Source organism: Nocardia sp. NPDC004860, from assembly GCF_040609015.1.
GTDB lineage: Bacteria > Actinomycetota > Actinomycetes > Mycobacteriales > Mycobacteriaceae > Nocardia.
On record NZ_JBEXJI010000017.1, the window covers coordinates 1 to 56725 of the forward strand.

The 56725-nt window shown below is 64.2% G+C and carries 51 protein-coding genes and 8 pseudogenes (1 of these 59 cut by a window edge); 23 read left to right on the forward strand and 36 right to left on the reverse strand.

What is annotated here, in order from left to right:
- The 4 genes and pseudogenes from ABZV44_RS27005 to ABZV44_RS27020 form a co-directional block, all read left to right on the forward strand.
- On the forward strand, nt 1–370 hold a 370-nt coding region (locus ABZV44_RS27005), incomplete at its 5' end, for an integrase core domain-containing protein (RefSeq protein WP_354841833.1).
- Nucleotides 371–577: 207 nt separating this feature from the next.
- Nucleotides 578–775 carry a hypothetical protein gene (locus tag ABZV44_RS27010; protein WP_354841836.1) on the forward strand — a complete coding sequence of 66 codons (198 nt, stop codon included), beginning with the start codon at nt 578–580 and terminating at the stop codon, nt 773–775.
- Entirely contained in the window at nt 772–1134 is a 363-nt protein-coding gene (locus tag ABZV44_RS27015; RefSeq protein WP_354841839.1) for a hypothetical protein, read from the forward strand. The genes ABZV44_RS27010 and ABZV44_RS27015 overlap by 4 nt, the downstream gene beginning before the upstream one ends.
- A 47-nt stretch (nt 1135–1181) precedes the next feature.
- Nucleotides 1182–1541, forward strand: a pseudogene (locus ABZV44_RS27020) (transposase); the annotation flags it as partial.
- Nucleotides 1542–1678: 137 nt separating this feature from the next.
- On the opposite strand, the gene ABZV44_RS27025 reads toward ABZV44_RS27020, so the two are convergent.
- Nucleotides 1679–3115: an amidase family protein gene (locus tag ABZV44_RS27025; RefSeq protein WP_354842227.1), complete on the reverse strand. Its 1437-nt coding sequence runs from the start codon at nt 3113–3115 to the stop codon at nt 1679–1681.
- A gap of 42 nt (nt 3116–3157) precedes the next feature.
- Here ABZV44_RS27025 and ABZV44_RS27030 point away from each other — a divergent pair, with 42 nt between their 5' ends.
- Entirely contained in the window at nt 3158–3331 is a 174-nt protein-coding gene (locus ABZV44_RS27030; protein ID WP_354841842.1) for a hypothetical protein, read from the forward strand.
- A gap of 312 nt (nt 3332–3643) precedes the next feature.
- Here the strand turns inward: ABZV44_RS27030 and ABZV44_RS27035 are convergent.
- Nucleotides 3644–3865, reverse strand: a pseudogene (locus ABZV44_RS27035) (hypothetical protein); the annotation flags it as partial.
- 179 nt (nt 3866–4044) lie between these two features.
- Nucleotides 4045–4227: pseudogene (locus ABZV44_RS27040) on the reverse strand (helix-turn-helix domain-containing protein); the annotation flags it as partial.
- A gap of 279 nt (nt 4228–4506) precedes the next feature.
- Here ABZV44_RS27040 and ABZV44_RS27045 point away from each other — a divergent pair.
- Nucleotides 4507–6204: an IS1182 family transposase gene (locus tag ABZV44_RS27045; RefSeq protein WP_354841845.1), complete on the forward strand. Its 1698-nt coding sequence runs from the start codon at nt 4507–4509 to the stop codon at nt 6202–6204.
- A 34-nt stretch (nt 6205–6238) separates the two neighbouring features.
- Here ABZV44_RS27045 and ABZV44_RS27050 read toward each other — a convergent pair whose 3' ends face one another.
- Nucleotides 6239–9550, reverse strand: coding sequence for a protein kinase (locus ABZV44_RS27050; RefSeq protein WP_354841848.1), 3312 nt, complete (start codon nt 9548–9550; stop codon nt 6239–6241).
- A gap of 184 nt (nt 9551–9734) precedes the next feature.
- Between ABZV44_RS27050 and ABZV44_RS27055 the strand changes: the two are divergent.
- Nucleotides 9735–10026, forward strand: a pseudogene (locus ABZV44_RS27055) (IS3 family transposase); the annotation flags it as partial.
- Here the strand turns inward: ABZV44_RS27055 and ABZV44_RS27060 are convergent.
- Together ABZV44_RS27060 and ABZV44_RS27065 are read right to left on the reverse strand one after the other, a co-directional pair.
- Nucleotides 9948–10238 (reverse strand): helix-turn-helix domain-containing protein, encoded by a 291-nt coding sequence (locus ABZV44_RS27060; protein ID WP_354842230.1) that lies wholly within the window; start codon nt 10236–10238, stop codon nt 9948–9950. The pseudogene ABZV44_RS27055 and the gene ABZV44_RS27060 overlap by 79 nt on opposite strands.
- 243 nt (nt 10239–10481) lie before the next feature.
- Nucleotides 10482–10781: a helix-turn-helix domain-containing protein gene (locus ABZV44_RS27065; RefSeq protein WP_354841850.1), complete on the reverse strand. Its 300-nt coding sequence runs from the start codon at nt 10779–10781 to the stop codon at nt 10482–10484.
- 274 nt (nt 10782–11055) lie between these two features.
- Between ABZV44_RS27065 and ABZV44_RS27070 the strand changes: the two genes are divergently transcribed.
- On the forward strand, nt 11056–11178 hold the full coding sequence (locus ABZV44_RS27070) for a LuxR C-terminal-related transcriptional regulator (protein ID WP_354841853.1): 123 nt from the start codon (nt 11056–11058) through the stop codon (nt 11176–11178).
- 490 nt (nt 11179–11668) lie between these two features.
- On the opposite strand, the gene fdhD is transcribed toward ABZV44_RS27070, so the two are convergent.
- From fdhD to ABZV44_RS27095, 5 genes are read right to left on the reverse strand one after another with little or no spacing between them, the layout of a single operon-like run.
- Nucleotides 11669–12529, reverse strand: a complete 861-nt coding sequence (fdhD, locus tag ABZV44_RS27075) for a formate dehydrogenase accessory sulfurtransferase FdhD (RefSeq protein WP_354841856.1) — start codon at nt 12527–12529, stop codon at nt 11669–11671.
- Nucleotides 12526–14829 carry an FdhF/YdeP family oxidoreductase gene (locus ABZV44_RS27080; protein ID WP_354841858.1) on the reverse strand — a complete coding sequence of 768 codons (2304 nt, stop codon included), beginning with the start codon at nt 14827–14829 and terminating at the stop codon, nt 12526–12528. The genes fdhD and ABZV44_RS27080 overlap by 4 nt, the downstream gene beginning before the upstream one ends.
- 47 nt (nt 14830–14876) lie before the next feature.
- Nucleotides 14877–16160 (reverse strand): hypothetical protein, encoded by a 1284-nt coding sequence (locus tag ABZV44_RS27085; RefSeq protein WP_354841861.1) that lies wholly within the window; start codon nt 16158–16160, stop codon nt 14877–14879.
- Nucleotides 16161–16202: 42 nt separating this feature from the next.
- Nucleotides 16203–16868 carry a CoA transferase subunit B gene (locus tag ABZV44_RS27090; RefSeq protein ID WP_354841864.1) on the reverse strand — a complete coding sequence of 222 codons (666 nt, stop codon included), beginning with the start codon at nt 16866–16868 and terminating at the stop codon, nt 16203–16205.
- A complete protein-coding gene (locus ABZV44_RS27095; RefSeq protein ID WP_354842232.1) occupies nt 16865–17611 on the reverse strand; it encodes a CoA transferase subunit A in 747 nt (248 codons plus the stop codon). Before ABZV44_RS27095 ends, ABZV44_RS27090 begins: the two co-directional genes overlap by 4 nt.
- A 71-nt stretch (nt 17612–17682) precedes the next feature.
- On the opposite strand from ABZV44_RS27095, the pseudogene ABZV44_RS27100 reads away from it, so the two are divergent.
- The 6 genes and pseudogenes from ABZV44_RS27100 to ABZV44_RS27125 form a co-directional block, all read left to right on the forward strand.
- Nucleotides 17683–17856: pseudogene (locus tag ABZV44_RS27100) on the forward strand (protocatechuate 3,4-dioxygenase subunit beta); the annotation flags it as partial.
- A gap of 9 nt (nt 17857–17865) precedes the next feature.
- Nucleotides 17866–17997, forward strand: coding sequence for a hypothetical protein (locus ABZV44_RS27105; protein ID WP_354842253.1), 132 nt, complete (start codon nt 17866–17868; stop codon nt 17995–17997).
- 23 nt (nt 17998–18020) lie between these two features.
- A complete protein-coding gene (locus ABZV44_RS27110; RefSeq protein ID WP_354841867.1) occupies nt 18021–19376 on the forward strand; it encodes a lyase family protein in 1356 nt (451 codons plus the stop codon).
- A 244-nt stretch (nt 19377–19620) separates the two neighbouring features.
- Nucleotides 19621–19923, forward strand: a pseudogene (locus ABZV44_RS27115) (carboxymuconolactone decarboxylase family protein); the annotation flags it as partial.
- Nucleotides 19920–20699 (forward strand): IclR family transcriptional regulator C-terminal domain-containing protein, encoded by a 780-nt coding sequence (locus ABZV44_RS27120; RefSeq protein WP_354841870.1) that lies wholly within the window; start codon nt 19920–19922, stop codon nt 20697–20699. The pseudogene ABZV44_RS27115 and the gene ABZV44_RS27120, both read left to right, overlap by 4 nt.
- 27 nt (nt 20700–20726) lie before the next feature.
- On the forward strand, nt 20727–21938 hold the full coding sequence (locus tag ABZV44_RS27125; protein WP_354841873.1) for an acetyl-CoA C-acetyltransferase: 1212 nt from the start codon (nt 20727–20729) through the stop codon (nt 21936–21938).
- A 52-nt stretch (nt 21939–21990) separates the two neighbouring features.
- Here ABZV44_RS27125 and folP read toward each other — a convergent pair whose 3' ends face one another.
- The gene (folP, locus tag ABZV44_RS27130; RefSeq protein WP_354842235.1) at nt 21991–22830 is read right to left on the reverse strand and encodes a dihydropteroate synthase; all 840 of its coding nucleotides are present in this window, start codon (nt 22828–22830) and stop codon (nt 21991–21993) included.
- Nucleotides 22831–22856: 26 nt separating this feature from the next.
- On the opposite strand from folP, the pseudogene ABZV44_RS27135 reads away from it, so the two are divergent.
- A pseudogene (locus ABZV44_RS27135) lies at nt 22857–23033 on the forward strand (DUF5999 family protein); the annotation flags it as partial.
- A 27-nt stretch (nt 23034–23060) separates the two neighbouring features.
- Here ABZV44_RS27135 and ABZV44_RS27140 read toward each other — a convergent pair.
- From ABZV44_RS27140 to ABZV44_RS27195, 12 genes are all read right to left on the reverse strand, one after another.
- Entirely contained in the window at nt 23061–24107 is a 1047-nt protein-coding gene (locus ABZV44_RS27140) for a maleylacetate reductase (RefSeq protein ID WP_354841876.1), read from the reverse strand.
- On the reverse strand, nt 24104–24994 hold the full coding sequence (locus tag ABZV44_RS27145) for a dioxygenase (protein ID WP_354841879.1): 891 nt from the start codon (nt 24992–24994) through the stop codon (nt 24104–24106). The genes ABZV44_RS27140 and ABZV44_RS27145 overlap by 4 nt, the downstream gene beginning before the upstream one ends.
- Nucleotides 24978–26063 (reverse strand): zinc-binding dehydrogenase, encoded by a 1086-nt coding sequence (locus tag ABZV44_RS27150; protein ID WP_354841882.1) that lies wholly within the window; start codon nt 26061–26063, stop codon nt 24978–24980. Before ABZV44_RS27150 ends, ABZV44_RS27145 begins: the two co-directional genes overlap by 17 nt.
- A 34-nt stretch (nt 26064–26097) precedes the next feature.
- Entirely contained in the window at nt 26098–28395 is a 2298-nt protein-coding gene (locus ABZV44_RS27155) for a LuxR C-terminal-related transcriptional regulator (protein WP_354841885.1), read from the reverse strand.
- A 71-nt stretch (nt 28396–28466) separates the two neighbouring features.
- The gene (locus ABZV44_RS27160; RefSeq protein WP_354841888.1) at nt 28467–29321 is read right to left on the reverse strand and encodes a bifunctional 5,10-methylenetetrahydrofolate dehydrogenase/5,10-methenyltetrahydrofolate cyclohydrolase; all 855 of its coding nucleotides are present in this window, start codon (nt 29319–29321) and stop codon (nt 28467–28469) included.
- Nucleotides 29322–29334: 13 nt separating this feature from the next.
- Entirely contained in the window at nt 29335–30249 is a 915-nt protein-coding gene (purU, locus tag ABZV44_RS27165) for a formyltetrahydrofolate deformylase (protein WP_354841891.1), read from the reverse strand.
- A gap of 32 nt (nt 30250–30281) precedes the next feature.
- Nucleotides 30282–30998: a flavin reductase family protein gene (locus ABZV44_RS27170; protein WP_354841893.1), complete on the reverse strand. Its 717-nt coding sequence runs from the start codon at nt 30996–30998 to the stop codon at nt 30282–30284.
- 4 nt (nt 30999–31002) lie between these two features.
- Nucleotides 31003–31746, reverse strand: a complete 744-nt coding sequence (locus tag ABZV44_RS27175; protein WP_354842237.1) for an SDR family oxidoreductase — start codon at nt 31744–31746, stop codon at nt 31003–31005.
- A 26-nt stretch (nt 31747–31772) separates the two neighbouring features.
- Nucleotides 31773–33008: an acyl-CoA dehydrogenase family protein gene (locus ABZV44_RS27180; protein ID WP_354841896.1), complete on the reverse strand. Its 1236-nt coding sequence runs from the start codon at nt 33006–33008 to the stop codon at nt 31773–31775.
- A gap of 44 nt (nt 33009–33052) precedes the next feature.
- Entirely contained in the window at nt 33053–34339 is a 1287-nt protein-coding gene (locus tag ABZV44_RS27185; protein WP_354841898.1) for a hypothetical protein, read from the reverse strand.
- A gap of 143 nt (nt 34340–34482) precedes the next feature.
- The gene (locus ABZV44_RS27190; RefSeq protein ID WP_354841901.1) at nt 34483–35151 is read right to left on the reverse strand and encodes a 3,4-dihydroxy-2-butanone-4-phosphate synthase; all 669 of its coding nucleotides are present in this window, start codon (nt 35149–35151) and stop codon (nt 34483–34485) included.
- Between the two features lie 137 nt (nt 35152–35288).
- Nucleotides 35289–35549, reverse strand: coding sequence for a hypothetical protein (locus ABZV44_RS27195; protein ID WP_354841903.1), 261 nt, complete (start codon nt 35547–35549; stop codon nt 35289–35291).
- Nucleotides 35550–35742: 193 nt separating this feature from the next.
- On the opposite strand from ABZV44_RS27195, the gene ABZV44_RS27200 reads away from it, so the two are divergent.
- Entirely contained in the window at nt 35743–36021 is a 279-nt protein-coding gene (locus ABZV44_RS27200) for a hypothetical protein (RefSeq protein ID WP_354841906.1), read from the forward strand.
- Nucleotides 36022–36613: 592 nt separating this feature from the next.
- On the opposite strand, the gene pabB is transcribed toward ABZV44_RS27200, so the two are convergent.
- Nucleotides 36614–37846 carry an aminodeoxychorismate synthase component I gene (pabB, locus tag ABZV44_RS27205; RefSeq protein WP_354841908.1) on the reverse strand — a complete coding sequence of 411 codons (1233 nt, stop codon included), beginning with the start codon at nt 37844–37846 and terminating at the stop codon, nt 36614–36616.
- Between the two features lie 197 nt (nt 37847–38043).
- Between pabB and ABZV44_RS27210 the strand changes: the two genes are divergently transcribed.
- A protein-coding gene (locus tag ABZV44_RS27210; RefSeq protein WP_354841911.1) for an IS3 family transposase occupies nt 38044–39179 on the forward strand; the annotation gives its coding sequence in 2 pieces (ribosomal slippage) (nt 38044–38308 and nt 38308–39179; 1137 coding nt in all).
- Between the two features lie 289 nt (nt 39180–39468).
- Here the strand turns inward: ABZV44_RS27210 and ABZV44_RS27215 are convergent.
- Nucleotides 39469–39687 carry a hypothetical protein gene (locus tag ABZV44_RS27215; RefSeq protein WP_354841913.1) on the reverse strand — a complete coding sequence of 73 codons (219 nt, stop codon included), beginning with the start codon at nt 39685–39687 and terminating at the stop codon, nt 39469–39471.
- An 861-nt stretch (nt 39688–40548) separates the two neighbouring features.
- Between ABZV44_RS27215 and ABZV44_RS27220 the strand changes: the two are divergent.
- Nucleotides 40549–40791, forward strand: a pseudogene (locus tag ABZV44_RS27220) (IS1380 family transposase); the annotation flags it as partial.
- Nucleotides 40792–40871: 80 nt separating this feature from the next.
- Here the strand turns inward: ABZV44_RS27220 and ABZV44_RS27225 are convergent.
- The 8 genes from ABZV44_RS27225 to ABZV44_RS27260 all read right to left on the reverse strand — a co-directional run bounded on the left by ABZV44_RS27225 (nt 40872) and on the right by ABZV44_RS27260 (nt 49719).
- A complete protein-coding gene (locus ABZV44_RS27225) occupies nt 40872–41606 on the reverse strand; it encodes a TetR/AcrR family transcriptional regulator (RefSeq protein WP_354841916.1) in 735 nt (244 codons plus the stop codon).
- The gene (locus tag ABZV44_RS27230) at nt 41581–41862 is read right to left on the reverse strand and encodes a hypothetical protein (protein WP_354841919.1); all 282 of its coding nucleotides are present in this window, start codon (nt 41860–41862) and stop codon (nt 41581–41583) included. The genes ABZV44_RS27225 and ABZV44_RS27230 overlap by 26 nt, the downstream gene beginning before the upstream one ends.
- A 182-nt stretch (nt 41863–42044) precedes the next feature.
- Entirely contained in the window at nt 42045–44027 is a 1983-nt protein-coding gene (locus ABZV44_RS27235) for a primary-amine oxidase (protein ID WP_354841922.1), read from the reverse strand.
- 79 nt (nt 44028–44106) lie between these two features.
- Entirely contained in the window at nt 44107–45228 is a 1122-nt protein-coding gene (locus ABZV44_RS27240) for a serine hydrolase (protein ID WP_354841925.1), read from the reverse strand.
- A gap of 367 nt (nt 45229–45595) precedes the next feature.
- Complete coding sequence (locus tag ABZV44_RS27245) at nt 45596–46387, reverse strand: gamma-glutamyl-gamma-aminobutyrate hydrolase family protein (protein WP_354841927.1); 792 nt, start codon at nt 46385–46387, stop codon at nt 45596–45598.
- On the reverse strand, nt 46342–47043 hold the full coding sequence (locus ABZV44_RS27250) for an ABC transporter substrate-binding protein (protein ID WP_354841930.1): 702 nt from the start codon (nt 47041–47043) through the stop codon (nt 46342–46344). Before ABZV44_RS27250 ends, ABZV44_RS27245 begins: the two co-directional genes overlap by 46 nt.
- Entirely contained in the window at nt 47040–48497 is a 1458-nt protein-coding gene (locus ABZV44_RS27255; RefSeq protein WP_354841932.1) for a glutamine synthetase, read from the reverse strand. The genes ABZV44_RS27250 and ABZV44_RS27255 overlap by 4 nt, the downstream gene beginning before the upstream one ends.
- Before the next feature lie 10 nt (nt 48498–48507).
- Nucleotides 48508–49719, reverse strand: a complete 1212-nt coding sequence (locus ABZV44_RS27260; protein ID WP_354841935.1) for a cytochrome P450 — start codon at nt 49717–49719, stop codon at nt 48508–48510.
- 279 nt (nt 49720–49998) lie between these two features.
- Between ABZV44_RS27260 and ABZV44_RS27265 the strand changes: the two genes are divergently transcribed.
- From ABZV44_RS27265 to ABZV44_RS27280, 4 genes are all read left to right on the forward strand, one after another.
- Complete coding sequence (locus ABZV44_RS27265; protein ID WP_354841938.1) at nt 49999–51303, forward strand: FAD-dependent oxidoreductase; 1305 nt, start codon at nt 49999–50001, stop codon at nt 51301–51303.
- Nucleotides 51304–51400: 97 nt separating this feature from the next.
- Nucleotides 51401–51865, forward strand: a complete 465-nt coding sequence (locus tag ABZV44_RS27270; protein WP_354841941.1) for a flavodoxin domain-containing protein — start codon at nt 51401–51403, stop codon at nt 51863–51865.
- A 102-nt stretch (nt 51866–51967) separates the two neighbouring features.
- Nucleotides 51968–52744, forward strand: a complete 777-nt coding sequence (locus ABZV44_RS27275) for an FCD domain-containing protein (RefSeq protein WP_354841944.1) — start codon at nt 51968–51970, stop codon at nt 52742–52744.
- A complete protein-coding gene (locus tag ABZV44_RS27280; RefSeq protein WP_354841946.1) occupies nt 52741–53454 on the forward strand; it encodes a hypothetical protein in 714 nt (237 codons plus the stop codon). The genes ABZV44_RS27275 and ABZV44_RS27280 overlap by 4 nt, the downstream gene beginning before the upstream one ends.
- A 32-nt stretch (nt 53455–53486) precedes the next feature.
- On the opposite strand, the gene ABZV44_RS27285 is transcribed toward ABZV44_RS27280, so the two are convergent.
- Nucleotides 53487–54281: a gamma-glutamyl-gamma-aminobutyrate hydrolase family protein gene (locus tag ABZV44_RS27285; protein WP_354841948.1), complete on the reverse strand. Its 795-nt coding sequence runs from the start codon at nt 54279–54281 to the stop codon at nt 53487–53489.
- Nucleotides 54282–54392: 111 nt separating this feature from the next.
- Between ABZV44_RS27285 and ABZV44_RS27290 the strand changes: the two genes are divergently transcribed.
- A complete protein-coding gene (locus tag ABZV44_RS27290) occupies nt 54393–55766 on the forward strand; it encodes an NAD-dependent succinate-semialdehyde dehydrogenase (RefSeq protein WP_354841951.1) in 1374 nt (457 codons plus the stop codon).
- A gap of 503 nt (nt 55767–56269) precedes the next feature.
- On the opposite strand, the gene gabT is transcribed toward ABZV44_RS27290, so the two are convergent.
- Nucleotides 56270–56725: the 3' end of a 4-aminobutyrate--2-oxoglutarate transaminase gene (gene gabT / locus ABZV44_RS27295; protein ID WP_354841954.1), read on the reverse strand. The gene runs 912 nt beyond the window's last position; the window shows 456 of its 1368 coding nt (coding positions 913–1368); its start codon lies off the right edge, out of view — the gene reads right to left on this strand; its stop codon occupies nt 56270–56272.

A 56725-nucleotide genomic window follows, 5' to 3' on the forward strand; every position in this document is an offset into this window, starting at 1 on the left:
GGTCGAACGGTCGATCACCGCCGACCGGCTCATCGACGAACTCGACCGCATCGCCGTCAACCGCGGCTACCCGGCCGCGCTGCGCTGCGACAACGGACCCGAACTCGCGTGCGCGGCGATGGCCGACTGGGCCGGGGAACGAGTTGGGGTGGCGTTCATCCCGCCCGGCCAACCCTGGCGCAACGGCTACATCGAATCGTTCAACGGCCGCCTACGAGACGAATGCCTCAACATCAACAGCTTCTGGTCGCTGACCCACGCTCGGGTCGTGATCAGCGACTGGAAGGACGAATACAACCACCGCCGAAGACATTCCGCTCTGGGCTACAGCACCCCGGCCGGATACGCTGCAACCTGCATCCACCGATAACCGGCTCTCATGCGTGGTGGACCGAACTCCAGGGTCCCGTCAATAGGTGACAACCGAGATGGCTTGCCGAGTGGCGGGCCTGAGAGGATGTCGCAGTGCCCAAGCCGTATCCGAAAGAGTTCCGCGACGATGTCGTGCGGGTCGCCCGCAATCGCGAGGACGGGGTCGCGCTCGAGCAGGTCGCGGGCCGATTTCGGGGTTCATCCGATGACGTTGTCGAAATGGATGCGCCAAGCTGACGTCGACGATGGGAACAAGCCCGGAACCACGCGCAGCGAGTCCGCGGAGTTGCGCGATGCTCGCCGTCGGATCCGTTTGCTCGAGCAGGAGAACGAGGTCCTGCAGCGCGCCGCGGCGTATCTGTCGCAGGCGCAGATACCGGGAAAAGGCTCTACCCGCTCGTGAAAGAGCTTGCCGCCGACGGGATTCCCGTGGCGGTGACGTGCCGGGTGCTGCAGCTCGCTCGTCAGCCCTACTACCGGTGGCTGGCCGATCCGGTCACAGCCGGCGAACTCGCCGAGGCGTATCGGGCCAACGCGTTGTTCGACGCGCACCGCGACGACCCTGAATTCGGTTACCGGTTTCTGGCCGACGAGGCCCGCGAAGCTGGCGCGTTCATGGCCGCGCGGATCGCGTGGCGGATCTGTTCGACCAATCGATGGTGGAGCGTGTTCGGCAAGCCCCGGCGGGGTAAGAACGGCAAACCCGGGCCACCTGCAAGGACCTCGTGCTCGACCACGGCGAAGCCGCGCTGCGCCACGTGACCTGGCGATACGGCAGCAAAACCAGCCCCACCAACCCGAACGCCGAGTTGACTTCCCGCTTCACCGCGATCCGGGTCCGCCCGTCGGGCCGCATCATCACCCCTGCCCCGACGGCACCTTCCCCGAGCTTTGGCTGTTGGCCGATGGCCCACCGGCGCAAGCGAACCCACCGACTACTGGCTGTCCACCCTGCCACCCGACACACCCATCACCGACCTCGTCCGACTCGCCAAAATCCGCTGGCGCATCGAGCACGACTACCGCGAACTCAAAGACGCCCTCGGTCTCGACCACTTCGAAGGCCGTTCCTGGCTCGGCTGCCACCATCACGCCACCCTCATACCGCCGCCCACCTGTTCCTCACCACCCTCCGGTTCGCCACCCCAAAAGCAGACGGGCAGGACTGACCCTCTACGGCATACTCGGCAAACTCCAATGCGCACTTGCCATCTGGACCGGAACCTGCCCGCTCTGCCACCACACATACTTCGACCCAACAAAGTCCTACTAGTCGATCGACAGCGGTCACTGCCGCTGAATGACGCTATGGAGTGGTGGGCTCGATGGGTGTGGGAAGGGGAAGTGCCTCGGTGAGCGTCGCTGTCACGTCGAGTACCTGGTCTTCGGCGAAAGCGCGCCCAGTGATCTGGACTCCCAAGGGCGCCTTGCCGTGCCGTGCCGCGGTTCCCATGCCGACCCCGGGCAGCCCGAGCAGCGGAGTCGCAACGGATACCCACTGGTGTCCGATGATCTCGGCTGTTCGTTCGACCGAGCGCGCGTCCTCGCCGCGCACGTATGGCGGCTCCCCGGATGCGGCCGTCAACAGGATCGGAGTGTCCGCCATGAATTCGGACATCTCTCGACGCAACATCGATCGGCGTTGCAGGGCGGTGGAGAACTCGGTGAGATCTTGTTTCCCGAACGCGTCATCGACCAGTTCGATGAGGTGCTTCCAGAATGTCAGCCCTTCCGCTCCCGCGAACTGTTCCATGTACTGCGAGTAGCCGACGGAGACGAGTTCGTTGATCGCGAGCTGCCACCACAGCGCGGCCGCTTCCTCGAGTTGGGGAAGGTGTACTTCCTCGACTCGATGGCCCTGGTCGCTCAGGGCGGCGGCGGCCTGGTCCAGTGCGGATTCGACCTCGGCGGTGTTTTCGGCGACGAACAGGCCGTGCTTTGGGCGAACGACCCCGATCCGGGGTTTGGCGGAGCGGTCGTAGGGCAGTCGGTAGTCCACTGCGAAGGGATCGCGCGGATCCGGGGCGCCGATGACCTCGAGAGCGATCCGCAGATCCTCGACCGATCGAGCCAACGGACCGTCCACGCAGTACTCGCGTGCCGCGTTCGGCATACCGAGGCCCGGCTGGGCCAAGAGCCAGGTCGGCACTCGATTGACGGTCGGGCGCAACCCGAGGACGCCGTTGACCGCGGCGGGATAGCGGATCGAGCCGCCGATGTCGTTGCCGATAGCGATCGGAACCGCACCGACCGCCACGGCGACGCCCGCACCGCCACTGGACGCGCCACTGGTCGCCGTGTGGTCCCACGGATTCCTGGTGGGGCCGAAGGCCGCCGACTCGGTGGACCACCGGAACCCTCCCGGTGGCATACGGGTTCGTCCGACAACGATCGCGCCGGCCTCGGTGAGGCGTTGCGCCACCGGGGCCGTGTCCGCCGCGCCCGGGATCTGGGCCAGTTCGGGTACGCCGCTGCTGGTCGGGTAGCCCGAGAGGTCGTGATTGGACTTCAACGCGACCGGTACGCCGTGCAGCGGCCCGAGAACGGTTCCCGCGGCGAGCAATTCGTCGGCCCGATCCGCGGCCTCCAGCGCGCCACGGGTCAGATCCTCGAACGCGTTGGACACCGGTGCGGTCTGCGCGATCCGCTCGAGTGACGACGAGACGGCCTCCCGCGAGGACACCTCCTTACGGCTGATCGCGCGCGCCATCTCGGCGGCCGTCAATTTCCAGATTTCGCTCATTGATAACACCTCGGTTGCTGATGAAGAACGCACCAATGCTAAGTGACCGGTATCACAAGGGTGCGCAACCCGTTCCGCTGGACGGAACGTGATTACATCGCGCTGTGCGAGCGGGCGATTTCGCTGATGGGTGGTGTGCAGAGTCGAATTCGCGCAGGGCCGACCGCCTTGTGTAGTGACGTCGGCGCCGGGCAAGGTGTTGCGACATCGGCGTGAGACCGTACCCTCGATATCTGCCCACCTGGGTGCGGTCATGCCCATGCCGTATCGCTGATTGGGCGATACGGCATGCGCCTGACCGCGGGCTCTGATGTGGGAGTGGATCGTTATGCGGTCCGGGGAAGTTGGGCGCGACCGAGGGCGTTTGACGCTGCGGCGCAAACCTGGCGGAGGGTGGTCTCGAGGTGGTGGGCTTCGAGGTTGCCGTGGGGTCCCGCCACCGAGAGCGCGGCGATGGCGCGGCCACGGCCCGAAGACCGGCACTGCAATGCATGACAGTCCGAGTCGGCTTTCCTGGTTATCGTACGCCACACCGTTACGCCTGATAGTGGCCAGTTCGCTCGCCAGCTGAGCTGGGTCGACGATGGTGTGCTGGGTGATGCCTGCAGTGGGGAAGCAAGTACCGGGGTGGCGGTCTGAGGATGGTAGGCGAACAGGACCTTGTCTACCGCGGTGCAGTGGGCCGGGAGTCGCCCACCAATACGGGAGGGCGCCGGAATGGTGCGGTGGCCGTACAGTTTGGCGAGACAGACCACATCGGTGCCGTGTAGAGCGGCCAGATGCACTGTATGCCGGGTTGTTTCGTAGAGATCGGTGAGGAAGGGCAGCAGCAGATCCTGGACGCGTTCGTGCTCGGGTGAATACACCGCCTGACCCAACTGATGCAGTCGGGCACCGAGGCGATAACCGGTTCCTATACGTTCGACGACACCGTTGCGCTCGAGCATGCCGAGCACGCGGAAGGCGGTCGACTTGCTCAGCTGGGCGCGTCGCGCGAGCTCGCTGACGCCAACGCCACTGCTGGCCTGGTCGCCGAAGGCGACCAGCAGGCTGATGGCCTTGTCGACGGCGGCGCCGTCGCCGCGGACCGGTTCGGCAATTGACGTGGTCATGCTCGTTCCTCTTGCTCACGCCGCGGTGTCAACTTTAGTGCACCAGTTTGGCACTTATACATGACAATCATGCAAACCCGGCATCCGTCCGTCAACAATGACGAACTGTCAATTTAAAGTGACATATAGCGCTAGTAGCTGGGAGTTGCTGCTGTCGGTTCAGTCGCCGTTCGTCACTAGCTTGACTCTGTCGGTGATCTTGGAATTCGGCATGTCGTGGCTGGCGGGCTGCCACACTGCGAGGCGCGAAAAGCACTGCGCCCTCGAAGGAACTGGTGAATGTCACTCGGACCAGGACCGGCCAAGACGGTCCCGCCGCTGACGGCGCGGGTGGCCCGCGCCAGCAATCCCCACGGCACCACGGCGATGTGGATACGCGACCGGCTCGAAAGCCTGTGGAGCAACAAGGATTTCACCGACTGGTATCCACGTGATGGGCGACCCGGTCTGTCCCCGGCCCAGCTGGCCACCGTGTGCGTGCTGCAGTACGTGCTGGACCTGTCCGACCGACAGGCGGCCGAGGCCGTGCGCTGCCGCATCGACTTCAAGTACGCGCTCGGCCTGGAGTTGGACGATCCCGGCTTCCATCACAGTGTGCTCAGCGATTTCCGTGACCGGCTCGCCGAAGGCGACCGCGCCGACCGGCTGCTCGATCTCGCGCTGGCCCGACTCACCGAGGCCGGACTGGTGCACGAACGCACCACTGCGCGCACCGACTCCACCCACGTCCTGGCCGCGGTGCGCGACCTGACCCGGCTCGAACTGATCACCGAGGCCGTCCGCGCCGCACTCGAAGAACTCGCCCGCACTGCTCCGCAACTGCTGGCCGGCCTGGTCGACGAAGAATGGGGACGCCGCTACGGCCGTCCAGTTCGCTTGGGCAAGAACCCAACTCGACCCAAGACCCGGATCCTCACCACTGGCGAGGACGCGGGCCAACTGTTCGAGCACCTGCGGGAGCACGGACCCGACTACCTGTCTGGTCCCCAGGTCCAGGCACTGCGACAGATCGTCCTGCAGAACTACTACCGCGACGAGAAGGGCCGCCTGCGCTGGCGCACCGACGACGACGGCGGTCTGCCGCCCTCGTCGCTGGCGATCGTGTCTCCCTACGACACCCAGGCCCGCTACGCACGCCGAGGACAGGTCACCAGGTGGAAGGGGTTCTTGGTCCACCTGACCGAAACCTGCGCGGCCGAGGGCGCCAACGTGATCACCGACGTGGTCACCACACCGGCCACCACCCACGACGCCCAGGCCCTGCCCGGAATCCACACCCGCCTGAAGCGCCGCGGGCTGCTTCCCGCCGAGCACCTCGTCGACGGCGGCTACACCTGCCTGGTCCACGTGGCGCACGCGGCTCGTGAACACCAGGTCACCCTCACCGGCCCGCTGCCCGGCAACCCCACCCGCCAGCATCGAGACAACGACGGCTTCGGCCGCGACGACTTCCACATCGACTTCGACCGCCGACAAGTCACCTGCCCCCGAGGCGAGATCAGCAAGGGCTGGCACGGTCCCTACCCGACGTCGTCTCCGACAGCGGCTCCACTGATCGTGGCGCGGTTCACCAAAGGCCAGTGCCAGCCGTGTCCGGTCCGCAGCCGGTGCACCACTTCCAGTGACAGCGCACGCAATGTGGGATTTCCACCGAAAGAGCTCCTCGACCTGCAAGTTCGATCCCGCGCCGAGCAGCAGAGCCCGGCCTGGCGGCAGCGGTATGCCGTGCGTTCCGGCATCGAGGGCACCATCTGCGAATTCGCGCACGGGCACGGCATGCGGCAATGCCGCTACCGCGGCCAACCCAAGACCCACGTCCAGCACGTACTGACCGCCATCGCCGTGAACATCGAACGCCTCAGCGCGGGAGGGCTACCGGACCAACCCTCCCCGTCCAGGCCACCAACAGCCTTCCAAAACCTCCTGGACCAGAACGGAATTCACCGACAGCGGTCCTGGCGGGCACTCAACAGCTGATCTTGAAACTCACAAGATCACCGACAGAGTCAAGTTAAGGGTCTGTCGCACCGTTGCGGTTTCGCTTTTCCACGATCCAGGCAGCGATCTGCGCTCTCGAGGTGAATCCGAGCTTCGATAGAATGTGTTCGACATGCCCTGAGGCAGTTCGTTTCGATATTACGAGCCTGGCCGCTATCGCATTATTGGTCAGACCTTCCGCGACCAGATCAGCGACCTCCAGTTCTCGATCGGTCAACGATGCCGGATCATGATCGCGCGGTCGCCGCGCCGCCTTCGGCTGCACTCCGAGCGCGTATGCAACCGCGCGATCGACGCCAAGAGCCCTTCCTTTCGAATAGAACTCCTCGAAGATACTTCCGCCAAGAGCACTACGATTCGAGGCCTCGGAATCATCGTGATGAACAGCCAATTCCGGATATGCGATTGACGATGTTTCGATGGAAGATCCTAGCGAATCAGCGGCACCCATAAGCAATGCAGATCTCTTGGGGTCGCCTTCATGACTGGAGATCCATGCAAGCGGCTCGAGAATTCCAGCGATCGCAAACATATCATTGAATGGACTGGCCAATACGAGAGCTCGTTTCAGTCGTTCACTTGCCTCGCCATAATCCTTCTGCCGGATTGCGTTTATTCCTGTCGCCCACAAAGAGTAGGACCGATAGACGGATTCGCCTCGAGGTTCGACGATTTCAAGAATATTTTCGTGGCAAGCGGCGGATCCTTCGTGATCACCTTCTATCGCGAGTGCAACTCCGAGAAAAAATAGCGCTGGGATACGCAGCATGAGGTCGTCCCTGACATCGAGAGCCGCCAGCGCTTGCTCCAGCTTGGAACGTGCCAACAGATGATCACCAGACCAGAGCGCAAGGCCCCCTTCCTCGAGAGCGATTTGCGCAGCAGCCAACTGATCGGGCAGGCCAGCAGCCAACGCCCGCGCCTGCTCGACCCGCTCGGCCCCGGCAGCAATATCGCCTTGAATCCCAGCGAGTACAACGCTCGCGAAAAGAGCCTTCAGCTTCCGCTCAGGCGCCGCAGCGCTCGATTCGGCTGACAGAGATCGATCAAGCCACTGGCGTCCTTCGGTCAACTGCCCCTGCGACAGCCAGAACGGGAACAGCGCACCGGCCATATCGAGTGCTGAATCAAAGTTCAAAACACGGATGAAGTAATCCATTGCTTCACGCAGGTTTGATTGCTCACGCTTGAATCTGGATATCCATTCCAATTGTTTCACGCTGATCCATCCCGCTTCCGCGTGAGCAGTCATATCCTTGTACCATTGCCCGCACCTCTCGACGAGGCTTCCGTATTCGCCGGACTGCATCAATTTCTCACGACCGTACTCACGGAGAGAATCGAGCATTCCGAAACGAACACTTGAATCGACTTCTTCCCGGACAAGGATTGACTTGTCGACCAGAGAAGTAAGTACGTCGACTAGCGGACCCGAATCCTCACCTTCTTCACAAACACCCTCGGCGGCATCGATCTCGAAGCTTCCAGCAAACACCGAGAGTTGCGCCCATGCCTTCCTCTCCTCGTTCGAGCAGAGATCGTAACTCCAATCCATACACAGCCTTAGGGACTTCTGCCGAGCGGGAGCCGATCTACTTACAGTGGAGAGAAACCTGTACCGCTCTTCGATATTCTCCTCAATTTGAGCTACAGGCATGACACGAAGCCTTGAAGCCGCCATTTCTATCGACAACGGCAGTCCGTCCAGATAGCGACATATACGGACGACTGAATTCACATTGTCCTCGTCGATTTTGAAGCCCGGAACTATCTCTCGCGCACGCTCTGCGAACAACGTCACGGAATCATACGCACCGACCCCCTCGACCGTAAGGAGATGATTCGCATCAGGCAACGCGAGCGGGAGAACGCGCATAGCTCGCTCTCCGCTGATATTGAGAGACTCACGACTCGTGGCGAGAATTCGCACCTTTCCGCAGGTACGCATTATCAGTTCAGCAAGATTCGCAACAGCATTGATCACATGCTCACAGTTGTCGAATACAAGCAATAGCTCCTGATCGGATGCGAACTCGACGAGGACTTCGCTCAGGGGGCGCGGCGAGGATTCCCGCAATCCCATGGCCTTCACCACGACGTTCACGAGAAGCGACTCGTCAGTCAGGTCGGATAGGTCGACAAACCAGACGCCGTCTGCAAAGGACCTCTGCAGGTCCGCGGCGAGGCGCAAGGCCAGGCGAGTCTTGCCCACCCCACCTATCCCAGTAAGCGTCACCAGTCGAGCGGCTTTCAGGAGCTTCTTCCCTTCAGAGAGCTCAGTTCGGCGATCCACCAGGCTGGTCAGCTCCAGAGGCAACTGCCGATGGTTCGATCGGCGGGCGGCGATCTCACGTGCGATCGGCACATCTCGCATCGTCGGGGTGCCTAGACCGCGTTCCATCTCAGATGTTGGAGCGGGCCCGACAGAGACATCGTTTGCCACGGTGCCTATCTCGGCCGTTGAGCCGGTCTGGATTCGTTGCAGGGACCGGTAGAGATCCATCGTTGTCGGCCGGTCCCGCGCATCGCTGGACATCGCTCGGGCGATAATGGCCCGCAACGGCGCGGGGATCCCTGCTTCGCGTATGCCCGAATTCTGCTGGCTCGCGACCCGAAGAAACTGCGCTACAACGTCTTCGCCGGTACGGCGCTCATAGGCTGCATGCCCAGTGACCGCGCAGAACAACGTCGCGCCGAGTCCATAGATATCCGAGGCCGGGCTTGGTGCGTCACCACGTAGTATCTCAGGTGCCATGTACGCGGGCGAACCGGTGACGGCGTCCGCGGAGGTTTCGAATCCTCCTGCGACATGAGCAATCCCGAAATCCGCAAGGACCGGCTCGTCACGGTCGGTAAACAGGATGTTCGAGGGCTTGACATCACGATGAAGTATCTGATTTTCATGAATCGCGTCCAAGGCGCGGGCGATCTTCAGACCTACTTGAATGGTCTCTTCGATAGAAAGCGGTCCGCTCTTGCGGATCCGTGCATCGAGAGAGCCCCTTGGGTAGTACTGCATCACGATGTAAGGACGGCCCGTGCACGTGGTCCCTACGGCAAAGATGCTCACAATATTCGGTGTACCCGTCAGAGATCCCATGGCCTGCTGTTCTCGGAGGAACCGCGCAACGTTGTCTGCGTCCAGTCCGACAGTGAGCACTTTGACAGCCACCGTCCGGCCCAAGGATGGCTGCTCGCAGCGGAAGACCACCCCGAATCCGCCGAGGCCCAGCACCTGAGCATTCACGAATCCTGCCGCAGACAACTCGTCTGCGACGCCCGCAGCCATGTCGTATGTCGCACTCCGCGCATTGCTCTCAGCCATCGGGGGTCTCCCAGTGCCGACTCCGTGACTTTCGGGGCGTAACGGCCGACGTCCAGGACCAATCCTTGCGCTGAGCTGCAGTACCCGCCTGTCACCTGGCTCCAGGTTACCGCCTGAGCTTGTGGTTTAAGGTTGTGTTCCGACGCCCCGGTTGATCGTGGGTGAAGGGGTGAGCAAACCGTCCAAACAGACGGTCACCGAATTGGGCATCCACCCGGTGACACTGTCGAAATGGTTGCGCCAGGACGAGATTGATCGAGGCCCGCGACCAGGTAAGTCATCGATCGAGTCGGCCGAACGACGGGCGGCCCGCCGGCGGATCCGGGAACGGGAGGGTGAAATGGCGATGATCCGGCAGGCCGCGAAGTTCCTCGGCGAGGACAAGCCGCGCCCGGCTCTACCCGGTGACCGACCGTCTCGTCGATGCTGGGGCACCGGTGGACAGGTATTGCCGGATCCTGGGAACTGCCCGGCAGAACGAGCACAATCGAACTGAATCACTGATATGCAGCGCCCGCAGCCGTGCGTACAAGGTTGTCCGGCTGATACCCAGTTCAAGTGCGACTCGGCTCTTGTTTCCATTGCAACGCCGCAGCGCGTCGGTGATGACATCCCCTTCCGCGCATTCGCGATCAGACAATCGGCATGCAGGGGAGACCGTGCGGTATTGATCCGGCAGGTCGTTCACAGCGATATCCCCTGGCTGCGGCGTCTGAGCACATGTGCAAGAACCGCCTTGAGCTCATGTAAGTTTCCTGGCCAGTTCTGCGTTCCCAGCAATTCGATGACGCTAGGGAGAAGACGAACCTTTGCTGTCGGATCCAGTTCGCTCACCAGGTGATATGCGATTTCGGCTATCTCAGGCACGCGATTGCGTAGCGGTCTCACCGATCGAAGAACGTAGTTCCGTCGGCCAGCTCGGTCATGGCGATCACCACTCCACGATTGCCGGCCACACGTTCAAAACTCCGCTCCAGCAGCTTGGTAAGCCCTGACCACGGGTCAGGGCCCGCGCGGCCTCAACCGCATTCGCCTCGAGCTGGGCAACATATCGATCCAGAATCTCGGCAACCAGCTCGGATTTGTTTGCGAACCGCCGGTACACGGTGCCCACCCCAACCCCCGCCGCATGCGCTACGTCATCGAGTGTCACATCGATTCCGCGCTCGGCGAAAAGGCGATCGGCGGCGGACAGTATCCTCGCCTGATTTCGCACGGCGTCCACTCGCATACGACGAGCCTGGGCGGGAGGTTCGCATTTGGTCATTGTGCAGAAATCCTATCGCAGACCACATAGCAGCACACGTGGTCAACCGGCCGAGCATCCACCTTGTGTCACTTTCAATATGCCATTCGTAATTATTGACAAACTACCCGATTGCATGCGCCCCGGGTGAATCCCTCACCGGCTCGACGGCCGGCCATTCCGGCACATTTATCCATCGGGAGCAACGGGTCGCGGACCTCGTCCGACACGGCTCACCAATAAGCAAATCGCCGCCGAGATGGCGATCTCACAACGCACGGCCGATAGCCACATCGAATACATATTGACCAAACTCGGGCTCAACTCACGCGCCCAGATCGCGGCATGGGCAGTGGAGAACACACAAGAAGATGCTTCGTGACCACGTGTGGTCATGCCCGTATTTCATGCCAGCCCGGGTTCAGAATTGACGGCACACTCAAAACTGCATTCACGCGAGAGAACAGACACGGGGGCATCTATTCCTGCGAGTCGCACCGGTCGCGTCCGGTCGAAAGCAGGAGCACGATGCGGAGTACCAGGCTGCTCGGCTCGAATAGGGGATCACGATCCTCCAGTTTGGACGCAGGGCGACCGAGAAGTTGCGTGCGGTATCGCGTCGTGGGACGCAATACCGCAAGTCCCACGAGATGGGCGACGATGAATCCTACGTATATGCTGATAACTGCTGTCATGACATCTCTGAATACTGATGGCCGGCAAGCCAGGTGAGCTGTCCGGCCGAGTGGTGTCTTCGGTGGAACCGACCGCCCGGCACAGGAGGGGGTTCGCCGACTAGGCCCGCCGTAGGCCTGTCGACCGCAGGCGTGTCGACCTCGAAGCCGTCTGGCTGCGAGGACATCTGTCCCTCCTCAATAGGTGCCATTTGCCCGCGCAGTTGCAGGGCGTGTGAACTGACTGTCGGTCTGCACTCGATGTGCGCCCGTATAGACGTTCATCGTGCTGCCGCGGAGGAAGCCCGCCAGGGTGAGGCCTGACTCTGCGGCCAGGTCAACGGCCAGGGAGCTGGGCGCCGACACCGCCCCCAGAATGGGAATGCCTGCCATCACGGCCTTTTGAACCAATTCGAAGGATGCGCGGCCCGAGACGATGAGTATGAGATCGTGCGCAGGCACACGTCCCGTCCGCATCGCCCACCCGATTACCTTATCGACTGCGTTGTGACGTCCGACATCCTCACGGACAACGAGTGCGGCGCCCTCACTGGTGAACAGCCCGGCAGCATGAATACCTCCTGTCACGTCGAAAACGCGCTGGTATGAGCGCAACTGCTCCGGTAGCGACGCGAGTGTGCCCGCCGTGACGTGTGGCCCGGTCCCGTTCAGGGGAAATCGGGTGCGAGTGCGTACTTGGTCCAGGGCGGTCTTGCCGCATACCCCGCATGCACTGGTTGTCAGGAAAGCCCGACGAACGACTGGCGCCGGTGTGCGCAAACGGACATCCAGCACGTTGTAGGTGTTGGGTCCGTCGATGTCCTTGCCCGTGCAGTAACGGGCAGACTCGATATCGTCCGCCGATCCGATGATGTCCTCACTCAGCAGAAACCCGTGGGCGAGATCGACATCGTCACCAGCGGTCCGCATGGTGACCGTCAACGGGGTTCCGTTGATACGCAATTCCAGCGGCTCCTCCACGGCCAAGGTGTCAGGACGCTGCACCTGGCTCGTCGAGGTGATGCGCAGGGTGGGGCGGCGGGCGGTGACTCTGCTCATGCGGTGTGCACATGCCGTTCCAGGCGGATGGTGACCGCCTTCGAGACCGGCGTGTTCGAGCGCAGCGCCACATGATCCAGAGGAACCAACGGATTGGTCTCCGGGTAGTAGGCTGCGGCGTTGCCGCGCGGCGTGGAGTAGGAAACGACGCGGAAGGCGCTGACCCTGCGTTCGGCGCCGTCCGTCCACTCCGACACCAGATCCACGAGATCGTCCTCGGCAAAACCGAATTCGGCAATGTCTTCGGGATTCACCAGCACCACGCGCCGCCCGTTGTGTATGCCTCGGTAACGATCGGCCAGACCGTAGATCGTCGTGTTGTACTGGTCGTGGCTGCGCAGGGTCTGCAGGATCAACCGGCCCTCCGGCACCGGCAACCAGTGCAGGTCGTTGGCCGCGAAATTCGCCCTGCCGGTGGCGGTGCGGAATTCACGGGCGTCACGCGGCGGATGCGGGAGCTGGAAGCCGTTGCGGCCGCGCACCTTCCGGTTGTAGTCGCCGCAGCCGGGCACGACATCGGCGATGGCATCTCGGATCCGATCGTAGTCACCGCGGAATTCCCGCCACGGCACCTGATGCTGGGACCCGAACAACTCCTCGGCCAGTTCGCATACGATGGCGACCTCACTGCGTAGCTGATCGCTCACCGGATCCAACCGACCGGTCGATAGGTGCACCATCGACATCGAGTCCTCCACGGAGACTTGCTGTCTTCTGCCCGTGGGAGCAAGATCTCGGTCGCTGCGGCCGAGGGTCGGAAGGATCAGCGCTGTCCGCCCGTGCACGATGTGACTGCGATTGAGCTTGGTCGATATCTGGACGGTGAGATCGCAGGCACGCAGCGCCGCCTCCGTCACCTCTGTATCCGGGGTCGCCGCAGCGAAGTTGCCACCGAGCCCGACAAAGACCTTCGCTCGGCCGTCTCGCATCGCCCGGATCGAGTCGACCGCATCGTGGCCGTGTTCGCGTGGACTGCTGATTCCGAATCGCTTGTCCAGAGCGTCGAGGAATGCCCCCGGCATCTTCTCCCAGATCCCCATGGTGCGGTCGCCCTGCACGTTCGAATGCCCGCGCACCGGGCAAACTCCCGCGCCGGGCTTGCCGATCATGCCGCGCAGCAACAGCAGGTTGGTGGCCTCCTCGATAGTGGCCACACCGTGGCGATGCTGGGTCAGGCCCATGGCCCAGCACACGATCGTGGCCTTCGAGCCGGAAAGAAGACCAGCGGTGCGATCGAGTTGTTTTCGGCTGAGGCCGGTGGCTTGGAGAACGACGTCGAGATCGACATTACGTACTTGCTTCTCATAGTCATCAAAACCGGCGGTGTGCGCGTCGACGAACGCGCGGTCCACCACGGTCCCGGGCGCCCGATCCTCTGCCTCGAACAGCAGCTTGCCGAGCCCCTGGAACAGGGCCATGTCCCCGCCAAGCCGGATCTGAAGGAGATCGTCGGCGATGGCGACGCCGGTCGTGAGGCCCTTTACAGTCTGAGGGTCACGGAACCCGAGCAGTCCCGTCTCGGGCAACGGGTTCACCGCGATCACCCGGGCGCCCTGTGCTTTTGCGCGCTGCAGAGCAGACAGCATGCGGGGATGATTCGTGCCCGGATTCTGCCCGGCCACGATGATCAGGTCCGCGGACTCGAAGTCGTCGATCGTCACTGATCCCTTGCCGATGCCGATCGATGCCGTGAGCGCTGCGCCCGAGGATTCGTGACACATGTTCGAGCAGTCCGGAAGATTGTTCGTTCCGTAACTGCGCACGAGCAGCTGATACAGGAAGGCGGTCTCGTTGGCCGTGCGCCCGGAGGTGTAGAAGACGGCCTCGTCCGGTGAGCCGAGACCGCGCAACGCGGCCGCGATCAGCCGATAGGCATCGGCCCAGGCGATCGGTGAATAGTGGGTGTCGCCAGGGCGCAGCACCATGGGATGAGTTATCCGGCCCTGCTGCCCGAGCCAGTAACCGGACGTCACGCTCAAATCCTCGACGGAATGCTCGGCGAAGAACTCAGGGGTTACGGTCCGTCGTGTCGCCTCTTCGGCGACCGCCTTCGCCCCGTTCTCACAGAACTCCGCTGGTCGGCGGTGGTCGCTTGGCTCGGGCCAGGCGCAGCCAGGACAATCGAAGCCATGACGCTGGTTCACCCGCGAAAGCGTTCGTGCGGTGCGAGCCACACCCATTTCGCCGATCGCATGGTCCAGCGCTATCGCGACCGCGGTCATCCCGGCCGCTTGCCTTTTCGGTGTGGTGATCCGTACCGCCGATTCGTCGACGTCCCGTTCTGGTGCATTCCGATGCATGAGTTACAACTGTCCTGATCGCGAGGAGATTCTGCCGGCTTGGCGGGCTATCCGGCCGCGGCCAGATCGCCCCTGCTGTTGTCCGTCTTGTAGGGCGCCGGCGCGACAGTTGCGCGGATACGCTTCTGCGGGCCTCGAGGATTGCCCCAGTAGACGTCCACTTCGGTACCGATCGCTGCATGCGCCACATCGATGGTGGCCAGCGACAACATCTCTCGGAAGTAGTAACTGTATCCACGCGAGGTGGCCACACCGATGATTTCTTCACCGACCTGCACCTTGTCAGCCCACATGAAGCCACGCTGATCGCGGGGCATCTCCATGTAGGGAAAGTTCTCGCCGGTTACGAACAGAGAGGCGAAGACGTCCTGCACATCGGATGCGTTCCACACCAAGGTCCGGATCACCCGACGCGGGTTGGCCTTCTCCGCCGAAAGTGCTTCGCGGCCGAGGAAGTCGTGATCGAGGTTGACCGTGCGGCCCCAGCCGAGCTCGATGGGACTGCGGTAGTAGTCGCTGATATCCGTGCCATCGAAGCTCCCCGCGATATAAGCAGGCTGTGCGAACGACGGCATCGACGCGGTGAAGACATCGAGGTAGTCGGCCATGTCCTCGTCGAAGATCGCCGGAATGTAGTCCGTCGCGATCGTGGGAAAGCAAGCCTCGAGGTGGTTGATCAGCGCCACGCGACCACCGAGCTTTCGGATTCCGAACTCTTGCCCCGCCTCCAGGACCGCCTGGTAGATGCGTTCCGCATGTTCTTTGGGGCCTTGCAGTTCGAAACCGATCTCGCCGGCCATCCCCTGCCGCAACGCCCACACTCGCACGCCGGCGACAGTGATCGGCGTGAGGTGCATGTACTTGGTGTCGCGCAGGTCGGCGGCTCCGAGCTTCTCCAGGACCTTCACCGAGTTCGGTCCCGAGACCTGGTAGATGAACCAGTCCTCCTGCTCGACTTCTGCCTTGTAGCCACGCTTTTCGAGTTGATGGCGCACCCAGAAGCCGCCGCGCCCGTGGATAACGAATTCTTCGTCTCCGAGGCGGGACAGAATCCCCTCGTGGATGACCTTGCCGGCCTTGTTCGTGTGGATCAGGTGTTTCGATTGCCCCAGTTCAAATTTCGCAAAGCTGTTCACCGACGTGTCGGCGAAGAGCTGTATCGCTTCGGGCCCGGTGAAGCGGTGCTGCCAGAGGAAGGACCAGTCCCCGATGTAGCAAGTCTCTTTCCACGACATGTTCTCGTCGAGCCAGTCCGTGTATTCAGGCTGGCCGAATCGACTCCATGCGTAGACCTCGGGGGCCTTGCGCATTCCCTGCAGCGTGTAGGTCATGATGTGAACTCCTCGATGTACGCACCGGTAGGACCAGGACGCTCAGGCGGCGAAGGTTGGGTCTTCCCTTGACCAGGACTCCGTGGCGACCGGCGCGGCAGTGGCCGCGAGCACCTCGTCGATCGTGATCCCGGGCGCGGTTTCCACGAGGCGCAGACCGTGCTCGGTCACGTCCAGCACCGCCATGTCGGTGATGATGCGGTGGACGCACGCCAGACCGGTCAGCGGCAGCGTGCAGCTCTCGACGATCTTGGGCTCGCCCTTGCGGGAGACGTGCTCCATCATCACGATCACGCGCCGGGCCCCGTGAACCAGATCCATGGCTCCGCCCATACCCTTGACCATGGCGCCTGGGATCATCCAGTTTGCCAGGTCGCCGCTGGCGCTGACCTGCATCGCGCCGAGCACGGCGACATCCACCTGCCCACCGCGGATCATGCCGAAGGACTGGGCGGAATCGAAGTAGCAGGCTCCCGGTACGACCGTGATCGTCTCTTTGCCGGCGTTGATCAGTTCGGGATCCAGTTCGTCTTCGGTCGGGTACGGACCTACACCCAAAACCCCGTTCTCCGAATGCAACACGACACTGATGTGTTCGGGAAGGTAGTTGGGCACGAGGGTGGGCATGCCGATTCCGAGGTTGACGTATTGGCCGTCTCGCAGCTCGGCGGCGACTCGCGCCGCCATCTGCTCGCGCGTCAGTTTCATGCCCGTACTGTCCTGTTCTCGATTCCGACCTCGACCTTGCCGACGTGCACCACTCTCTGCACATGGATGCCGGGCGTGTGGATTTCATCCGGGGCGAGCTCGCCCGGCTCCAGCAGATGCTCGACCTGCGCGATGGTGATTCGGCCCGCGGTCGCGGCCGGCGGATTGAAGTTGCGGGCACTGGCCCGGTAGACGAGATTGCCGTGCCGATCGCCTTTCCAGGCGTGGACCAGCGCGTAATCGGTAACGATGCCGCGTTCCATCACGTAGGTGAGGCCGTTGAATTCTCGGGTTTCCTTTGGACTACTCGCTACCGCGATACCGCCACTGCCGTCGTAACGCAGCGGCAGACCGCCGTCGGCAACCTGAGTGCCGACCCCTGCCGGTGTGTAGAAGGCGGGGATACCGGCCCCGCCCGCGCGCAGCCGTTCGGCCAGAGTGCCCTGCGGCGTCAACTCGACTTCCACTTCACCCGATAGATACTGGCGCGCGAACTCTTCATTGGCCCCGATGTAGGAGCTGACCGCCCGCCGGATACGCCGCGCGTCCAGCAGCACCCCGAGACCGAATCCATGAGTGCCGCAGTTGTTGCTGACTACTTCCAGGTCGGTCGCACCCTGCTCATGCAGTGCATCGATGAGCACCTCGGGCACTCCGACCAGACCGAATCCGCCGACTGCCAGGGAAGCCCCGTCGGGGATGTCGGCGACAGCATCGGCCGCGGTGGCAATGACTTTATCCATCACGGTCTTCACCATAGCCGGAGTTGTGCGTATTGTGAACATTTGTCCGCATAGTGAACGAGGTATCGACCATGCTCCACCTGCCACCGCGATTCCGCGGGGTCCAGCCTGGTGAGGAAGCACCTGTCGACTTCCCCGATTACCGCGGCTCCGCACTGCGCCACCCGAAGCAGCCCCTGACTCTCTTGCCGCAGCGGCCAGGAGAGTTGACCGGGCCAGTACTCGGCGAAGGGAAAGTCAGCGCCGCAGACCCGATGCCGGCATCACTACCGCCTGCCGAGCAGCGCAAACTCATCGCGGCGACAACTACCGACGGCTATCACCTCGACATCGTTCTGCAGGACGCGGATCCCGAAGGCGACGAACAATTCGAGGGCGAACGGTGACGCGCGGAGAGCTGTTCGACCCGTTGCTGGGCGGCACCGCAATCGGCGCCGCTTCGTCCGACGGTGCATGGATAGCTGCCCTACTGGACGTGGAAGCGGCGCTCGCACGCGCCGAGGCAGCGCTCGGCGTGATCGAACCTCACCACGCGGACGCGATCGGTGACGCGGCAACACATCTCGCGTCCGCTCTCGCTCCGGAAGAGCTAGGCCGTGAAGCTGTGTGCGGCGGTAACCCGGTAATCCCCTTGGTCGAGCGACTACGCGCGGTCTGCAGACAAACGGGCGTACCCGCGACAGCAGTCCACAAAGGTGCCACGAGCCAAGACATCTCCGACACCGCACCGATGGTGCTCGCCCGCCGCGCTGGAGCCTTGGTGGTCATGGAGCTGCGCGCCGCCGCGGACGCTGCGGCAGCACTGGCGCGCACCCACCGCGACACTCCGATGGTTGCGCGTACGCTCGGACAGCATGCCGTGCCCACCACTTTCGGGGCACTCGCCGCGACCTGGTGCAGCGGACTCGACCGCGCGGCGGGTGCACTCACCGCCGTGATGGCCGAGCCTCCCGTTCAATTCGGTGGTGCCGCAAGAACACTCGCGGTCCTCCACCCTCAGGACCTCGCCATCGCCGACGGGCTCGCCGAAGAACTCGGACTCGCCGACCAAAGCGTTCCATGGCACGCCGAACACACCCTGATCGGCGAGTTGGCCACCGCGCTCGGGGTCGCGGCAGGCACCATCGCCAAGACCACCACCGACATCATCGCGCTCGCGGAAACCGAGATCGGAGAAGTGAGCGAAGACTCCCCCGGTGGCTCGTCGGCCATGCCGGACAAACGCAACGCGATCGCCGCGATCACCGCGCGCGCCGCCGCGCGTCGCGTCCCAGGATTGGTCGCCACCACGCTCGGGACAATGGATCACGAATTTCAGCGTGAGGCAGGAGCCCGGCATGCCGAATGGGAGACGGTCACCGACCTCCTGCGGCTCACCGGCGGAGCAGCACACCGGCTGACCCAGAGCTTGACCGGATTGCATGCACACCCCGAGGCGATGGCCCGAAATCTCAACGCAACCGACGGGCTCCTGCTCGCCGGGCGCATCACGGACGCCCTGGCCGCGTACACAGACGATGCTCATGCCATCGTCACGGCAGCAGCGGTCGGCGGCGGCCACGCATTGGCTACCGATCCGACCATTCTCATGTATCTCGGAGCGGAGCGGTTGCGCGAATTACTCGACCCCACAGCGTATCTCGGCCACGCCGGAGATATCGTCGACCGTGTGCTGTCCGCCCGTCATGGGGCGGATTCCACCGCTCAATCCGGGCCCGACAGCAATCGATCGAACACCGGTCTCGCAGGCAGGGAGGCGTCGTGACCGTCGAACTCGCGTACCGCCGTTCAGGCGCGCGGAGCGATGGCCCACCGGTCGTATTGCTCGGCTCGCTGGGATCCACCCGCGAGATGTGGGAGCCGCAGATCGCCGGCCTCGGCGGCGAATACGACGTCATCGCCATGGATGGCAATGGCAGATCCCCCGCACCGGAGGGTCCCTGCAGGGTCGGGAATCTTGCTGAGGACGTACCGGCCCTTGTCGAGCTCCTCGGTCTCGAGGCGGTGCGTTCATCACTCCCACGGCGTGGGGGAGACATCTGGAGCCGCCCAGGCTTCGACCATCGCACCCGTCGTCTGCTGCCTTTGCGGTCCTCACCGCTGTGGGCAACACCCATGAACTGGATATGCATATTCGCGCGGCCCCACCGGCGGGCATACCCGCCACCGATCTCGCGGAGGTGTTCCTGCACACCGCGGTCTATGTGGGTGTGCCGAACAGTAACCTCGCCTGCGGACTCGGCAAAGCGGCGCTCGAGGAGGGCGTCGGGCCGGCCGGTCCGATCGCAGAGGAGGAACAGCACCGACCATGACCGAACCGTCGCAGGAATACGTACAATCACTGGGCCGCGGGCTGGCCGTCATCCGCTCATTCGATGCGACGCATCCGCGCCGCACGCTGAGCGAGGTGGCCAAAGCCACCGACCTCACCCGAGCAACTGCACGGCGATTCCTGCTGACCCTGGCCGAACTCGGCTACGTGGGCACCGACGGTTCGGTGTTCTGGCTGACACCTCGCGTCCTCGAATTGGGCTACGCCTATCTGTCGAGTCTGACATTGCCGGAAGTCGCGGGACCACACCTGGAATCATTGGCCGAACAGGTACACGAATCGACGTCGGTCTCCATCCTCGATGGCCCGGATGTGGTGTATGTAGCGCGCGTGCCGGTCAGCCGCATCATGACGGTGTCGATCAACATCGGTACCCGCTTCCCCGCGTACGCCACGTCGATGGGCCGGGTAATGCTGGCCGGCCTGTCGGACGAGGCTCTGGCGCACTACCTCTCCACCGTCACGCTCGAACCGCTCACCGGACAGACGCTCATCGACGCCACCGGATTGCGGGCGGAATTGACCAAGGTCCGCGCGGATGGCTACAGCCTTGTCGACCAGGAGCTCGAGGAGGGGCTGCGCTCCATGGCCGCGCCCATTCGCGATCACACCGGCAGCGTGGTCGCCGCGGTCAACATCTCCACGCAGTCGGCCCGGTACTCCACCGCGACCGTCCGTAAGGACCTCATCCCTCCGTTGCTGGCGGTTGCCGAAGCGATCAGCAGCGACCTGTCCCGAATCCAGGGGCGAATCTGAACCACCTCCGCAACAAAGGAAGTCATCATGCCCGATGCTGTCATCTGCGAACCGCTCCGCACTCCGGTCGGCCGATTCGGCGGAGTATTCAAAGATGTCGCGCCAGAAGCACTGGCGGCGAGGCTGATATCGGAACTCGTGTCGCGCACCGCAATCACAGGCGGGGACGTTGACGATGTCATCCTGGGCCAGGCCGGACCGAACGGTGAGGCCCCAGCGATCGGTCGCGTGGCCGCGCTTGATGCCGGGCTCGGCGTCCAGGTCCCGGGGCTGCAAGTCGACCGCCGCTGCGGCTCCGGACTGCAGGCGGTCCTGCAGGCATGCATGCAGGTCACCACCAGCGGCAGCGACCTGGTGCTCGCGGGCGGTGTCGAATCGATGAGTCGTGCCGAGTTCTATGCCACCGGAATGCGCTGGGGCATCAAGGGTGATGGTGTCACGCTCGACGACCGCTTGGCTCGCGCGCGCGTTACCGCTGGCGGCTCCAACTTTCCCGTGCCCGGCGGGATGATCGAAACCGCGGAGAATCTGCGCGCCGAATTCTCCATCAGCCGCACCGATCAGGATGCTCTTGCCGTGCAGTCACACCGGCGTGCAGTTGCCGCACAGCGCTCCGGAGTCTTCGCCGAGGAGATCGTTGGAATACCTGTCCCCCAACGCAACTCCGATCCACTCTTCATCGACACCGATGAGCACCCCAGAAGCAATACCTCGCTGGAATCGCTGGCAAAACTGCGCCCCATCCGGGCCGCCGTCGACCCCGAAGCCACGGTCACCGCAGGGAACTCAAGTGGCCAGAACGACGGTGCGGCACTCTGCGTCGTCACTACTCCCGGCCGGGCTCGTGCGCTCGGGCTGCGCCCGCTGGCACGACTGGCTTCCTGGGCGGTGACCGGCGTCTCCCCGCATACGATGGGGATCGGCCCGGTGAGCGCAACCGAAAAGGCGCTCGCCCGAGCAGATCTCACCCTCGACGACATGGACGTCATCGAACTCAACGAGGCCTTCGCCGCACAGACTCTCGCGGTACTGCGAACCTGGAAGGTCGAGCCTGACGACAGTCGAATCAATCCCAACGGGTCCGGTATTTCGCTCGGTCATCCGGTCGGCGCGACTGGCGCGCGCCTCCTCGCCACCATGCTGCGCGAGCTCGAACGCCGCGAAGGCCGATACGGGCTCGAGACAATGTGCATCGGCGGCGGGCAAGGTCTGGCCGCAGTCTTCGAAAGGTACCGCTGAATAGACGGTTTGGGCTCAATGGTGAGAGCAACTGCGTCCCGGGATTTCGACATCAGAGACAGTCGGCATCCCGGGACGATCCCCAGACAGCCTCTAGCATGGCGATCGTGTCGATGGTCTCCTCGACATCATGCACTCGGATGATGTCAACGCCCCCGGCCCACGCGGGTCCGATCAAGGCTAGTGAACCGGCAAGTCGCCGTTCGACGCTGCGGCCGGTCACCTCACCGATGAACGACTTGCGGCTCACACCGAGCAATACCGGCGTCCCTGACGCACACAGCTCGGGCAACCGCCGCAGAAGCCTCAAATTGTCCGCGGGAGATTTGCCGAAACCTATACCCGGATCAACCCATACGTCGCTGACGCCACCGCTGTACGCCGCGGACGCGATCCCCGACAAATGCCGAGAAACCTCGTCGTACACGTCGTCGTATCGCGGGTATCCATCCGCCGATACCGGTAACGACCGAGAGTGCATGCCGACGTAACCCACACCGAAGCGGGACGCGAGCGGATACAGAGTGCCCGAAACGTCATTGATGATCGATGCCCCGAGCCGGACCGCGGCCTCGGCCACCTCGGGGTGCCGGGTATCCACCGATACCCGGCCGAGGCCCGCCAGCTCGGCCACGATCGGCGCAATCCGGTCCAGCTCCTCTGCCGCCGGCACTGCGACTGCACCCGGGCGGGTCGACTCACCACCGACATCGACCGCCCATGCCCCGAGCTCGAACATGCGCGCCCCCGCGGCAATCGCGTCCTCGGCAGCAACGAAACGGCTCTTTGTCCAGAACGAGTCGGTGGTGGCGTTGAGGATGCCCATCACACGCAGCGGTCTCGCCGCCTGACGGAGCGGTCCCTGCGCAACAGTGCCGATAGCTTCGATCATGTCCAAGTCGCTTCGCCTGCAATACCTTCGAGCGTTGGCGCGACGCCCAAGTGGTCGCGTGGCATCCGGAACAGGGCTGGCAGCTGCTGTGCAACGGCATCCTGCTGGGCGAGGACACCGTGGAGACGGACTCCACCTTCGAGCACTGGCGGTGGATTCCGCCCGCCACTTCGTCCCTGCGACCGCCCGTATCGCGCTCGTAGCCCCTGGCGCAGAATGCTGGGCGCGCCTCACTCGAGCCGGCCGTGGAATGCCGCGGTAAGCAACCCACGGATCCCCTCTGGCGTCACGGGGGCCGGGTTGGGATAGGGCGCCCGGGTGGCCAGTTCGACGGCGTGCTCGATATCGTGCTCCGCGAAACCGAGCGCGCACAAGGTCGTGGGGGCGCCGACCGCGGCCATGAGCCGCGCTAGCGCTGTCACCGGGTTCTCGGCGCCGAGCGCGCGGCCTACGGCCGCTACCGCGGCGGGTGCGGCGGCGGCGTTGTAAGCCAGCGAATACGGCAGCATGACGGTGTGGGTCTCCGCGTGCGGCAAGCCGAACGTGCCTCCGAGAGTGTGGCAGATCTTGTGGTGCAGCGCCATGGAAACGCTTCCGAGGCACATGCCCGCCAGCCAGGCCCCGCGCACCGCCTCGGCCTTGGCCGGGCGATCCTCAGCGGTGCCGAATCGGGTGACCGCGCCGCCCAGCAGCCGGACGGCCTCCTCGGCGATCAGCGCTACCAACGGTGACCCATCGGCGGCGTACAGCGCTTCCACAGCATGGGCCATGGCATTGAATACGCTGGTCACAGCGGTCGCATGAGGTAGCCCCGCGTACAACTCGGGATCGTAGAGCACCACCGCCGGGGCCACCGAGTCGTCCCGGCCGGTGACTTTTACCCCGTTCTCGGTGGTGCCCCAGATCGGCGACATCTCCGAGCCGGAGAACGTGGTGGGCACGGCCAGGATCGGTGCCGGACACTGCAGAGCGAAGGCCTTCGCCAGGCCGATCGCGGAGCCGCCACCGACGGCGACATAACCGTCGACCTGCAGGCTTCGGTTGACGGCCGTGCCCTTGTCGACCTCCTCGGCGGGCACATGCTGCAGCACTGTCGGAGTGTGCGCCACGACGGTGTCGCCGAGCAGTTCGTGTGCCACGGCCGACAGGCGCTGCCCGGCGATCAGATGGATGCGGCGAAGTCCGGCGCGCTGTGCCTCCGCCCCGAGCGCCCCGAAACGGCCGTCGCCGAATACGACCCGCACGGGCCGAGCGGTGTAGTCGAATTCGCCGATCATGATTCGGCCGCCAGAACGAGGTCGATCCGGGCGACAGTGCACGGGTTCGGCATGCCGTACCGCTGCGCCAGGACCGGATCGTCGATGGTCCGGAACGCGGTGATCAGGCTGTCTTTGACACCGAACACCGCGTCAGAGTCCAGATACGGCGAGCCCGCCACGAAGATGTGCGTAATCAGCGGCCGACATCCGTCCGCCTGCGCGATGAAGTGGATGTGCGCGGGACGGTAGGGATGGCGGTGGGCGCGCTCGAGCAGCATTCCCACCGGGCCGTCGGTGGGAATCGGGTAGGGCGCGGGCACGATCGTCCGGAAGTGAAAACTCCCCTTGGGGTCGGTGGTGAACAGACCGCGCAGATTGCCGGCAGGAGTCGTGCCGGGATTCTGCACGTCGTAGAAGCCGTGGTCGTCCGCCTGCCAGACGTCGACGACGGCATCTGGAATCGGCTCGCCGTCCACCGATCGGACGGTGCCGAGGATCAGGCAGGGATCCCCGCCCTCACCGGCGCTGATGTTCTCCCCCAGCTCGCGTCGCGGCGATTCGGTCATGTGGAACGGGCCGAGCACAGTCGATTCGGTGGCGCCGCGCGGGACTCGGTGGGTGATCGCGTCGACCAGCATCGACACACCGAACACGTCCGACAGCAGAATGAACTCCTGCCGGGTGGCGTCGCATTTCTGCCCAGTGGCGGTGAGGAATTCGATTCCCTGTTCCCATTCGGACTGAGTCAGACCGATGTCCTTGACGAACGCATGCACATGGTGGGTGAGACGCTGCAGTATCTCGCGCAGGCGGGCGTCGGGAGTGCCGTCGAAGGCAGCCGCGGTGACCTCGGCGGAGGCCTCTTCGGTGAAGCCCGGTCCGAGGTGGTCAGAGACGGATGACACCGGTGATCACCTCCTTGTCGCGGGCGGCTGCGAAGGCCACGTTGATGTCGTCGAGCGAATACGTCGCGGAGACGATCGGAGCGGCGGTCACGTCGCCGCGGGCGAGCAGCGACTCGAACAACGGGATGTCGCGTTTCAGATACCCGCCGCCGCTCTGCGAACTGGAGATCCGCTTGGCGCCCACACCGAAGTCCAGGGCGTTGAGTGTGACCAGGTCGGTGATCTGTGCCATCGAGGTGGTCACCACAACTCCACCGGCCCGCGCCATCGCGAAAGCCTGCTCTGATGCCGACGTGCTGCCGCCGGCCTCGAACGCGAAATCGACGCCGCGCCCGCCGGTCAGCTCGCGGACATGAGCGATGGGGTCCCCATCGGCGGGGTCGACGACATGGGTGGCGCCCAGTTCCCCGGCCAGGGACCGGCGACGCCGGTCGTATTCGACCGCGATGATGGTCGCCGCACCAGCGAGGCGCGCGCCCTGAACCATCCACAGGCCGAGGTGCCCGCATCCGACAACGGCCACGGCCGACCCGCGCCGGACATTGGCCACAGTGAATACCGCGCCCAAACCGCTCAGCACACCGCAGCCGAGCAGCGCGGCGTGTTCGGCGTGCAGCGCGTCGGTGATGGTGACGATGCCCGATTCGCGCAGCACCATCTGCTCGGCGAAAACACCCACCCCACCGTCGACGTGCACCGGCTCGCCGGACGCCCTGGTCGCCACCGCTCGAGGCGGTACCATGCCGCCGAAGATATCGTCACAGGCGGACGGGGTGCCCTGCACGCAGGGATAGCAGACACCGCATTCGGCCGAGCCCGCGGTGACGATGCGGTCACCGACCCGGGTTCGGGTGACCCCCGGGCCGACGACGGTGACCGTGCCGGTCCCGGAATGACCAGTCACGAACGGCGGCGGGACCAACGTCAAGCCTTCGGTGGCCAGCACATCGGTGACACATACCGCCGCGGCCTCGAGGTCGACTACGACCTCGCCCGGTCCCGGCTCACGCAGGTCGATCTTCTCGATGGTCAGTGGTGCACCCGCGCCGGTGTGTAATGCGGCTCTCATAGCCGTGTCCTTTCTTGCGGCGAGCGATAGCTCGCTACTCGCCGCCGTCCTTGATCCGTTCGATTTCCCCGACCCAGGCGGCAATCTGGGCCCGGGAGGTGAAGCCTCGTTTGGCCAGAATCCGCTGCACGTGGCCTTCCGCCGTCCGCGCGGAGATGACGAGCGCCGCGGCGATCTCCTTGTTGCTCTGGCCGTAGGCGACCAGGCGGGCGACCTGCATTTCGCGCTCGGTGAGCTGTTCGGTGCCGTCCGCCCCGCCCCCACTCGGTGCTGGCGAATCGGCGGTGCCAGCGGCGAGTTCGATCGCCTGGTCGAAGCCCAGGCCGGCGCCCTTACGGCGCAGCTTCTCGGTGACCGCGGCGCCCAACGCCCGGCTAGTGGCGGCAAGATAGCGATCGTGCCGCTCCCGCACCACCAGCGGCATGACGTGCGGGCCGAAGGCGTGGGCGCTGCCGAACAGCTGTGCGGCGAGCCGGAACTCCGAATGTTCTGCCGCAATCCAGGCCAGCAGCTCGAGGCACCACCACACGATGGTGCGGTCGTTGTGCGAACGCATGTGGTTGATGCACTGTCGCAGCAATGGACCGGCCTCGTCGATGTCGCCGCGTTCCACCGCGGCGAAGCCGCGCAGCCACCATACGTACCCCCGGCCCCACCAATTCAAGTCGCCGCCCATCTCGGCGAGGTCGGTGTCGATGAGGTCTACGGACAGGGCCGAAGTGCCGCGAGTGGCCAGCACCATGCCGAGAATGAACAGTGCCTCCCGCCGATGCGGGCGCGCCCCCAGTTCGACATACGCCCGGAAGGCCGCTTCCAACCGCGATGCAGCGGCTGTCGCCTTGCCCTCGGACCACGCCGCCAGGCCGTCCACGAACTGGCAGTGGGCCTCGACGAGCGGAGAATCGAGTTCGACGGCGAGCCGACGGCCTCGGTCCAAGAGCTGTGCGGCCCACTCCTGGCGGCCGTCGAGTACGGCGAGATAGGCCGTGGTCCAAAGCGTCTCGGCCGCGAGGGCGCCCGTCGCATCAGCGGCGTCCGATGCCTTCTCGATCCACGAGATCCCCTCGGCCAGGCGGTTGGCCGCCATCCAGTGCACCCGGAGGTCAACGGCGAGGCGCAGGGCGTCACGCGGTCGCCCCTCGGCGAGATAACGACCCAGCACGGCGGCGATGTCGGCGTGGTGGCGCAGTAGCCGGTCGGTTTTGTCGACGGCGTCGCTGCCCATCCAGAACGGCTCCGTTTCGTGCGCGAGCGCACTGATCCAATCTTCGTGGCGGGCCCGGGCCGCGACCGTCAGCCCATGCGTCTCGAGTTGCTCTCGGCCGAACTGCTTGAAGGTGTTGAGTAGCCGGTATTCGATTCTGCCGTTGTTTTCTCTCAAATCGGTGAAGACCGTATGGTCCACCAGACCGGCAACGGTTCGGGCCAGCACGACCGGATCGCTGCCGGGTTGGGCGCATACCGCCTCGACATCGTCCAGGGAGAAGCCGCCCTCGAACACCGACGCGGCCGCCCACACGGCCTGCTCCGCCTCACTGCAATCGGCGTAGGTCTGCGCAACCGTCTCCCACAGCGACAGTTCCGCGCGCACTCCACCTTCTGCACCGAGCAGACGGAACCGTGGATCGAGCCGTTCGAGCAATTGCTCCGCTGACATCGTCCGCATGTGTGCTGCGGCCATTTCGATCGCCAGCGGCAGCCCGTCCACCCGGGCGCACAAGCGCGCCACGGCACCGACGTTCTGATCGGTGAGCAGGAAGGCCGGATATACCGTGGCGGCCCGTTCCACGAAGAGCGCGACGCCGTCACTGTGACCCACCTCGACGACCGACGGCGGTACCTCGGTGACACGCGGCAGGCGCAATGGCGGCACCGGCCAGGACACTGCGCCCGCGGTGGGCAACGCCCGGCGGCTTGTGGCCAGGACGCTCACTGCCGGAACTTGCACGAGTAGCCGATCGATGAGTTCTCCGCACTCCTCGGCACGGTGCTCACAGCCGTCGAGCACGAGCAAAGCGTTCTGGTCGCCGGCCAGCTCGGCAATCCGCCGCGCGACCGATGTCGCGTCGATCCTGCCGCCGGAATGCGACAGGCCGAGCGCGACTCCGGCATCGGCAGGACCCGCACTGCCGAGGGAGACGAACCACACGGTGGCGAAGGCGCGTTTGACCGCCGTGGCGGCCTGGGTGGCCAGCCGGGTCTTGCCAACCCCTCCCGGGCCGATCAATATGACGGCCCGGGAGCGCTCGAGCAGCTGCCGGATCTCGTGGAGCTCCGCTCGCCTGCCGATGAACGATGTGGCATCCGACAGAAGCGGGAACGTGCCGGTCATAGCCCGAGAGTAGGCCAGCGGGGCATGCGGCGACCGAGGAGTCGGACGAGCGGATTCGAGCGCTACCACCGTCATCGCGAGACCGTGTGCCGTGCTGCCGTCACCGTATTGCTCAGCAACATCGCAATGGTCATCGGTCCCACTCCGCCGGGAACAGGCGTGAGGTGCCCCGCCACCGCGCGCACGGAGTGGAAGTCGACATCGCCACACAGCCCCGTGGGGGTGCGGTGGATGCCCACGTCCACCACCGTCGCCCCGGCCCGGACGCCTCGAGCATCGATCAGCCCGGGCACGCCCGCGGCCGCGATGACGATGTCTGCCCGGACGGTGTGCTCGGCAAGGCTCGCGGTCCTCGAGTGGCAGGTCGTCACCGTCGCATTACGGGCCACCAGCAGCTGGGCGAGCGGCTTGCCGACGAGCGCGGAGCGGCCCACCACCACGGCGTGCGCGCCATCCAGCGGAATCGAGTACGCGTCGAGCAACTCCACGACCCCCGCCGAGGTACACGGCCGCAAACCCGGCAGCCCGCGAGCGAGTAGACCAGCGCTCGCCGTGGTGAGGCCGTCGACATCCTTGCTGGCAGGGATGCGCGCGATCACCGCGTCCGGGTCCAGGTGATCCGGCAGCGGGAGCTGGACCAGAATTCCCGACACGGCGGGATCGCCTGCCAACTCGTCGACTACCGCCTCCAACTCGCGCTGGGTCGTCGTCGCGAGCAGGTGCCGATGCAGGTCGAGCATCCCGGCGGCGACGCAGGACTTACGCTTGCTCGCCACGTAGACCTGGGACGCGGGATCGTCCCCGACCAGGATCGTGGCCAGGCCTGGGCGCACTCCGGTCTGTTCGACCAGCGTCTCCACCTGGTCAGCGACGTCCTCGCGCACCCGGGCGGCGACGCTCTTTCCGTCCATCAATACTGCGGTCATGGTCATCCGGCCCTCAGAAGACGATGGTGGTGTTGTCGTGGCGGACCACGCGGTCCTCACAGTGCCACCGCACCGCTCGGGTCAGCACAGCACGTTCGACGTCGGCGCCCAGCCGGACTAGCTCGCCGGTCGACGCCCGGTGCGACACCCGCACCACGTCCTGCTCGATGATGGGACCCTCGTCGAGATCCCCGGTCACATAGTGGGCGGTGGCGCCGACCAGTTTCACGCCGCGTTCCTTGGCCTTCTTGTACGGCGCCGCGCCGATGAACGCGGGCAGGAACGAGTGGTGGATGTTGATGATCGGGCAGCCGACCTCATCGAGGAAGCGCGGAGAGATGATCTGCATGTATCGCGCGAGCACAACCAGGTCGAAGTTCCCGCGCAACAGGTCGAGCTGACGGGCCTCCGCTTCCGGCTTCGAATCCCGGCTCACCGGGATGTGGACGAAGGGAATTCCGAAGGCGCGCACCTCGTCTGCCAGATCGGGATGGTTCGAGACGACGACACCGATGGTGACGTCGAGTTCGCCGCGCTTGGCGCGCCACAGCAGATCGAGCAGGCAGTGGTCGAGCTTGGAGACCATCACCGCCACCCGCTTGGGGGTCGCCGCGGAGGTGAGGGTCCATTCCATCTCGACAGGCCCGGCCACCCGCTCCTGGAATTCCTGCTCCAGCCGGTCCCGCACGGCGGCGAAGCCGGGCAGGTGGAAGACGGTGCGCTGGAAGAACTCTCCGCTTTGGAAGTCCGTGGAGTACTGGTCGAGCGAGACGATATTGGCGCCCTGTTCCGACAGGAACGCGCTGACCGCCGAGACCACACCGCGCCGATCTCGGCAGCGGACGAGCAGGCGGGCGGTGTCGATGTTCGAGGTGGTGGCGGCCGGCACTGCGTCGAGTGTCGCCGCGGCGGAGGGCCGAGTGGCCATTGGTGACTCCTTGGTGATTGTCGGGATCGGCCTCAGGCCGGGGGCGAGTGCCGGGCGGCCGGGCCGGCGAGGTGGTAGCGGCCGTCCCCGGTACGAGAGACCAGCCCGTCGCGCTCGACGCGGCCGATCGCGGCGGCGACGGCCGCGGCCTGGGCGTCGAGCCGATACGACAGTTCCTCGACGGTGAACGAGTGCTTCGGGCTGCATCGGGCGAGCTCGTCGGTCACCCGGCGCACGAGTTCGATGTCCGGGTGCGCAGTGAAGCCACCGAACCGGCCGCGATAGTAGGCCAGCGGAGCCCCCGGCCGGACCTCGGCCGAGTCGACCCCGCAGAGAAACACCGCGTGGGTACCGGACACGACCCGCTTGTCGACATGGCACGAGAAGCTGACCAGGGCTTCGGCGAGGGTGGGTACCCCGGAACGAGGCCGGTCGAGGTTGACGTCGGCGAACCGGTCCTTGCCCTTCGCGGCGAATCGGGACGCCAGCGCGCCGTCTTCCTCGCGTAGCACGTTCACGGACAAACGCCCGGTCCGCGCTACCGCGCTGCCGGTCTCCGAACCGAGATTCAGACACACCAGCAGGCCCGGCGGTTCGGCGGTCAACGAGCAGACCGCGCTCGCGGTGGTGCCGTAGTCGATGCCATCGTCGTGGGTCACGACGATGGTCACCCCCGAGGCGAAATGGGAGATCGCAGCGCGGAAGCGATCGGGCGTCACACTTCCGCCGGTACTGATCGACTGGGTCACCACGTCACTCCTCGGCCCTGATTCCGGCTCGGATACCGCCGTCTATCGCGAATTCCGAGCCGGTGCTGTAGGTCGCCTCAGCGGCGAGGTACAGGACCATTTCGGCCACCTCCTCGGGCGTGCCGACGCGGGCGATCGGCAAACTCGCGGCGAGCGCGTCCTCGTCCGCACCGGCCAGCATCGGTGTGCTGATAAAGCCCGGATGGATGGAGTTGACTCGAATACCCCAGGCGCCGAGATCGATGGCCGCGACCTTGGTCAGCCCGCGCAACGCCCACTTGCTCGCGGTGTAGGCCCACGAGGGATGGATGGCCATCATCCCGCCCATCGAGCTGACGTTGACGATCGCGCCCCCGCCGGCCGCGCGCATGGACATCGCGACAGCTTGGATGCCCAGGAAGGCGCCGGTGAGATTGACGTCCAGCACATCCGACCATTCGGCGAGGGTGATCTCCTCCAGTGGCGTGAATCCGGTGATCCCAGCATTGTTGACCAGGATCGACACCTCGCCGCCGTGGGCGCGCGCGGCATCGACGGCGGCGGCCCACTGCCCGGGATCACGCACATCCAGCTCGACGAAGAGCGCTGGTGATCCCAGCTCCGCAGCGAGCGCTGCACCTTCGTCGACGAGCACGTCGGCGACGACCACCCGGGCGCCTTCCGATATCAATTTCCGGACGTGGGCTGCGCCCATGCCGCGAGCACCGCCGGTGACGATGGCGCAGCGGTCCGCTACTCGACCCATCAGCTGTTCCTTCTCTGATCTGTCCCGGCTCAGTTCGATGCCTGGAGAACCGCCGCGGCATAGTCGGCGCCGACGAAATCCTGCACAATGCTGGCCTGATGGCCGATGACCATGGTCGCGTCCCGCCAGATCCGCTCCAGCCGCGTACCTTGAACCGCAGCGCTGCTACCAGCGGTGCGCATGATGAGTTCCAGCGCACGCCACGCGGTGTTCTGAGCCTGGGCCGCGAGCCGGGTCAGGGCCAGATCCTCGGCCGCGCTGAACGGTCGGCCGCCCTCCGCGCCCCTGGTCGCGTATTCGAGAAAGAGGTCGGCCACCCGGTCTAGCGTCGCATCCGCCGCGTCCAGCGCCGTCACGATGTCCGCATACCAGGTCTGGTAGCGCAGATTTGCCGCCCGCAGGGTGAACGGCGGCAGCGGCGTCCGCTTCGTCCGCAGGATCTGCTCGTACTCGTCGAGAGCTGCGTGCACACCACCGACTGCGAGAGTGGCCAACTCGAGCCCGAAGAAGCCGACTCCCCGGCCGCCGTACAGCGGGTTCTTGTGCAGTTCCAGGCCCGGCGTGCCCTCGTCCACGTTCATGGACACCTGCTCCTTGCCGTAGAGCACGAAGTGCTCGGGCACGGTCACGTCGCGCACGTCGAGGGTGTGCGAACCACTGCCACGCAGCCCGAGGGTCTTGCCCCAGTCATCGCGAATCGTGAACTCCGAACGCGGAACGATGAACGTCGACAGTGGTCCTGCTTCCGCCGATCCCTCGGTCCGCGCGAAGACGTGGCCCATGAAGTGGGTCGAATACGGCCCACCCGACGCATAGGGAAACGCTCCCTCGATCGCCCACCCGTCCGCAGTGCGGCGCATGGTTCCGCCCGGCGCCGACGTCATCGCCGCGGCGAAGTGCCCGTCCCCGTAGACCTCGCGTTGCGCGCGTTCCGGCCACCACGAGGCGAACTGCAGGTTGTGCCCGGACGCGAGGCACAGGCACCAGGCAGTGCCCATGTCCCCGCGGGCCAGCTCGCGAATCACCCTCATGTAGTCCGCAACGCCGAATTCGTAGCCGCCGAACATCTTCGGCCGCAGCATGTGGTAATAGCCGCTTTCGACGAACTGGAGATGCAACTCCTCCGAGTGGAAGCTCCGCTGTTCGGTGTCGGCGGCCTGCTCGACGAGCAGGGGCCGCAGAGCGACGGCGGAGTCCAGGGCTTGCTGCGGGGTGAGTGCCACTGGGGCGTTCGACGTCTTCACGTCGGCGGCGGGAACTGCCATGGGAGAAATCACTTTCTGCGAGAGTGGCTGCCGGTCGATACCGGTCAGGCGGGGCGGGCGAGCGCCAAGAGGTCGGCGCGCCGGTTGTCCTTCTTGTACGGAGCGGGGGCGACCGTGGCGCCGATGAGCTTCTGCCGGGTGCCGGGCGCGCCCCACACCACCTGCACCCGGGTGCCCGGTTCGCTGTAGCGCGGGTCGACGTAGCTCAGGGTGAGCACCTTGCGGAAGTAGTAGCTGTACCCGGGCACCGTGGAGATGCCGATCACGTCGCCGTCGTCGTTGCGGACGGCGTCGGACCACGCCACCCACCGCTCCTGATGCGGGATGTCGAGGAACTGGTACGGCTCGCCGTCCTCGAACAGGGAACCGTATATGTCGACGACGTCCTGGCTGTCGAATTCCAGTGTGACCCGGACCTTCGACGGATTCGCGATCTCCCGCTCCAGTGCAGCCCGGCCGGTGAACTCGTGGTCGAATTTGACCGACTTACCCCACCCGAGGGCTATCGGTGAGAGGAAGTAGTCGTCGATGTCGTCGCTTTCGAAGCTGCCACCGATTTTCCCGGACAGTCCCATCAAATCGAACTCCTCGAGCATGAACGGCATGAACCCGTCGGCGAACATGTCCGCCAGGTAGTGCCAGCCGCCCGTCGGGAACGCCGCCTCGAGGTGATTGATCATGGCTGTGCGCCGGCCAAGCCGGCGAATCCCGAATTCCTCGCCCGAGGCCAGGATCGCGGCACGCACGTCCTCCGCGTGGGCGGCATCGCCGTGCAACTCGAATCCGACTTCCCCGGCCATTCCCTGACGCAGCGCATGGACCTCCACCCCGGCAATGCGAACAGTGCGGAAGTGCATGAATCCGATGTCCGTCAACGATTCTCCGGCAGCCTTCTCGCACACCGCCAGTGCGTTGGGCCCGGATACCTGGAACTGAAAGCGCGACGGCTTGGAATACGTGACGTCATAGTCCCCGTTGCGGATGAGCCAGGCGGTCCAGAACGCCGTCGTCGACTGGGTCCGGAAGGACTGCTCACCGATCCGCATCAGCACCCCCTCAGCGATGACCTTCCCGTTGTCGTTGCACTGGACCAGGTGCTTCGCTGCCCCAATCGGAAACTTCGCGAAGCTGTTGACCGAGGACTGCTCGAACAGCCGCAATGCATCCGGGCCGTCGACCTGGATCTCCCACAGGAACGACCAGTCTCCGAGATAGCAGCTGTTCTTCCAGGACAGCTGCTCGTCCTGCCAATCGGTGAATTCCGCTGCGCCCCAGCCCGGGTGGTACGTCGCCGGGGCGTTACGCATGAAGTTGACAATCGAGGCGTTCATGAGTTCTCCAGATCGGATGTGTGGAAAATCGAGGGCAGACATGTCCCCGCCACCAGGCTGTGCAGGATGTGATGCAAGCCACTCGATACGGATGAGCATCATGCAGGGCTTGCCCGGTCGGCATGGGACAATTGCGTGCTTCACTACCTGTTCGTGTAGAGCAGGTAGTTCTGCTCAGCGGCGAGGCGTAGATTCCGCCCGGACACTTCGCTGATACCGCAGACCGATAGACCGTGGGCGGCGCCGAAGGCGTGGATCTCGTCCGCATCCGCCAGCTCCGCTGGGTTGTGCACGCTGGGTACCGCCGTCACGACGCAGGCCGCCCTGCCCGTCGCCAGATGCGCAAGGGCCATCGCCACGTACGCCGCACCGGAATACTCGGCTGAATCCGTGGCCGGCACCCGAACCGGCACCACATGTCCCGGCCGCGTGAAGTCGCCATGCCTGGCAGCGGGATCGGCGAGACGACGGATCGTCGCGGCCCGGTCCCGGGCGGAAATGCCGGTACCGTCGGATCCCGCGAGGTCGACACTCACCCCGTACGCAGGGCCTGCCGTCGGCACACCGTCCCACATGGCCGGAATGCAGAGCTGATCGCAGCGGGCCTCGGGCATCGCGACTTCCAGGAATCCGCTTCCGTGACGCACCAGGAAGGCGACCGTCGCAGTGTCCGCCGCCGCGGCCGCGAGCACCAGGTGCGCTGCGGCACCGCGATACTCGCCGAGCAGCAGCACACACCGGCCACTGCCGAGTTCATCGACCAGGGTTTCGACCCGATCGCTGACGAAGATCATGACATTCACCCGCTTCATTGCGCGTTTCAACTTGCAAACGAGCATCACGAAAGGCAGGTGGGCAGGAAAACCGCAGCACTACGTGGACTGCTACTCGAACGCCTCACCCACGCAGAGGTCTCAACCACGCGCCGAACCCGGACCACGTCCCGCGCTCAGCCGGGCTCGCTGGATTTGCCTTTGCTGCTGATGGTTTGGCCGAAGAAGAATCCTAAGATCAGCAGGAGCATGATCACCACGACCTCCGGCACCGTGGTGTGGGTCCTCATCGCAACTATGAGGACGATGCTGAAGACGAGCAGGAGGAGGGCCCCGACCAGAACCGCCGCTGGCTCACGCTCAAAGAAGAGATCACCGCAGCCGCCACCTGCGTTCGCTGCTGCGCTGCCGAGCCAACGCTTTGACCAATGCTTCATTGTGAGACTGCCGCGTCAATGCGATCGCCACCCATTGCCACCCAATGCCACCGTAGGCCGACACGGCGGCAATGCTCGTCTGGTTGGGCGTTGAGCAGCGGCCGTCGGACGGGAGCCGAGAACTACCCGGACGTATCGGACCGTATCGGCCAGAGCGGCCCGCAACGCCCGCTACCAGCATTATCTTCCTGGCATGACACCACTCGAGCCGCCTATGATCGCCTCGCCGCAGCAGACGGGGATGATCCTCGACGTCGCCGCCGTCGGCATATACGACCCAGCCGGCGCCGACACCCTGTATCTGCGCGCAACCAACGGCGTGCGATACCAGCTACCCGAGCGGCTGCGGGACTGGGCGACCACTGTCATCGGGGGGAACCGGCGAGCTGGTGCGGCCGGGTACCCATCTGCGTTCCCCTGCCGGATCGAATTCGGAATCCTCGACGGCCACATGTACGCCGAAATGCTGTAGCCCGAGGACGTCTCAGTAGCGGAAGCGGCTCTCATAGGTGGTCGCCGGACAATTCGTCGGCTGCGGGTCAGACGCGCACCCGTGGCACCGATAGCATTTCGTCGAAGATGTCCCGTTGTCACTGCGTCGAGCACAACGGGAGATAGGTCCGTGTCGATGGTGGCTATCCGCCGATACCTCGCTAAGAAGCTCAGGTTGTCCAGCAATACCGGGTCAGCACCGCTCCACACCTCATGGGCCAGCCCGATCCGATCACATACTCTCTGCGTCCATGCGAGTTGAGCGGCAACCTTCGGATCTTCAAGCAGCTCATGCGATTTCACATCAGCGAGCCTTAGACCAGCATCGACAGTTTCCAACAGAAGATCCGGTACATGACGGCGGATCCAACCAGAATCATCGACGCACTCCATCAGGAACGGTTGACCTGCAATGGGGCTGCTGCACGATCAGGTGACAGCTGTCACCTATCCGTGCAGCAGTCCCAACTCCATCCGCACACGCTCACCCGGCAAGCCCTCCGCGGCATGCGAATCCACGAGATCCACGGGCGGCTGGTCGGGACCCGGGTGTCGGCTGGTGACTTGATGACTCATTCAAAGTCCCGGCAAACAACAGAGATATCGACCGCCGTTGTGTGCGATGGACTGGAATGGTACGCGAGGCGTCGTGGAACATGGCGAGTTTCGACAGCGGTAAGCAAGGTAGCTTTCGCGCACAACTCCGCGTATTCGGCGCCAGCACTGGAATCCCAGGTGATCCCGCCGCCAGTGCCATACGTCGCACGACGGCGCAGGCGGTCGGCGACCAAGGTCCTGATCGCAACATTGAACCGAGCCCGCACCCGGGTCCCGACCGGGGCGACCATACCGATCGCCCCACAGTAGACCCCCCTAGGGGACGGCTCGAGGTCCCGGATGATCTCCATCGTGCGCGCCTTGGGTGCGCCCGTGACCGAGCCACATGGAAACAACGCGCCGAATATCTCGGGCAATCCAACGCCGGGGCGAAGGCGAGCAGTCACGTCGGAGGTCAGCTGATGAGTCGTCCGGTACTGCTCGGCGCGACACAGCGCGGTGACCGAAACACCACCGGTGACCGCCAGCCGCGAAACGTCGTTGCGCACCAGGTCGACGATCATAATGTTCTCAGCGCGCTCCTTCGGGTCGTTCAGCAGTCTCGACACGATGTCGTGGTCCTCCGCGAGGGACCCGCCTCTGCGAGCGGTGCCCTTCATCGGCCGCATCAGCAGCCGGTCGCCGTCAAACTCGAAGAACAGTTCCGGACTGGCACTTGCGATCGCGAAGCGGCCAGTGTCGAGGAAGGCGTTATACGAGCCACCTTGCCCGTGAACCAGATCGCCGTACATCTGCGAGACATCACCTTCGAAGTCCATATCTATCCGTGTGGTGAGGTTGCATTGGTAGGTATCGCCGTCGGCGATATGACCGTGTATCCGGTCGACTGCACGACGATGCTGCTCCGGCCCCCACTCGTACCGGCGTGGGCCAAGTCGGTACGCCCGCTCTTTCGTGCTGCCTACCAACGAGATTCGCTCCGGTGCCTTGGACAGCCCGAACCAGACAAGTGGCAGACCATCCGCCGGCGCATGCACTGCGAGCCCGGAATCGAACCCGGACGCCGCCTCATAGGCCACGAACCCGAAGGCCCACAAGCCTTCTCGACTCGCTTCATCAACTGCCGCAAGGGCACCCGGAACGTCTTCAGGTTCGGTAGCCACAACGGTGCCGAGAACCTCGGCGAAACGGTGTCCGACGCCGAGGCGTGCATCATCGAAGCGCGCCCACGGACTCACTTTCAACACAGCGACATCGCCTGTACCGCAGTGCAACACATCGGAAACTCCTGAAGCTAAATGATGTCACACAGGGTAAACTCCGCTGTGTGGAGCGACTTCCGTTGCTCAGATTTTGGACAGTGTGACTGGAGCCCGCTGAGCAGGTCCAGCGGTTGTGAGGGTTCTGATGCACCAGAATGGGTGCAGGAGGATGAGATCACGACATGGCGCGACGACGACACACCCCCGAACAGATCATCCGCAAGCTCCGCGAGGGCGAGAAGCTGCTCGGTGAGAAGTTCTCGATCGAGGAGGTGTGCAAACACCTCGAGATTTCCGAGGCCTCCTGGCATCGCTGGCAGTCCCAGTACGGCGGCATGAAATCCGACGACGCCAAACGGCTCAAAGAGCTCGAACGCGAGAACGCGCGATTGAAGAAGATGGTCGCCGAGCAGGCCCTCGACATCGACATGCTCAAGGAACTGAACCGGGGAAACTACTGAACCCGGACCGGCGCCGCAGAGCCGTCGTGGTTCTGCAGCAACGATTCCGGGTATCACAACGGCGTGCCTGCCGGGTGGCTGGGCAGTCACGGTCGGTGCAACGGCGACCGCCGGCGGTCACCGAGATCGAACAGGCGCTGCGGGCGCGATTGCGCGCGATCTCGCGCAAGCATCCGCGGTGGGGTTGGCGCAAGGCCCATGCGCTGTGCCGCGGTGAAGGACTGGTGACCAACCATAAACGGACGCAACGACTCTGGCGGGAGGAGGGATTGAAAAGACCCAGCCGGGCGCGTAAGAAACGCCGTATCGGGCCGGGCCGGAATCAACGCTTGAAGGCATCGTTCCCGGATCAGATGTGGGCGTTGGACTTCCAGGTCGATGTCACCGTCGACGGCCGCCAGGTCCGGTTTCTCAACATCATCGACGAGTTCACGCGAGAAGCCCTGGCCACCAGAGCATTCCGATCGTGCACCGCCGACCGGCTCGTCGCTGTCCTCGACGAGATCATCGCGGCCACCGGTCGAAGACCCAGGCATATCCGCATGGACAACGGCACCGAGATGACCGCGCACGCGATGACCGACTGGTGCCGATTCACCGGCGTCGATGCCTCGTTCATCGACCCGGGATCGCCCTGGCAGAACGGGATCTGCGAATCGTTCAACGGCCGTTTCCGCGACGAATCCCTGTCCTGCGAGGTGTTTCATTCGCTGACCGAGGTGCAGGTCCTTGCCGAGGACTGGCGCATCGAGTACAACAGTTACCGGCCACACGGATCGCTGGGTTTCCTCAGCCCCAACGCATTCCGTCAGCAATGGTCACCGACCGAGTTCGAGCAACGGCTACAACTCGCATAGCCGGTGGACCCGCCATCGGGGCCCAGTCAAGTGCCACCGGCCACATCGTGGCCATCCTATAGTTCACGAGTTCGACAGTGGGCCGCGTGTGTTCGGCCAGTTATTGCACGGAGTATGGAACTCGCTACTGTTGGGCGAAACGTGGCAACCGTCTCGCATTGATCGACCGTGTCACCGGAGTACGGTGAAGCTGTCGAATCGAGTGGAATGCGTCGAAGCAGCGCCTGTCTCATCGATCAATCGATTCCGTGGTTGAGGTGTCGATGGCTTCGTTCCGAGGGGGCGTTCGTCACGGTTCCAGATGCAAGCGTTCGCAGGGCAGTCGAGACAGGCCTGCCGTGTCGCCGTGAGAGACCGAGATACCTTCGGCTCCACGGGTTTCCGCCCACTCCTGCACAAATATGAGAGCGGCGGTGATGCACGCCCGATAGTCATATCGGAATCCCAGCAATGACACCGACACACGCACGTCCTCTTCATCGGGGCGCGGTGACGTGTTCTCCTCCATGGTGATCATACCTCGGTGCGACGAACCATATCGTCGTCGAGAATGATCCGATCGGACAGCTCCCGATGTACCCGACACCGGGCTTGCCCACACTGTGACATGGCCTCCGCGCCTCCACTCCCTGCACGCGAGAATCGATCCGACCGCCATCCCCAAGGGCCGGAACCCGTCGCGTGGAAGTTCGACCCAACGCCGAAACTGGCCGCGCAGATCGTTTGGCAATGGCGGTGCAATCTGACTGCCCGTCCGCACTCGGGACTGCAACAGTGGATCACGGTGTCGTCCAGCCGATGACCCAGCAACGCGTCGAGGTCCGGCCGCCCGCGTTCCTCGCGGGGAAAGCGGCTGACTCCATCACCGTAGTGGCTCAGCTCGGCGGTGAACGCTATGGTCGCGGTAGGACAGCCACAGTTGCGGATCGACCTGTCGCTCACCTCAATTGCTCCTGTGGTCTTCAATCCGACTCGGTCGGCCACTGATCGGTTGTGATATTCGACGCTATTGATGCCGATCGGCGTATATAAGCGCCCAGAGGCCCGATCCGCCTGGAGTTTGCGACCAACTCCGCATAGGACATTTGTCGCGTTCCCTCGGTGCGTCATCGACGGCATTCGCCGCGACCCGGCCCGACGCACACCATCGCCTGGTCCAGATCGAAAACCGTCCGGGTTTCTCGACCGCGCCGGACGCCGGGGAGGCGGCTCGCCAATTCTTCGAGCAGGCATTCCGGTGCGGCTGTCGACCGTGTGTACTCCTGACATCTCCCCTGCTCATAGATGCGATCACGCCCGCGCGGCTTTCGAGGGTATCGGTGAAGGTGAACCTGAGCGACTACTGCAGTCGACGACTGTGGCAATACCCGGCGCCTGGGTCGCCGAACTGACATGTCTGCCCGACCTGTCGAGCTGGCCGGCCGGCATGCGGCTGATCGTGTGCAAAGAGCGCCCGCATCCGGGCACGCAGCTGCGGTACACCATCGTCGACGGGCTGCGGTGGACCGCGTTCGTCACTAACACCCGTCGCGCCTGACTCCCGGACCTGGAAATAGGGAACCGCCGCCGCGCCCGCTGCGAGGACCTCATCCGCACCGCCGAGGACACCGGCCGTGCGATATCAACGAAGCGTTGACGGAGCTGCGGACGTTTGGTCCATCAATGCAGAGAGACCGCCCCGCCCTGACAACCTCAGTTCGGGCCGCGGCACACGATCCGCTCGATGAAGCAGTTCATGGCCCGATCCGCGCGTTCGCGATCACCCGATAGCAGTACGTCGAGTATGAGTCCGCGGATCTGAGCAACGAGCAGGGTCGCCACGTCCTCAGCCTCCTCGTGCTTCATCGCGAACTTGCGTCCCAGCTCCTCGCGAAACGGCTCGATCAGCTTGTCGGTCAGGGACTTTCCGATGTCGAGATGACTGTCCTGCGTAGCGCGTCCGTGGCGTGCTGTCAGCTCGAACAGCAGCAGGAACTGCCCGGCCTCATCGGGTGCGCTCAGCTGACGCCACTGTCGCTCGATGAAACTGGCCAGGTCTGCTGTCGGATCGTTGCGCAGATCCTCCTCCACTCGCGTGACCAGGTCGGCCCTGATCTTCGCGACGACTTCGACGATCAAGTCCTCCCTCGTCGCGAAGTGCCTCAACAAGGTGACATGGGAGACCCCTATGGCGGTTGCGGCAGAGCGCAGCGACAGATCGGTGACGCCGGTGGCGAGCAGATACTCGGCCAGTGCCGCGACGATCTCAGGACGTCGGTGCTGGTGTCGCAGCGTACGTCCGTCGATTCGTCTGGGTTCGGGCGAGGAAGGGGTGGCAGTCATCGACGACAGCCTAATGGGCATTTCGGTCGACTTCCTTCCGCTTTGTAGCCCCTTACGGGCAGTCACCATCTCGATCTGGTCAGAGCCGCTGTGCAACCCGAGCATCGCGCTGCCCCTGTAGGGAAGCCGCCACAGCCAGGAGCGCGATCGCGATTTCGAGAAATGCCACAGCAACGGACAGATCCATCGTGGCTCGATCCATGTGGGAGAGGCCGACGGAATTCGCCATGTCGGGCATCGGGGCACTGCTGCCGTGGTGGCTCGCTCCCGCGACGTCGGGAGTCCCAACGGAGTGGCGATCTCCTTGAATGCCGCCCATCAGGATGTGCCCACCGACAATCGCGAGATTGAGTAGAGCCATCACCGACCATCCCTGGACCGTGGACTGCCTAGTCAGGGTGAAGGAGCATCCCAAGCAGAGAAGACTCACTACCAACAGAGTCACCGACAGCACACCTGGCGCCGTCACGAACATCGCTAAGTGCGCCACGAGGCAGAGGCCCGCCAAGGCTGTCGATGCAGTAGGCAGGACGCGGTGGATCGTCACGGGTTCTGTTCACTGGGATGGCACGAGTGCTCAACCGGAGTCGCGCAGTGGCCGCTGTCTGCCTTGGGTGCATCGAGTGCGGGGTTGCGACCGAAGAATCCGACCGGCTTCAAGGTGAATCCGGCATAGTCGACAGGCATCACCGGCCAGTCCTCGGGGCGGGGGAAATGCGTGAGGCCGAAGGTGTGCCACACGACAATGTCCTGTCCGTCGACAGGTCGGTCGGCCGCTGTCCAGGCCGCCAGTCCATCATCGCCTGGTGCTTGGTTGATGATCTCGCCGGCAGGCCACCGCTGCCCGGCATCGTGCGGGGTGACCCACAAGTGGTTTCGGGCGAAGGCGCCCCGTCGGTACACGGCGCTGGACGGGTCGGCGAGCAGTTCAGGCTGCCCCTGGGGGTAGAGGGCATACCCGACGTTCTGTCCCAGCCGATTGCGCTTTTCCGGGTTGGTGATCAACCAATGGCGCGACTTGCGGTTGTCGGCGTGGCGCTGGGCATGCAATTCGCTGGTGAGTCGTGTCTTCTGCTGGCGGAATGCGTTTCCGTGAGGATTGATGTCGCTCACAGGGACTCGCACTGCGTCGACCTCATCGACGCTGTTGAGGTGACCGTCTATCGCGACGTCCAGCCGCGCGCAGAACAGGTGCTGGTGGAAAGGCGCGCCCAGGCCCGGCGCCATTTCCGTCGCGAATCCGTCGGGTCCGGTGTAAGCGGAGGGGAATACGACGCCGGTGGCCTTGGCCTCCAGTTCGATCGTTCCGTCGAGGTAGAGGTACCAGTAGAAGCCGTAGTCGTAGTTGCCGATGGTGAGGAAGAACGAGATCACCAGTCGCCGTTGCCGACGTGTCTCGGCCATGCCGTTGAACATGTCGGTGTGCTTCCACAGCACACCGTAGTCCTCTTCGTGCAGGCAGATGGCATTTTTGATGGTCCGGGGCCGTCCCTTCTCATCGGAGATCACCGCATCGAAGTAGGTGATCTCTCCCAGGCAGTCGCACCCGAGTTCGAGGGAGTTGGTGTAGCGGCCGAAGATGTACTCGCCTTGATCGAAATAGTTGATCCAATAGCGTGCAGGCTGCGGATCGCCGTAGGGCACAACCATTTCCGGAATAGACGCGCGGTAGAGGATCGGCCGCACGGTATCGCCGTCGCGGAATCCGAGCTGGTGCAGGATCAAACCCTCGCGGGCGTCGAAAGTGAAACGGAATTCCCAGTCGGCCCAGCTGATCTTGTTCCCTTCGAGCACGAAGCTGGGCCCCTCGGGCTGGACGATCTCGATCGGTTTGAGGTCGGTGCGAGGCACTCCGTCGCCGTGTGGCGTCGCGTTCCATTCACCTCGCTCGGTCGGCACCGGATATTCCGAATGGTCGAGAACCTCGAAAACCTCCCCCTTGATGAGGTCGACATGGGCGACCAGTCCATCGATCGGGTGGGCCCAGGGTAGATCGGCCGCGTCGTACTGGACGAAGGCGATCACCCGAGCCATACGACGGGTCGATTCGACCTCGTTGCCGAAATTTCCGGCCGACAACGGGACCGCGCGAACCAGCCCGGGATCGATGCCTCGCCGATGCAAGGCCTCGCAGAATGCCGGATCGGCGATCAGCCAGCCCTCGATATCGTCGAATTCCTCGTCCAGGATTGCTGTCTGGCCGTCGACCGCCGCGTCGATGTGCCGCCGAGCCTCCACGAGCCCCGCGGTCACATCGATGGTGGCGACCGTGCCCTCCCCGCTCGCACGGTCGAGCAGCATGACATCGACGCGTCGGCGAATGGGCAGGCCAGGCTGGAAGGCGAGGACCTCGGGCTTGGCCGCCTCGGTCAACCCCATGTAGACGAAGCGGGTCGTTTCTGTCAGTAACCCCGATGCGTCCGCGATCGCCCGGGTGGCATCGATCTCCTCGGCGGTCAATAAGGCGAGTGGATGGTCGACCAGCGTGGCGGCCGGGATGCCGACACTGTCGGGGAATGTGGGCATAGGTACTCCTCAGGGCGAACGCGAGCGATGCGGGATGGATGAAACGAATACCGGTGGCGTGGGACGCCACCGGCCACTATCAGTGGGCGGCTTGCGCGATCGCCCTGAGGAATTCCACATTTTCGGAATCCCGGTTGGTGCTCTCCAGGTTGGCGACGCCGTATTTGCGATTCGCTGAGAGCTTCACGATGACCGTGTTCGTGGCCGGATCGATGTAGACGAGCTGGTTGAGCACTCCGATGGCGCTATAGTCACCGCGGTCACCCGCGGGAATCCACCACTGATAGCCGTAGCCCAGGTCGAATTCGTGATCGCCGACCAGTGGTCTACCGGGCTGACGGATCGGCGAATCGATCGTCGTGGAATCTTTGACCCACTGAGCTGAAACGATCTGGGTCCCCTGCCACACGCCGTTATTGCGGTAGAGCTCACCCAGTTTGGCAAAGTCCCGGGCCGTGAGGTTGAGCCCTGCGTAGGTCATCTCGGTTCCCAGAGCATCGGTAATCCAGTACCCCGCCGACTCGAAGCCCAGCGGATCGACCAGCTTGTTCTTCATGTACTCGGTGACCGATTTGCCCGTGGCATGTGCGATCAGCGCGCCGAGAATCTGCGTCTCGCCGGAATTGTAGCGACACACCGTATCTGGCTCTGCCTCCCGAACCATTCCAGCGACGAATCTGTCCAGCCCCTGATCGTCCATGAGGGCCATGCTGACGCGGAAGATATCGGATTCCGGGTCGCTGTAATCCTCGTTCCAGCGCGCACCGGACGACATATGCAGCACCTGCCGGATCGTGACTCCGTCGTAGGCCGAGCCCGGTTCGACCGGCACGTAGTTGCTGATCGGCTCATCGATGCTTTCGATATATCCCTCGTCCTCCGCGATGCCGACAAGCGCCGATACGAAGCTCTTCGCCACCGACATCGACAGCCACTGCACGTCGGGCCCACCGGTGAGCATGTAACGCTCGTAGCGCACAACCCCATCGATCAGCACGAGAAGTGCCGCCGTATCGGTGTCGACCAAAAAATCCTCGGTCGTTTTCGTCTCCCCGTCGAACACATAGGTCTCGGGCAGAGTGATCGCCGACCCGACCGGCCAGATGTACGGCTCTGGGGACGGCTCCATCGTGGTGGTCGGCACGATCTCGGTGATCCGGCACATGTTCTCGTGCTGAGGAGCGCCGGTGAACAGGCCCATCTCGAGCATATTGCGAGGCGGTGTGTACGACATGTCTGTCCTTGGAGTTGATTTAACGAAGCGGCCGAGTTATCGGGCGGCTGGCGCAGGCTGGAGTCTCAACCCGGCGGCTTCCCAAGATAGCAGTTCCAACTGGTATGCGTACCAATTGGTACTAATATTATTTAACCGTTACGTCCGTGTCACAACGTCGAAATATGCGATCGGCGAATCGGCACGCGAGGTGCGATGTGCACCGCCCGCTCCCCGGCTGCGCCACCCGCACGATCAGTCGTGCGGGTGGCGACCGCATACGGTGATGCGTCGGGGCAGGGTCTGTCTCGCGGGCGTCGCGAAGACAGACCCTGCTGCGCAGGGAGCGGGCCCCTCACCGAGAATTAACGGCCACCGGCGCCCCCGTACGGGTTCGCCGACGTTCGCGCGCACGCCCGACGAGCCAATCGAACAGTGCCTGCTGATGTGGCTCCTGCGCCGCGGTGTCCTCGGGATGCCATTGCACCGCGACAACCTCTCCGGTCGGGTGCTCGAGCCCTTCCACAACACCATCGGAGGCTCGTGCGGAGACGATCAGATCGTCCGCCACCTGATCGACAGCCTGATGGTGATAGGAGGAGACATCGATCCTGTCGACACCCAGAACACGGTGCAGCACCGTCCCAGCGATGAGCTCGACCCCGTGGACGCTGTTGCGGTGCGGATTGTCGTCGTCGCCAAGATGCTGATTCAGGGTGCCACCACTGATCACATTGAACAGCTGGAATCCGCGACAGATCGCAAGAACCGGGACCCCCTCCTCTATCGCCACGCGCAGAATCTCAGCTTCGAAGGCGTCCTGCCCTTCGTAATCGGCCGGAACGGTCTCCGGATGCGCTGTCGCCCCATAGGTTTGCGGTCTCAGATCAGCACCACCCGGAATCAGGATGCCGTCGAGCATCCGCACCCGGTCCGGAGCAAGCAGCGCACTTTCGGCAAACAGAATGAGCGGTTCCCCACCGGCAGAAACCACAGATTTCAAGACTTGGACCGCGACCGCATTGCCGTCGAATCTCAAACCGTGGACCCGGTTCGACCACATGCCGGTGACACCGATCAGCGGTGTTCTCGGCGTGGCCATCATGCCGGAAGCGGGAAGTCGAGTAGCGGCATCCAACGCTTCCACACAGATTCGAGGCTGCCATCGGCGATCACCGCGGCCAATGCTCCGTTGATCTGCATGCGCAACTCGTCGTTGCCCGGTGCGACACCGATGGCCCACCGATTGCGTGTCTCGACGATGAACGCCGTCGCGAAGGCGGAATCCTGTTCGACGAGAGGGATATTCACGACATCGTCATCGACGAAGCCATCGATGCTGCCGTTGCGAGTCGCCTCGATCATGTCCCTGAACACATCGTCGCTGCTGCCGAATCCCACCAGTTCGATCCCGGGGAAGGTCGCCGCGAGCTTCTCGTTGGTCGAGTTCTCGATCGCGCCGATGCGGTAGCCGGCCAGGTCCTGCGGTGACCGCGCGCGGTCACCGGCACGGACGACGACGGTCTCGTTGAAGACCGCGTACGGGGCGGTGAAGTCCACCAGTTCGGCGCGTTCGGCCGTGATGCCTTGCCCGCACCACACGGCGTCGACGTCGCCTTCACGCACTGCGGGGATCATGTCCTCCCAGGCAAAGAAGACCCATTCGACGCGCCGGCCGAGGCGGCCGAAAACGAGCTGGGCGGCCTCGGGCTCGTATCCCTCGCGCAACACCCCGTCCAGGCTCTTGTGGAACAGCGGCGGCGCCTCGGAATCGATGCAGGCGATACGGACGATCTCCGTCACGGGATCGCCTCCCAGTACTGATCGAACTCCCATTTGGTCACAACGCTGCAGAAGCGTGCCCACTCGTCTTGCTTGAGCTCGAGATATACCGAGGTCAACGCCTCGGGCATCAGCTCGAAGAGGTACTCGTCGGCCCGGAAGGCCGCAATTGCTTCGCCGAGCGTCAACGGCAGCACGGCCCCGGTCACGTCACCACCACCGACCTCGGGTTCACCCGGATCCAGATTGCGCCGGAGCCCGTCCTCGATGGAGGCGAGCAGATACAGGTGCGACAGATAGGGGTTCACCGCGGCATCGGGGATGCGGTACTCCATCCGGCCGTTGGCCGAGATACGCACGGCCGCACTGCGAGTGTCCAATCCCCAGGTGGGTTCGGCTGGCGCGAACTGGCCTGCATCCCAATAGCGCTTGTAGGAATTCACGGTGGAACCCATGACGAGCGCCGACCCCGGTGAGTGCAGAAGAATGCCCGCGATCGAGTTCTTTGCGAGATCGGTGACGTGCAGTTCGACCCGTCCGTCCTCGATGACGTTCTCGTCACCGCGCCACAGGCTGAGATTGTGGTGGCAGCCGTTGCCCATCTTGCCGGTTGTGGGCTTGGGCATGAAGCTCGCCTCGATGCCGAGTTCGCGGGCCACCTGCTTGCAGATCTGACGGTAGGTAACGAGCCGGTCCGCAGTGCGGTCGCTGCGATCGTAGTTCCAGTTCAGCTCGAGCTGGCCGTCGTCCTCGTAGTCGCCCTGGATCATGTCGAAGCCCAGCGCCTGCGCGTATCGGATGACGCGCTGGTACACGGGTCGCATCCGCTCCAGGTTCTCGACCTGGTACGCGGGGCTCTGACCGTCCTTTGCGCGCACCTCCATACCCGGGCCGGCCCAGGACATCTCGGGTTCGAGGCCGGAACGCAATTCCAGTCCGGTGCGCGTGATGAACCCTTCGTTGGCGATCTGGAACAAGGCGCGAGTGTCGTAGGGATTCACCTGACCGCCGACAGTCGGCAGGTGTGGGGGGTCGTAAGCGCGACAGAAGACACGCGCGACGGTGTTGTCCCAGGGCAGCACCTGGAAGGTCTCCGGCTGTGGCAGACCCCAGAACTCACGAGCCCCGACGCCACCGCCGATGAGTCCGCCGAATCGGTCGGACTGCAGGTCGGTGAGCGCGGTGCGATGGAATGCGATTCCCTTGGCCAACATGCGGCCCACATGCGCCGCAGGCGCCACCTTCGCGATCGTGCGACCGCCGATGGTGGGAACCATGTAGTAGATGAATTCGACTCCGCTGCGGGCGATCTGCTCCTCGAGACCTTCGACGACACCGGGAGCGAGATTCGCCTCCCGATGGCGATCGAACGCACCGCGGTCCGACAGTGCCGAACGCAGATGCTCGCCGAATCCGGCTGTGGCGGAGACGTTTTCGTGCGGTGGTGAGCCCAATTCATCGTGGGTGAGTGTCATCGTGTGTTCCTCAAACGCGCTTATCGAAGGTGATTGGATAGCGGATCGGGCCCGTATTGCCCGAATCAGGCAGCCATTCGTCACCGCCAGGGCACCGGATGTCGGTGAGTTCGCGGGCCAGGATGGGCAGTGCGACGCTGATGTCGGCGCGGGCGATGTAATGACCCAGGCAGTGATGCATACCGCCACCGAAGGTGTGGTGCGGTGGGCGGTTCCGGGCGTCGATGGCGACGTCATCGCCATCGGGGTAGGCCAGGGGGTCCGTCCCGGATGTGTAGGTGAGCAGGTGCACCGTCGTACCGGCCTGGATCTCGAGGCCCTGGAATTCGAAGGTCTCGATGGCTTCGCGGGTTACCCATGTGGTGGTCGGATTGACCCGCAGCGCCTCCTCCGTCGCCGAACGGGCCAGCTCGGGCCGCGCCGCGAGCAGCTCCCACTGGTCGGGATTGCGAATGTAGGTCTGCAGTGCCAGTCCGAGCTGGTTGCGCGTGGTGTCCATACCACCGAAAAGCATGAGCACCAGGGCATTGCGTAGCTCGGCAGGCGTGAGCTTGTCCCCCGAATCGGTGAACTGCACCAGTCGCGAGATGATGTCGTCGCTGGGCGCCGCCGTACGTTCGGCGATGAGCTTCTCGACGTAGTCATACAGCTCCTGCACGGCCTGGTCGATCTTGTCGATGTCCTCCTTGATCGAGACACTCAGCGCGAGCCCGATCGTATTGGCACGGTCGGCGATGAATGGCCACGCGTCCTGAGGCAGACCGAGCATCACACACAGCGCTCTTGTGGCGTAGGGCTCGGCGAACTCGTGGACGAACTCGGCTTCGCCACGATCCGCGAAAGCGGCGACCAACTCCTGTGCGATCGCCTCGAACTGAGGCTCGAGGCGTCGGGCGGCCGTCGGAGAGAAGGCGGGGTTGAGCAGACGCCGGATGCGGTGGTGTTCGTCGCCTTCGAGCACGAGCAGATTCTTCGACCACCACTCGTAGAAGATTCCGCTATGCACGCCATGATGGTCAGGCCAGCGGGCACTACCCTGCGCCAATGACGGGCTCTTGAGGAGTTGAGTCACCTCCGAATAGCGCAAGATCGCGAGTCCGTAGTTAGTCCGGGCGTAGAAGGAGGCGGCGCGGGCGTTGCGTACCGATTCGGAGTGCATGGAGAAGTCGTGTGCGGAGATGTCCAGATACGGCGCATCCCCGACGTCGGCTGTGGTACTCATCCTGTCCCCTTCGAGGGAATGACTGGGGGCTGAGGCGGGATCACCCGCCGGTTAATAATCTATATGTAGATGAATAGACAGGATGTTACAGGGCGATTAACTCCCGTCACAAGACCTAGTTCTGCACATCTTTCGAACAAATGCCCAGGTAGATGCCGCTTTAGCGATCCCGCACCCCCGCGTTGCCTAAACTTCACAATGTGAATGTTTTAGTATACACTTCGACGTCACGTCCTCCCTGCCGATCCGCATCGGGTCAACTTCGATGAAGGAGCTCCCGTGTCCACCTCGTCTCCTCTGCCGATCGCTATCGTCGGCAGCGGTCCCAGCGGATGTTTCATCGCCCAAGCGCTCCGGAGGGCATGGCCGAAGGCTCCGATCACGGTGTTCGATCGCCTGACGACGCCGTTCGGCCTGGTCCGATACGGGGTTTCGCCCGACCATCAGCACACCAAGACCATCTCTCGGCAGTTCGACCGCATCTTCACCCGCGACGGAGTCAAATTCGCGGGCAACATCGAGATCGGCACCGACCTCACCCTCGACCAGCTCCGCGCTGCGTTCCCCGTCGTCGTCCTCGCCACCGGATTGAGCTGCGACCGTCCCCTCGACATCCCCGGCGCGGATCTGCCCGGAATCCACGGGGCGGGAAGACTCACCCGGGTTCTCAACGGCCATCCGGACGAGGCCGACCTGCTCCCTGCCTTCGGCGAGAACATCGTGACGATCGGCAGCGGCAACGTCGCCGTGGACATCGTCCGATTCCTGGTAAAGACCAAAGAACACTTCAATGGCAGCGATATCGATGACGAACTGCTCGACGCCTACGCCGAAGCCCCGGCCCACCGCATCGACATCGTGAGCAGATCACCGCTGCCGAGCGTGAAAGCCGACGCAGTGATGCTGCGCGAGCTCGGCCGCATCACCGGTGTGCAGTTCCGGGCAGTAGGCGATACGTCTTTGCCCACAGACGCCGACCAAGCAACGACGCGACGGGTGGAGGCCGTACGAGAACTGGTAGCCGGGTCACCAGCCGCCGCGACCGCGCGCGTCGAGGTCACCTTCCACTTCGGCCGGACACCGGTGGCCGTGCACGGCACCGACCGCGTCCATGAGGTAGTGCTCGCCGACCGGGATGGACAGACCTACACACTTCCGGCCGACAGTGTCATTACCGCAATCGGATTCACCCGCCCTCCCGACGGACTATCGACGGAGCCGTCGCTGGATGAACCTGACCCCAAATCGGGCCGGATCCGTCCTGGTCTGTACCGCACCGGATGGCTGCGCCGCGGTCCGCGAGGCACCATCCCCGAGAATCGCGGCGATGCACTTGTGGTCGCGGCGGAGATCGTTGCCGACGTGGAGGTCGGCGCTGTCACCGCCGGCAGCGGATCGGCCGGGTTCGAAGTACTCCCGGACGCCGTCCGCAAGAAAGCGGTCAGCTACGCAGACTGGTGCCGCGTCGAAGCCGCCGAACGCGAGGACGCCCCCGAGAACCGTGTGCGCCGAAAGATCAGGAACCGGGAGCACATGATCGCTCTCGCCTCTGGCGGCAAACACATTCCGGCACGCCAACGCTGACCCGTCCTCGCCTAGTCACGTGCACCAGGCCGTCTGTCATCCAACCTGATCCGACCACCGGCACCTGACCCGAACACCAGAAAACCTGAGGAATTCGATGAAAATTACAGTCTTGTACGGGACCGAATCCGGCAACTCCGAGCTCGTTGCCGAAGACCTCGGGGCGGCACTGCAAGCCGACCATGACGTGACCGTATCCGACCTCCGCGACTTCGACCCCGCGCTGATCAAGCCCGATACGCACTACATTGTGGTGTGCTCAACCCACGGTGAAGGGGAGCTTCCCGAGTCGGCGCTCCCGTTCGGCACGCGACTCGAAGAGACTGCCCCCGATCTGACGGGCGTGCGATATGCGATGTTCGGGCTCGGCGACACCTTCTACGAGAGCACCTACAGTCAGGGTAGCGAGATCATCGACCGGAAATTCACCGAACTGGGCGGCGTCCGAGTCGGCGAATACGGCCGGCACGACGCATCGTCGTGGGACCTCGCCAGTGATCTAGCGTTGGCCTGGCTCCCGGGCATTGTCCAGGCGCTCGCCGGCGACCGCGTCGGGCGATGACTACATCCCCGCCCGCGACCTCGGCGCGCGCATGGCGGCCTTTCTCTGTCCGGCACAATGAACGGGCCTTCCACCGTGTCGACAGCGATCCCGAGGAGTCGAATGCAGGACCGAACTTCTCTCATATCCGGTCTCGGCGACCCCACCACGACTGACAATGGCGTCGCCATCGCCGACCGGATCGCCTCGTCCATCTCGATCGGACTGCTCTCGGTCGGTGAGCGACTCCCCACCGAGATCGAACTTGCACACCAGTTCGGCGTGGCGGTCGCGACACTACGGAAGGCACTCGCGGTGCTGCGCGAACGCGAACTGGTCGTGACACGCCGCGGCCGCGGCGGCGGCACCTTCGTCGTGCGGACGCCCTTCCCCTCGCCGGACGAAATGCGCACGGTTTTGGCTCACACCAGCATCGTCGAGCTACGCGACCTCCGCGACGAGCAGGTAGCCGTCGCAACTGCGGTCGCTCGGCTGGCGGCGACACGTTCCTGGGGCGAGTCCATCGAGAGGCTCACGGGAATCGCCGAGAACCTGCTCGCAGCCAACACCCCCGGAGCCCGCGCCAGTGCCGACAGTCGCTTCCACATCGAACTGGCAGTGCTCGCACAATCACCTCGTTTAATGCGCGCGGAACTGCGACTACAGAGCGAAGTTACCCCTCTTCTGTGGTCCGGTGTCGTGCCGGGGATGAGCAGTACAGCCGCACACGTCGACCACCTCGCGGTGATCGATGCGATACGGGCGAACGATCCCGACCGTGCGGCCGGCGCAATCAGCGAACACATCGACCGCGGCGCGTTCCAGCTCATAGATGCAAAGATTTCGATGGAGGCCACGGCTGGACAAACTCTGGGCAGCGACGAAAGGCGTAGGGCATGACCGAGTCGGGAGATCTCGCGATCGGCCTCGATGCACTCGCCGACTGGTTCAGTCGCCTGTTCACTGAGCTCGACGCGATGAACAGCGACTTCGTGGATCTGCTCGAGCAGGGGACGAACCCGGCTGACGACGTAACCGATCTCGCCCGCATTGGCCGGGCCGGCATCGAGCGCCGCGTGCAGCGATTTCTACTCGACCATCCCAGCGCTGACGGGGCGGGAGTGATCTTCACGCGCTCGCGGACCGCGACCCACGAAGGCGTCCTCGAATGGTGGAAGCGCGACGACGCGAATGGTGTTGCGCGCCAGAGTTTCGGCGTCAATCCAACCCACGACCGCTTCTACGACTACGAGCAGCTCGAGTGGTTTGTGACGCCGTTCCGATCGGGACGGCACTGGATCACCGGACCCTACATCGACTATCTCGGGATCGACGAGTACGTGGTGACCTTGACCACCCGCACGGTGGTACACGGCCGACCGATCGGCGTGACCGGTATCGACATGAGGATGGCGGATTTCGAGAGGGCTCTCACCCCGCTCATACACCGCGTTCCCGCCCCGGCAGCCCTGCTGAGCTCTCACTACAGTGTCCTGGTGGGCAATTCGAGTCGGTTCATCACTGGTGACCGGATCGAGCGTGTGCCCTCAGGCTTCCACACCACACGTCTCGATGCCGCCGGAGCAACGCTGTACGTCGTGCATCGCTGACATCGTCACAACGGCGATGTCAGCGATCCACGTCAGCGTGATGCAGCCACACGGGCCGTCTCATCAACGAATGCCCCGAAGATCCTGGAGCGGTCGTCGGCGTCGCCGTCGATCTCCTCTGGATGCCATTGCAGGCCGAGCACCCAACGTTTACCGATGTGCTCAGTAGCCTCAACAACGCCATCGGCAGCGACTGCTGCGGCCATCAGGCCCTCACCGAGGCGGTCCACTGCCTGGTGATGCGCCGAGCGGACCGTCACCAGGTCACGTTTGAGAATGTCTCGGATACGGCTGCCCTCGACAAGTTCGATCGTCTCATCCACGAACAGGGACGCGCCGGGCCTGCCGCGGTGCGGTGCGAAGTCCTCGATGTCGGGAATCAGGGAACCACCGCAGACGACGTTGAGCAGTTGCGAGCCCCGGCAGATCGCCAGCACCGGTTGATCCGCCGCGAGTGCGCACCCCAGCAGATCGAGACAATAGTCGTCAGCGGCGCGATCGACCCCGTAGGAGTTCGGAACCGGCCCCTCGACACCGTACAGCCGCGCGTCGACATCACCGCCGCCCAGGAAGAGCATTCCGTCGGCTGCGCCGACGACGGTGTCGGCCTCAGCCCGAGGTGCGCTGCTGTCGACCAGCGTCGGCCATCCTCCCGCATCGCGCACTGCTTGGAAGGCGGTGGCGGTCAACTGCGTCATCAATTCTCGGGTCTGTCCCGACATGCCCGGAAACCACAATGAGGCAACGACCGCGATGCGCGGCACTCCCCAGGGCTCCGGCTGGTCGAAGACGAACCCCGTCGGATCGACTGCTAGGCGCTCTTCCATGATCGATACCTTTCTCGAACTTCAAGACTATATAATCTACTTCTAGCTTTTAAGCTGTCGTTCGACGGCCCATCGAGGTTCGCCGTCCCTTCCACAACAATCGAGGTAGTCATGGCCCTTGCATACGAGACCGTCAATCCGGCCACCGGGGAACCGGTCCGGCGATTCGAGCACGCCACCGACGAACAGGTGAGCGCCGCGATCAACCACGCTGCTGAGCGCTACCGCCTATGGCGACACGCCCCCCTAGCCGAGCGCACCACCGTCCTGACGCGGGCCGCACACCTCTACCGCGAGCGCGCGGAGGAACTCGCGGGCCTGGTCAGCCTCGAGATGGGTAAGCCGATCTCTCAGGCGCGCGGCGAGATGGCGGTATCCGCCGACATTTTCGACTACTACGCCACCAACGCCGCAGAATTCACCGCGGAGCAACAGTTGTCGGTGCGCAGCGGAGGCACCGCGGTCGTCCGTACCGAACCGATCGGCGTGCTCTTGGGCATCATGCCCTGGAATTACCCGCACTACCAGGTGGCCCGATTCGCAGCTCCGAATCTCGCACTGGGCAATACGATTCTGATCAAGCACGCCGCGAACTGCCCCCAATCCGCGATCGCGATCGAGGAATTGCTCCGAGATGCGGGTTTGCCCGAGGGCGCCTACATCAACCTGTTCGCGACCCACGACCAGGTGTCGCGAATCATCGCCGATCCGCGTGTCGCGGGCATCTCACTGACGGGCAGTGAGCGCGCCGGGGCGATCGTCGCCGAGCAGGCCGGCCGACACCTCAAGAAGGTCGTTCTGGAACTCGGCGGGAACGATCCGTTCATCGTGCTCGACGACCACGACCTGCGCGAAACCGCTCGTGCCGCAGTGACTGGCCGAATGTCCAACGCGGGGCAGGCTTGCACATCGCCGAAGCGATTCATCGTTCTGGACGCTGTCTACGAGCAGTTCGTAGCTGCTGTCGAGGAGGAGATCCGTGCAATCGAGCCAGGTGATCCGCTCGACCCCACCACCCGGTTCGGCCCTGTATCGACCTTCAGCGCCCGCGCCGAACTGCTCGAACAGATCGAGGACGCCGTCGCGGGCGGGGCGACACTGCGCAGCGGCGGACACGCGGTCGACGGACCGGGCAGCTACCTCGCACCCACGCTGCTGACAGACCTCACGCCCGGTATGCGCGCGTGGTCGGAAGAACTCTTCGGGCCGGTCGCCTCGATCTTCCGGGTGGCCGATATCGATGCGGCCATCGAACTCGCCAACGACTCCCCGTACGGACTGGGCGCCGCGGTGTTCGGACGCGACACCGAGCAGACGCGGTATGTCGCTGAGCGGCTCGAAGCCGGCATGGTCTACGTCGGCGGAAACTCCGATTCGGAGGCCGATCTGCCGTTCGGCGGAGTGAAGCGCTCCGGATTCGGGCGCGAGCTCGGCCCACGCGGCATGGACGAGTTCGCCAACAAAAAGTTGATCCGGACTTTCTGACGGTACCGCCTCGGGCCCGGGCACCATCGGTGTCCGGGCCCGAGGCCTTTCCAGCAGGCGCTCGGCCTGGCTCAATGCCGTCATGGACGTACAAGGTGGGTCGGGAGAAAGGCGGCCCCGATATATATCGCCTGTATCGCCTCTGTGGGACGACCGAACGGTGCCGCAACATCGACGATTTGCCGCGGTTTACACCGACCACCCGAAGATTCCGCTGTCTTGGTTGTCGCTGGTCGACGGCCCCAACCTGGACGGCTCAGCCGCACTGCCCGGGCCGAGCCGCAGCTGCAGCGCACGAGCAGTCATCTCGGCGGTGAGCCCCCATGCTCCTGGTACGCAACTTGCAGTTCGACACTTGCGCGATCGATTCCACCCGACCGGAATAGAGTCGGCGGAGGTAAGTCTGCGCGGTTATGGATCCGCGAAGGCGGTCCGCCAGGTAGACCAGGCGGCACGGGAGATGAGCAGCTTCCGATAAGCGCCGACCACCAGGTGTTTTCCTGTCAGGATTCAAACGCAAGGACTCGGGCCGCGCTGCGGGCCCGGAGTGCCGCCTCCAGTACATCAAGCGCGTCGGCGAGCAGCTCATCGCTGATGACCAGCGGCGGCAGCAGGCGAATGATGTTGCCGTAGGTGCCACAGGTGAGAGCAATCACCCCGTGTGACAGCGCTTCGCTCACCACGGCTTTCGCCAGTTCGGCATCGGGTTCGTTGGAGCCTGGGCGGACGAGCTCGATCGCGAGCATCGCACCGCGACCTCGCACCTCGCCGATGGTCTCGATCTCCCTGGCCAGCTCACGCAGACGCGGGACAACCCGCTCCTCGATCTCGCGAGCACGTGCGGGCAGGTCGGATTCCCGCATGAACTCCAGCGTGGCCAGCGCGGCAGCGCAAGCCACAGGGTTACCACCGTAGGTCCCGCCCAGGCCTCCGGGGTGGACAGCGTCGAGTAGGTCGGC

What these genes read in the sequence shown, in the direction of transcription:
- ABZV44_RS27105 (WP_354842253.1), top strand. Translation starts at nt 17,866, where the DNA reads ATGCCGGCATCACTACCGCCTGCCGAGCAGCGCAAACTCATCGCGGCG.
- ABZV44_RS27155 (WP_354841885.1), bottom strand. Translation starts at nt 28,395, where the DNA reads ATGACCGGCACGTTCCCGCTTCTGTCGGATGCCACATCGTTCATCGGC.
- ABZV44_RS27230 (WP_354841919.1), bottom strand. Translation starts at nt 41,862, where the DNA reads ATGGCTCTACTCAATCTCGCGATTGTCGGTGGGCACATCCTGATGGGC.
- ABZV44_RS27080 (WP_354841858.1), bottom strand. Translation starts at nt 14,829, where the DNA reads ATGCATCGGAATGCACCAGAACGGGACGTCGACGAATCGGCGGTACGG.
- ABZV44_RS27010 (WP_354841836.1), top strand. Translation starts at nt 578, where the DNA reads ATGACGTTGTCGAAATGGATGCGCCAAGCTGACGTCGACGATGGGAAC.
- ABZV44_RS27045 (WP_354841845.1), top strand. Translation starts at nt 4,507, where the DNA reads ATGTCACTCGGACCAGGACCGGCCAAGACGGTCCCGCCGCTGACGGCG.
- ABZV44_RS27070 (WP_354841853.1), top strand. Translation starts at nt 11,056, where the DNA reads ATGGCGATCTCACAACGCACGGCCGATAGCCACATCGAATACATATTG.
- ABZV44_RS27150 (WP_354841882.1), bottom strand. Translation starts at nt 26,063, where the DNA reads ATGAGAGCCGCATTACACACCGGCGCGGGTGCACCACTGACCATCGAG.
- ABZV44_RS27260 (WP_354841935.1), bottom strand. Translation starts at nt 49,719, where the DNA reads ATGAGTACCACAGCCGACGTCGGGGATGCGCCGTATCTGGACATCTCC.
- fdhD (WP_354841856.1), bottom strand. Translation starts at nt 12,529, where the DNA reads ATGAGCAGAGTCACCGCCCGCCGCCCCACCCTGCGCATCACCTCGACG.
- ABZV44_RS27200 (WP_354841906.1), top strand. Translation starts at nt 35,743, where the DNA reads ATGACACCACTCGAGCCGCCTATGATCGCCTCGCCGCAGCAGACGGGG.
- ABZV44_RS27160 (WP_354841888.1), bottom strand. Translation starts at nt 29,321, where the DNA reads ATGACCGCAGTATTGATGGACGGAAAGAGCGTCGCCGCCCGGGTGCGC.
- ABZV44_RS27195 (WP_354841903.1), bottom strand. Translation starts at nt 35,549, where the DNA reads ATGAAGCATTGGTCAAAGCGTTGGCTCGGCAGCGCAGCAGCGAACGCA.
- ABZV44_RS27125 (WP_354841873.1), top strand. Translation starts at nt 20,727, where the DNA reads ATGCCCGATGCTGTCATCTGCGAACCGCTCCGCACTCCGGTCGGCCGA.
- purU (WP_354841891.1), bottom strand. Translation starts at nt 30,249, where the DNA reads ATGGCCACTCGGCCCTCCGCCGCGGCGACACTCGACGCAGTGCCGGCC.
- ABZV44_RS27240 (WP_354841925.1), bottom strand. Translation starts at nt 45,228, where the DNA reads ATGGGCCTGTTCACCGGCGCTCCTCAGCACGAGAACATGTGCCGGATC.
- ABZV44_RS27285 (WP_354841948.1), bottom strand. Translation starts at nt 54,281, where the DNA reads ATGGAAGAGCGCCTAGCAGTCGATCCGACGGGGTTCGTCTTCGACCAG.
- ABZV44_RS27190 (WP_354841901.1), bottom strand. Translation starts at nt 35,151, where the DNA reads ATGAAGCGGGTGAATGTCATGATCTTCGTCAGCGATCGGGTCGAAACC.
- ABZV44_RS27095 (WP_354842232.1), bottom strand. Translation starts at nt 17,611, where the DNA reads ATGGATAAAGTCATTGCCACCGCGGCCGATGCTGTCGCCGACATCCCC.
- ABZV44_RS27180 (WP_354841896.1), bottom strand. Translation starts at nt 33,008, where the DNA reads ATGGCAGTTCCCGCCGCCGACGTGAAGACGTCGAACGCCCCAGTGGCA.
- ABZV44_RS27255 (WP_354841932.1), bottom strand. Translation starts at nt 48,497, where the DNA reads ATGACACTCACCCACGATGAATTGGGCTCACCACCGCACGAAAACGTC.
- ABZV44_RS27085 (WP_354841861.1), bottom strand. Translation starts at nt 16,160, where the DNA reads ATGACCTACACGCTGCAGGGAATGCGCAAGGCCCCCGAGGTCTACGCA.
- ABZV44_RS27090 (WP_354841864.1), bottom strand. Translation starts at nt 16,868, where the DNA reads ATGAAACTGACGCGCGAGCAGATGGCGGCGCGAGTCGCCGCCGAGCTG.
- ABZV44_RS27140 (WP_354841876.1), bottom strand. Translation starts at nt 24,107, where the DNA reads ATGATCGGCGAATTCGACTACACCGCTCGGCCCGTGCGGGTCGTATTC.
- ABZV44_RS27290 (WP_354841951.1), top strand. Translation starts at nt 54,393, where the DNA reads ATGGCCCTTGCATACGAGACCGTCAATCCGGCCACCGGGGAACCGGTC.
- ABZV44_RS27235 (WP_354841922.1), bottom strand. Translation starts at nt 44,027, where the DNA reads ATGCCCACATTCCCCGACAGTGTCGGCATCCCGGCCGCCACGCTGGTC.
- ABZV44_RS27050 (WP_354841848.1), bottom strand. Translation starts at nt 9,550, where the DNA reads ATGGCTGAGAGCAATGCGCGGAGTGCGACATACGACATGGCTGCGGGC.
- ABZV44_RS27065 (WP_354841850.1), bottom strand. Translation starts at nt 10,781, where the DNA reads ATGCGAGTGGACGCCGTGCGAAATCAGGCGAGGATACTGTCCGCCGCC.
- ABZV44_RS27270 (WP_354841941.1), top strand. Translation starts at nt 51,401, where the DNA reads ATGAAAATTACAGTCTTGTACGGGACCGAATCCGGCAACTCCGAGCTC.
- ABZV44_RS27025 (WP_354842227.1), bottom strand. Translation starts at nt 3,115, where the DNA reads ATGAGCGAAATCTGGAAATTGACGGCCGCCGAGATGGCGCGCGCGATC.
- ABZV44_RS27215 (WP_354841913.1), bottom strand. Translation starts at nt 39,687, where the DNA reads ATGGAGGAGAACACGTCACCGCGCCCCGATGAAGAGGACGTGCGTGTG.
- ABZV44_RS27275 (WP_354841944.1), top strand. Translation starts at nt 51,968, where the DNA reads ATGCAGGACCGAACTTCTCTCATATCCGGTCTCGGCGACCCCACCACG.
- ABZV44_RS27280 (WP_354841946.1), top strand. Translation starts at nt 52,741, where the DNA reads ATGACCGAGTCGGGAGATCTCGCGATCGGCCTCGATGCACTCGCCGAC.
- ABZV44_RS27185 (WP_354841898.1), bottom strand. Translation starts at nt 34,339, where the DNA reads ATGAACGCCTCGATTGTCAACTTCATGCGTAACGCCCCGGCGACGTAC.
- ABZV44_RS27225 (WP_354841916.1), bottom strand. Translation starts at nt 41,606, where the DNA reads ATGCTCGGGTTGCACAGCGGCTCTGACCAGATCGAGATGGTGACTGCC.
- ABZV44_RS27120 (WP_354841870.1), top strand. Translation starts at nt 19,920, where the DNA reads ATGACCGAACCGTCGCAGGAATACGTACAATCACTGGGCCGCGGGCTG.
- folP (WP_354842235.1), bottom strand. Translation starts at nt 22,830, where the DNA reads ATGATCGAAGCTATCGGCACTGTTGCGCAGGGACCGCTCCGTCAGGCG.